Below are 56,436 nucleotides of genomic sequence, written 5' to 3'. Positions count from 1 at the left end.
TCCCGCTGTGCGGCCGCGCTGCGACGCGCACGGGATGACGGGCAAGGACTAGGACGACGACTTCAGTGAATCCGTATCGAACGGCAGGCTGCGCAGGCGCTTGCCCGTGGCGGCGAAGATCGCATTGGCCACCGCGGCACTGACAATGGCTGTCGCAGCTTCACCAATACCACCTGGAGCCTCTGCGTTCTTAATCAAGTGCGTCTCCACCACCGGCACCTCGTCGATTCGCATCGGCAGATAGCTGTCGAAATTGCTCTGCTCGACGCGTCCATCCTTGAAGGTGATCGAGCCATGGAGCGCGGCGGTCAGCCCGAAAAGCGTTCCACCCTGAATCTGTGCTTCGATCGTATCGGGATTGACGTAGATGCCGCAATCAATCGCACAGACGATCCGCTTGACTTTGACAGAGCCGTCGGGCGCCACTACGACCTCGGCGACCTGCGACGCGTAGCTTCCATATGCGAATTGTACCGAAATGCCGCGGCCATGCCGCGCGGGAAGTGCTGATCTCCACCCTGCTTTTTCCGCGGCGAGCGACAGAACAGCAAGCGCTCGGGGATTGTGACCAAGCAATCCCTTGCGATAGGCGACCGGATCCTGCTTCGCGGCATGCGCGAGCTCATCCATGAAACTTTCGACCACAAAAACATTATGTGTCGGTCCGACGCCGCGCCACCAAGACGTCCGGACACCAGGAGGCTCGACCCGCACATAGTCGACGTGGATATTGGGCAGCGCATAGGGCGGCGCTGCAGCCGCTTCCACGGCATCGGGGTCCAATCCGTCCTTGACGTAAGGGGGATAATAGCGCGCCATGACTGAGGAGCCGGCTATCCGATGCGTCCAGGCAACCGGTTTGCCGGCCGCATCAAGCCCGGCCGATAGCCGGTCGAGATAGTACGGCCGATACATATCGTGCTGGATGTCTTCCTCGCGGCTCCAGATCACCTTCACCGGGCCATCGACGTGCCTGGCGATCTTGACGGCGAGGATCGTCCCATCGGGTTCCAGCCTTCGGCCGAAGCCACCGCCAATGAGATGATTATGAATTTTGATTGCATCCTTTGGCAGGCCGGTGAGTTCGGCCACCTGAGACTGCGTGATCGTAGGCGCTTGTGTCCCGACCCAGATATCGCAGCGATCCTTCTGCAGATGAACGGTGCAGTTCATCGGCTCCATCGCCGCGTGGGCCAGGAAAGGCACCTGATAGATGGCGTCAACCCGTTGCGCCGCCTCCGCAAGAGCCTTCCCTGCATCGCCATCGTTCCGGGCAACCGCGCCCGGCCTTTTGGATTCCTCCTCCAATTGTTTGACGATATCGGCGTTGCTGACCTTGCCGTTCGGCCCGTCGTCCCAGGTGATGGCGGCGGCCTCGAGCCCCTTCTTCGCCGCACCCGTGTGGTCCGCCAACACGGCAACAGCTTCACCGATATTGACCACCTGCCGGACGCCCTTCACCGTCAGCACGGCCTTCTCGTTCACTGTTTTCGCCTCGCCTCCGAGCACGGGCGAAATAGCAACCGCTGCGATTTTCAAACCTGGCAGCCGCGTATCGATGCCGTAGAGCGCGCGTCCATCGACCTTTATCGACGAATCCACGCGCTTGGCACGCGTGCCAATCAGGGTGAAATCCTTCGGATCCTTCAATTTGACGTCTGCCGCAGGCGGCACAGGCAATTTCGCCGCGGCCTTCGCAAGTTCGCCGTAGCTCAGATGCTTCGAGCCCGACGCATCGAACACGGTGCCGTCCTTGGCGCGGCAAGTCGCTGGATCGACATTCCAGCGCTTTGCGGCTGCCGCAATCAGCAGATTACGACCCACTGCCCCTGCCTGACGCAGCGGTGTCCAGAAGGCGCGCACAGAGGCGGAACCACCTGTATTTTGAATGCCTATGATCGAATTGACGTAAAGCGCATGATTTGGCGGCGCATGCTGAACCTCAATCTGGTCAAGCTTCACTTCCAGTTCTTCAGCGAGAAGCATCGAGAGCGACGTGTAAACCCCCTGTCCCATCTCGATCATCGGAATGACCAGGGTCACGGCGCCAGTTGGATTGATCCGTATAAATCCGTTCGGCGCGAAAGTACCCGTGACCTCGTTTTCGACCACCTGCGACGCAGGCGCCGCGAAGACGGACGTCGTGCTTGCGCCGGTCAGCGCAAAGCCAAGCACCAAACCTGTGCCCTGAAGGAAGGCGCGCCGCGACATCGCTGTTTCTTCGGCAATCTGCTCTCTCGGGATAAGCCTGTTCACGATCTCAAACTCCCGCAGCGTGCTTGATCGCAGCGCGGATGCGCTGATAGGTGCCGCATCGGCAGACATTGCCCGACATGGCGGCGTCGATGTCGTCATCCGTCGGCTTCGGCGTGTCCTTCAACAGCGCCGCTGCCGACATGATCTGGCCGGACTGGCAGTAGCCGCACTGTACCACCTCCAGTTCCAGCCATGCCTTCTGCAAGGCCGCGCCCTGTGGCGCCTGGCCGATCGCCTCGATCGTGGTGACCGCGCTATCGCCGACGCTGTCAACCGGCGTCTGGCAGGAGCGGACCGGCTGACCGTCGAGATGCACGGTGCAGGCGCCGCACAGTGCCTGGCCGCAGCCGAACTTGGTGCCGGTCATGCCGAGTACGTCGCGCAGCACCCACAAAAGCGGGATGTCGCCGTCGACATCGACCTCACGGGGTGTTTCGTTGATCCTTAACGTGAAAGCCATGCATGCCTCTCGGGGCTGGCGCTGATGAGCCGGCCGACATGAACAACGGTCGGCCGGTTGCGTGGATCGATGGGGAGCGTGCCGCTCAGGGACGAACGCGGATGACCGTTTTCCCCGCGCGTCGCTCGGTCGAGTTGAAGGCGGCGATCGCCTCGTCGAGGGTCGCGACTTTGCCGATGTTCGTGCGCAGTCGGCCGTCCCGCACCCGCTGGACGATCTCGCTCAGCTGGCCCCGATCGGCCTCGACGACGAAGTCGACCGTCAGGCCATCCACGGGCCGCGCGTCGGTCGGTCCGACGACGGTCACCAGCGTACCTCCGGCTCGGATCAGCGCCGCGGACCGTTTCTGGATGTCGCCGCCAATGACATCGAACACCAGATCGATGCCGCGCACGTCTTCCAGGGCGTCGTTTTCGAGGTCGACGAATTCATTCGCGCCGAAATCGAGCGCCTTCTGACGGTCGGCAGAGCGTCCGGTACCAATGACGTAGGCGCCGGCCTCTCGTGCGAGCTGCGTCACCATCGACCCGACGGCGCCGGCCGCACCATGCGCAAGGACGCTCTGCCCCGCCTGAAGGCGGCCATGCTGAAACAGTCCCTGCCACGCGGTCAGGCCCGAGATCGGCAGGCTCGCGCCCACCGTGAAGCCGACGTCGCCCGGCAGCGGCGCGAGGTTGCGAGCCTCGATGGCTATATACTCCGCCAGGGTGCCGTCGCGATGCCAGTCGGCGAGGCCGAACACCCGCTGTCCTACCGACAGCCCCGTCGTGCCGTAGCCGAGAGCGATGACCACTCCAGCCAGCTCGTGACCCGGAATCGACGGTGTTCGTTCACGGTTGCTGCGATCGGTCCAGGTCGAGGGCCACGCCAACTCAGTTCCGACGAATCCCGAAGCATGAATCTGAACGACGACGTCGTTTATCGCTGCCGGCGGCTCGGGTCGCTCGGCCAGCTTCATCCCGGCCGTTCCCGCGGCCTGGTCCGTCACAACGATTGCCTTCATGTGAATTGTCTCCTCGGTTATTTGTCTCTTTGGTGGAAATGCTGCGGGATGGCGCAATGTCACTCACGGACGAACGCGGATGATCGTCTTGCCTGTGCGTCGCTCGGTCGGGTTGAAGGCGGCGACGGCATCGCCGAGGGTCGCGATGTTGCCGATGTTCGTGCGCAGTCGTCCGACCCGCACCCGCTGGACGATCTCACCCAGTTGGACACGATCGGGCACGAGAACAAAGTCGATCGTCAGGCCGTCGGCGGGCCGCGCCTCGGTCGGCCCGGCGATGGTCACCAGTGTTCCTCCGGCTCGAATCAGGCCTGCGGACCGCTTCGCGATGTCGCCGCCAATGACATCGAACACCAGATCGACGCGGCGCACGTCTTCCAGGATGTCGTTCTGGAGGTCGACAAATTCATTGGCACCGAAATCGAGCGCCTTCTGACGGTCGGCGACGCGTCCGGTGCCGATGACGTAGGCGCCGGCCTCACCTGCGAGTTGCGTCACCATCGAACCGACTGCCCCGGCCGCGCCGTGCACGAGGACGCTTTGTCCCGCCTGAAGGCGTCCGTGCTGGAACAGTCCCTGCCATGCGGTCAGGCCAGGCATCGCCACGCTCGCGCCCACCGTGAAGTCGATGTCGCCCGGCAGCGGCGCGAGGTTGCGGGCCTCGACGGCCACATACTCAGCCAGAGTGCCGCCGCGATACGAGTCCGAGAGGCCGAAGACCCGCTGTCCCACCGACAGCCCTGTCGTACCGTAGCCGAGAGCGGTGACCATTCCGGCCAGCTCCTGCCCGGGAATCGACGGCGTCCGCTCACGGCCGAGGCGATCGGTCCAGGTCGAGGGCCAGGTCAGCTCACCCGAGGTGAAGCCCGACGCATGGACCTGAACGACGACGTCGTTTATCGCTGCCTGCGGCTCGGGCCGCTCCACCAGCTTCATCCCGGCCGTTCCCGCGGCCTGGTCAGTCACCACGATCGCTTTCATGGGAATTGTCTCCTCGGGTATTTGTCTGTTTGTGGATATGATCCAGCAATAGAAAGCTCGTTCGACATCTCATGCCCGGGGCCATGGCTAGTGTCCGAAGCATGCCCTCGCTTCTCGAATAGTTCGGTGCGGGGCAGGGCTTGAGCAGTGACCCGTCAGCATACACCACGTTCGCCGTCGGGTCCGCTGGAGCCGCCTCGCTGATCTATGCGAGCGTCGCCACGGGCGGCTGCGACCAGCGAGACGGCGACAGCGAGGCCTACAGTCCTCGATAATTTCATGGGGGCTCCTTTGCTGCCCGCGGGCCGCACGGCGGCTCAGTGCAATGGCTTCAAATCAATGTCGACACAGGCGCTTGTTCGGCCAGCCCCAGTGACCTTAGGATCGGACGCAGCCGGCGAAATTAGAAATTCCCTTTGGACATGCATTCGATAGGCGTGGGGTATCATCGTCCAAAAGCGCTGTGCGCGCCGGCGGCCCGTCGGGCCGCGATCAGCGATCGGCCCTCAAGGAGTGCGCCGTATTCGGGCGACGTAGGGGCCGACACATCAGGCCGAACCCTGTCTGGGCCGCCGTTACCATCAGCCGCGCTGCCGCCGCACGCGCGGGGCCACGGTCTCGGCAAGTTCGGCTGGACGCGCTTGCTGAGCCGACGTCGCGTCGCATCGCCGAGCGGCTGCTCTACGGAATGACTGAGCTGCATAACGGCGAGCGGACCCCCAAGGGCTGCCTAGAACTCAACGCCGCTTTGGCCTGTTCCACGCTCACCGAACCAGTCAGCTAGGAACTCGTGCGCAACCGCAAGCGCTTCAGGCAGCAGCTACGCGACCGGTTTGACGAGACGCTGGCAACGGCTCCCCCGCCAGCGGGCATGACCAGCGACGATGCTGCCTGGCTCATGATCTCACCTAAGCCAGGGCTTGGCCGTCCAGGCGAAAGCCGGCTTCTCGCGGGAGACCTCCCGTCCAACTTAGGATTCCGCCCTCCCGCAAACGGCCACCCTGCCGTTTCGAATGCAACCGCTGCCGGGCGCCTCCTGGCCGTTGCAGCTCGGCCGCCTTGTCCCGGATACGGTTGGTAAGCGGGCGAGTCATGTGTCTGGACGAACGGCGACGGATTGTGGATTCGCGGCGCGATCCGCAGACTTACTCTTCCCAGCGCGGCGGCATGCGGCCCGCCCGCGGCACTCCCGTGTAGGCCATCTGAGGAAACGCGCGTCGATGCACGATCTGACTGCTACGCCGTCCCACCTCGTCTGCCAGGGCGTGCAGCGCATGCGGGTGCACGATTTCATTCCCGGCACGGACAACACCGCTTACCGCTTCTTCCATCGAAGCGGACGGTCGAAGTCACGGAGTAGATTTGTTTGATGCCGCTTCAACAAGCGCAATTGCTGCCGTTAGGTTTTCCCCTTACTTCCTGGGCTTTCGCGATCCGGATCTGGCTGGCGGCAATCCTGGCATTGCACGTAAGCTTCTGGCTTTCGATCGAGATGCCGTCGATGGCGTTAATAACGGTCGCAATCGTCGCCGAACCAACTCGCGGCCAAGCCCTTGATAAGGCAGTCTTTCGTGTGCTCGCGACGATTATCGGCGTAGCGGTTTCCATTGCCATAACAGGGCTTTTTTCCCAGACGCGGGATCTTTTGCTGATAGCTTATGCCGGGTGGATGGGCCTTTGCGTGTACGTCGCACTCCTTCTCGACGGCAATCGCGCTTACGCGGCGGTCCTGTCGGGCTTCACGGTGGCTTTGGTTGCGATCCAGGAGATCGACAATCCGGGACACGTGTTCGAGGCGGGCATGATGCGCGGCGCAGGAATCCTCATCGGAATCGCATCCCTAACGATTGTCAACGACCTGTTATTGGCACCCAACCGTCATACGAGGCTCGCGACGCAACTGGCGGATATCCATCGCCGGGTTGGGAACTATGCCAAATCGGCGATCCTTGGTGAGGTCACGCAGCCAATGGAATCCGCTGCTCTGCTCGCTGAAATTTCCTCGCTTCGGGCGGACACTTCGAGCCTGGTGTTTGAGTCGAGTAACGGCCCAGCTAGAAGCATCGCGGGCCATAACGCGGCAGTTGCGCTCGTGGCAGAGCTGCATGCCGCCCGGAGCCTGAATGTGCTCCCGGTGGTCGCTGATGAGGCAACATCGGACAGGATAGCGCGCGCGCTTGAGCGCGACGAAAGCATACTCCCATCGTCGACGGTCATGTGGGGGGCCAACGCGAAAAGCAACACAGATACAACCGCATCGCTGGCCTGGACACTTGAGGAGTTGTTCAGGAGAGATGAGCAGGCTCGACAGAATCTTGCTGCCCTGCGCACTGACGAACGTCCTTCGTGGCATTGGCGTCCGCTGATCTATCGATCCCACCGAGCAGCGGTTGAGGGTGGTATTCGAGCAGCGATCTGGGTTGCGTTGACGGGGATGTTGCTTGTGTATGCGGGCTGGCCCGCTGCGAACACTTCCCTTGCCCTCGTCGGAACCTTCGTCGGCCTTGGGGCAACTACGCCCAATCCACGCGCGACGACCGCCCTGGCGCTGGTGGCGGCGCCCATCGGCGGTTTTCTGGCGGGGCTTCTCAAGTTCGCCGTCCTCGATGGCGTTGACGCCTTCCCGTTGCTTGCGATCGCACTTGCTCCTCTCATGATCGGAGCGGGTCTCCTGATAAAGTTGCCCAATCGCATAGTGGCGGCTCTCGGTCGATTTGTCCTCATATTCACCTTGGTGATAGTCTCGTTGACCAATCCGCAGACCTATAACGGACAGTCGTACATCTTCTTCTTTCTTTTTGCTTGCGTTGCACCCGGCGTGTTGTTGGCGATGCAACTTCTTGTGCCTCCAGTCTCACAAGAGCGGCGGAAACGCTTGATGTTGTCATCTGTTCGCCAAGAGTTCGCTCAGGCGCCATCCCGCGATCGGCGACATGAGCCAGAGGAGGAGATGTTTCGTGACGCGGGAAGGATCGGTCAGATCCTGTCCGCGGGAGGGAACGCTCCGAATAGCGTGGAGACGATCGAGGAGGTGCTTTCCCATTTCGACCAATCTTCGATTATCCGGTTGTGCGACGACAAGCTGAAGAAGCTCGCCGGCGGGCCGTCAAGCGTCTTGGCTGAAGAGGTGCGTGCTTCGTTCAAGAAGCGCGCGCCGCAGGCACTTCGCGCCGCGGCCCAGCTCTTATGCCAGGCGTCGCCGTCAGATCATGCTGTGGCTCAACTCTGCGCCGCGCTCATGGTCGCGAGCTACCACATCGAGGCGGGGCTCGGACGACGCGTTCATCTCGGGGAGGCTGCCTGATGGCCCATACCTTCCGCGAATTGGTTATCGGCGGCGTTTTGGTCGCGCCGTTCATCACCTATGCGGTGCTGGCTCTCTTTGTCGTGCTTCTGATCAGGCCGCTTCTGCGCCTTGTCGGATTTTCTAGGATCTTCAGCAATGCGGCGGTTGCCGAGCTCAGCCTCTACGTGACCGTTCTGGGTCTGCTCGTCCTGTTTTTTTGAAGGAAATTTTTCATGCAGGCCGCCCGGCAAGATCAGACGATCGATCGAGGAGAACAACGGTCCGATTCTTTGTCGGGGTCGACCGAAATTGAAGCTGTGCCTGCGCTCAGTGCGGTTGCGCGTGCCAAATCCGAGGAGCCTCCACCATACGAGCAGAAGCCTGTCGTACTGCCCCCCAAGCCACAAGTCGCGGGGCAAAGAGCCATGACGCGGTTTGTGCGGGCGCTATCGCGCAGAGCTGCGACGTTGGCGATCTTCCTTGTGGCGGTGCTCGTCTCACTGACGGTATGGGACCAGTATGTAATCGCGCCATGGACCCGCGACGGACGCGTGCGTGTTCAGGTCGCAAGCGTCGCACCTCAAGTGTCGGGTCAGATTACACGGCTGTTGGCTGCCGACAATCAATTCGTTCACAAGGGCGACATCCTCTACCAGATTGAACCCTTTGATTTCGAAGTTGCGTTGCGCTCGAGCAAAGCGCTGCTGGAGCAAAGGGAAGCCGACGGTTACGTGAAGGATCTGCAGTCCGAACGGCGGAAGCGGCTATCGGATCTTGCCACCACGCGCGAGCAGCAACAGGTATTCGAAGGTAGCTCCCAACAGGCGAAAGCCGCGATCGATGCGGCGCGTGAACAGGTCGCCCAGGCAGATATCAATCTGAAGCGAACGGAGGTTCGTAGCCCGGTGAACGGCTATGTCACGAATCTTTTGTTACGAGTAGGCGACTATGCGCACGAGGGCGTCAGCAACATTTCCATCGTCGACACCGATAGCTTCTGGGTGGATGGCTATTTCGAGGAGACAAAGTTGGCGCTGCTGTGCATTGGCGATCGCGCCGAGGTCAAGTTGATGGGTTATGCTACCCCGATCGTCGGCCATGTGACGACGATCACCCGAGGCGTTAGCGTGTCCAATGCGGCGGCCGGCGCTCAGGGTCTCCCCAATGTTGACCCGGTCTACACCTGGGTACGGCTTGCACAACGAGTCCCGGTCAGAATCGCCATCGACAAGGTACCGCCTGGTATGCCGCTGGTCTCCGGCATGACCGGAACCGTAACGTTGCGCGACGGTTCTCGCGCTGAGGAGAAAGCATGGTTCTATCGAGCGAAGGCTGCGCTCGGGACGAGCCTCACTCACATCATAAATGGAGTATCGCCGCGACCTCACTGCATCGCGTCCAAGACTTGAGTGAGAGCGCGGCGGGGAGGATGTCGGACGGCCGATCATGCGTTTTGGGCGCCTGGGTATTACCAGATGAGCTCGTCGATCACCACATCCGCGACCGGCCCAACCACTCCTCGAGATTGAGCCGGCCGAGACGCGCTTCGCCCAATGTACGAGCGACTTTTTCCTTGAGCCGCCCTCCGAAATACCTGGCTTCGGGATCTTTCACGACCTTCCGCGGGTCGCCGGCAGCCTTCAAATAACGAGCGACGATTTTGTTGAACTCCGCTCGTTCCGGGCCTGCGATCTCGACGATCCCGTTTCGCGGCTTGTCGAAGGCCACTTCGGCGGCAGCAACGTCGTCAGCCGGCTGAATCCTCACGACGCCACCATCCATACTCGCATCGGCGATGCCGCCGAGGAATTCCAGGAACTGGTCGAGCGGATGATCGTGTAGGGAATACCGGAAGCCTCGACCAGTTTCTCCTGGGCGACTTTGGCGCGGTAATAGCCTTGGTCGGGTACCCTGTCGGTCCCGACGATGGACAGCGCGACATGAGGCCGAACGCCCGCTGCGGCCTCTGCCGCGACAAGGTTGCGGCCGGAGGTCTCGAAGAATTCCAACGCCGCCTCGCGGTCAGATGCCGGCACATTGGAGAGGTCGATCACCACCTGTGCGCCAGACATGGCTGCTTTGAGCCCTTCTCCGGTGACGGTGTTGACGCCACCTTTGGGCGATGCCGCGACGACCTCGTGGCCGCCCTGGTGCAGAATGGCAACGGTGTTCGAGCCAATCAGGCCAGTGCCGCCGATCACGACCATCCTCATGGCCTACTCTCCGTCGTCGGTCGCCGGAAGCATCATCGTTTCGATGTGACGCCCAAGACAGCGACGATCCTCATGACACTGTTCAATGTATTGGTGAACCGTTGGCGCCCGAACTGTCGCAGGTGTTATTACCGGTCGTGTCGGGGTGCGGGTTGCGTGCACCGAGGACGGTGAACAGGGTGGCACCGAGGGCAAGTACCCCATATCCGAAGGCGATCTGCGGTATCGAGAACGTGTTGGACAGCCGGCCTGAGATGAGGCTGGGGAAGGCGGCGCCGCTGTAGCTGAGCAGGTAGATCACGCTGAATATCGGTGCGCGGTCGGCCAGGGCACTGCCGTGCAGCAGACCACGGGTGGCGGCGCTGATGGCGATGCCTTGGCCGGCGCCCGCGACAATGGTTGCGATGATGAACAATCCCAGTGTGCTGGCGGAGATCGCCGCGATGATGCCGATCATTCCGGCCAGGAAGGTGATCATGCCGAGGCGTTGGGCTGCCGCGGATGTGAATCGGCCGCCGATCGGCGCGCCGAGAACGCTGGGGGTCATATAGGCGGTGAACACCAATCCGAGGATGAGCGGGCTGCGGGTGTGGAGTTGATCTTCGACCAGCGCAGGCACGAAGGCCTGGTAGAAGGCTCCGGCCGCCCAGGTGGCCAGGAACACCGCTGCCGCGACAGGGAGCAGATGCCTGACCCGGGCCGGTAGGTGGACCCGGGGTTGCAGCGATCGCCAAGCACCCTGCGTCGGAGTCGCTGTTTCGGGGCTGATGGCGATGAGTGCGGCAGACACTAACAGAAAGCCGATGCAAACCAGGTAGATGAGCTCGCGTGGCCAGGGGCCGAACTGGACCAGAGCGCCGGAGGCGATTGCCCCGACAGCGAGGCCGAGCATCGGTCCCTGGCTGGAGGCGACGGAGGCCAGCCATTCTGGCCTGCCGGGCGCGGCGTCGACAATGTAGGAGGTCAGGCTGCTGCTGGCTAACCCGGTACCGACGCCCACCAGCAGCCGACCGGCCAGCAGGGTGCCGACGTCGTGCACATTCAGCAACAGCAGACAGCCCAGCAGGAGCAGGCTGAGGCTAGCGATCGCAGTGAGCCGGCGGCCCAGATGATTGGACAGTCGTCCCAGCACCAACAGTGCGGCGATCGTGCCGACGGCATAGGCGACGACGGCCATCGAGATGCTGGCGTTGGTGAAGCCGTCCTGCGCCCGATAGATGTTGTACAGGGGGATCGGCGCGGCCGCCGCGGCAAACGAGGCCACCAGGGAGACTACCGCAGATAAGAATGCCAGCCGGAGCATTCCGTCCCGGCGAGCCTCGTTGATCACTGGCGCCACGTTCTGCATCGAGCCGTGCATCCTTCGTCTCCCGGGAATTTGGGCGCGCAGGTCCAAAATCTGCGACCAGGTAGTTTCACCAAGTGGCGGTGATCGTCGACGCCAGGCCCAAGAGTGGCTCCATCGCCGAGAGCTGCCGTGGCGCACCTATGTCAGGCGGGCTGTCGCATTGCCGTCCCTTGATTGTTGTCGATAATATAGCGCCAGAACCCATCCGCGCCGCGGCGCATGATGTCGCTCGCTGTGCCATGCAGGTGTACGTGCTTGCCGTCGGGACCTGTGCCATCAATTGACCAGTCCAACACGATCTGGGCGGTATCGCCGGCAACGAACACATGGCGCACATTTGCCTTCAGTGGCAGGCCGAGCTTGATATCGTGCTCGATTATGGCAGCGATCTCTGCGCGATCAGTGATCGTTCGCCCGTCGTTCGCAACGAACACGGCCTCCGGGGCGTACATGGCCATCTGATTGCTGACCTCGCCCGAGTTAAACCGCTTAACCAGCGACGGGATAATGTCTTCGGGTTCAGTTGGGAGTGGAAAGGTCTCGGACATCAGGGGTCTCCTGTTTTGAGCTGGGCGCTACTCGATGAGATTTGCGAATGTCGCAGTTACTGATCGCAGCGCCGGACAAATTTTTCCAATAGCCGGCCCATATGGTTTCCATAGTGGTGGGGAATAGCGCGACGGAAGTCCTCGCTAGCCTTCGCAAATCAAGCCAGGTAACGCCGGCCGCCGCGTCACGCCGGGCGATAACAATCGTCTATCGATTCAATGGCGAGAGGTGATTTCCTCGCCAAAGGTTCGACCTCCATGGTGTTTAAGCGTGCCGTGTGCAGTGCGGATAGTTCTATCGATGGTGTTCGGAATTCCAGGCAAAGCCGGGTTGGGTAAGCACGCTCGTAGAGATTCGGTGCGCGGTCGAATTTGAGACGCGAGGATGATTTGCCGACGGCCGAGGTCTGGGGGAATGAGATGCGCCAATCTCCGTTGTTTAGCTCGCGCCTGGCACCTCGGCCCGGTCTCCGCGGCCAGTAGGGATAGTGTCAGTGGAGATTGCAGAAGCTATCTGTCCGATATTGGTAATACTGGCCTTGGGCATCGCGACCGCCGTCTTGTCGCGCATGCTCAAAGTGAACCCGATCGTTGGTTACCTGTTCCTCGGCATGGTCGTGTCCGCCGTTCGCCCCGAGCTTCTTTCGGCTGGAGGAACGGTTCACCTGCTCGCCGAGCTTGGAGTTGTTTTCCTGCTCTTCGATATCGGCCTTCATTTCTCAGCGGCGCACGTCCGCCGCGAGGCGGGCGACATCTTCGGATTCGGGCCGCTTCAGGTCGGTGCGTCGGCGATCCTCATCGGTGGCTGCGCATGGGCGCTCGGCTTGTCGGCAATCGCTGCGCTCGTTGTCGGCACTACACTGGCGCTTTCATCGACCGCGATCGTAGCGGGAGTCATTGCCGACCGTCGGCAGCAAAACTGTCCGGTCGCACTCACGGCTATAGCGATCCTGATCTTTCAGGATGTCGCCGCCATCTTTCTTCTCATCCTGACGTCGACGCCGGCGAATAGCTCCGCATTCCTGGCCATGCTCGCGGCCTTGGTGAAGACGGTGGTAGCGATTGCGGTGGCGCTGCTCTCGGCCCGCTTCATCGTCCGCCCGCTCTTCGCCATCCTCTCGCGGCACGGAGGCGAGGAGGTCTTCACCGCTACAGCCCTGCTGATCGCGCTCGCCGCCGGCTGGTCGGCTGCCATGGTCGGCCTGTCGATGACACTCGGCGCCTTTCTGGGTGGGATGATGGTGGCGGAGAGTCCGTTCAAGGCGAGCGTGCGCTCGGAAATCGGCCCTTTCCGAGGTCTCCTGGTCAGCTTCTTTTTCCTGTCGACCGGCGCTTCGCTGGACCGCGCCGTGATCACGAGCGCCTGGGCCGCGATCGTCGTCATGGCGGTCGGGATCATCGCGCTGAAGTCGGCCGGCAACATCCTCGCGAGCCTGGCCTTCCGATGGTCTGTGCCCGGCTCGATCCAATTGGGGGTATTGATGGCAGGCGGCTCGGAATTCGCCTTCGTGGTGTTTGCGATGCCCGGCGTTCGCGCGCGCGTCGGCGACGCTACGGTCGCGCAGCTCATCGCAGCCGTTGCTCTCACGCTCGCCGCAACCCCGGCGCTTGCCTATATCGGCCGGAACATTGCCGGACGTTTGCGGACGCGCGCGACACGCAAGATGCAAACCGAGATGGTACCACAGGGAAAGATCAACCCGGTCATCATCGTCGGCATGGGAGATGTCGGGCGGACGATCGCGGACGCGCTTGAGGAGTTTGACATTGGCTATGACGCTGTCGAACGCGATGGCGCCCGACTTCGCGACGCCATAGCCGACGGCTACAATGCTTCCTTCGGGGATGCGTCGGATGCGAGGCTTTGGCGTGCCTTCGACCTGGGCGGCCGACAGTTCAGCGTGATGACGGCCTCCTCGATCGCGGCTGCCCGGGACTGGATACCGTCGTCTCTGGCGCTCTACCCGGACCTTCACCGGCTCTGGGTGACACGCACCGACGACGAGGCCGCGCAGCTCAATGAGCTTGGACTCGAAGCAGTGGTCTCGCCCGACGAATCTCACGGCCTTGAAGCGGCTCAAGCGCTGCTTACCGCGTTCGGAATCGCACCTGATGCCGTCTCCGCCTGGGCGGACCGGCAACGGGCCCGGATCACGAGCCCCTTGGCCGCGTAATACGGGCGCTGCCGTCTATTCCACCGGCACGATCGGTCGTCCACCGCGGATGATGTGCCGAGTTTGGTCCGCTACCTCAAATCTTCGGCAAAGTACTGACGACCAGATTCCGCGATCGGCTCGCTAGCGTCGATGGCGTGCTCTTCTGCACGATAAATGTAATCGTGGGCTTCTCGCCGTTACTTCAACGTAGCAAGATAGGCAACGAGGTCCGCCCGATCCGTCGCGTTCTTCAGCCCTGCGTAGGGCATCCTGTTTCCGGGAACCACCTTCTGTGGCGATTCCAGATACGCATCGAGGATCTTCGCATCCCAGACCATCCCGAACGTCTTCATCGCGTTACTGTAACGGAAGCCGGGAACCGCACCCGCCTTCCTGCCGATGATTCCTCCCAGGCCCGGTCCGACGCGATTGGCATGGTCCGTCGCATGGCATGCCGCGCAGGATTTGAAGATGGTTTTTCCGTGCTCGGCGTCCTGCGCGTAGCCATGATTCACGGTTGCTCCCGCAAGTACGAGTACCGCGACAAACGCACCGATCTTTCCTGGGCCTTTCATTGGGTACGTCCTTTCTTTTAATCGCACTCAGAGGTGGCGCGGCCGCGGCGGTCAGTCCCGCCTTGAAGAACTGCTCGGGTGTGAGCGGCAATTAGTAGCCCAGTTGAGGCTTACCCTCTCGCCAGGGGCCGCGCGTATAAAGGCGCGCGCCCTTGCCGAAACCACCTGCCAGTTGTCGGTCGATGTAGGCCGCAAGGCCGCAATCGAGGCCGCCGGGTATCAGTGCATCCGCAGGACCCATCACGTTGATCAGGACCTCGACGAAGCCGGCTTCGTCCGGACCAAAGGACAGATAGCTGGACATGGGCGGCGGCAACTTGACGGCGATAGTACTCGCGGAAGCATCCACGGGGGGAGGAGGCCGGTTCGGATGCTTCCGCGAGAGCCGCGGTCGTCGCGGTGGTTCCTATCACGACAGCCGGTGCCAGCGAAGCAGCGCCCGTGGCAGCGGCAACGCTGAGAAAGCCTCGACGGCTCGGATGCAAGGTTTTGTCGCTCTGGTCATTGGTCATCGGAGTTGCAGTCCACTTTTTCATCGCGGCATAATCGTGTGATCATTGATGCGCGGCGGCCCCTCCGCCCCGGCCGAAGTATCGATCGCTTCCTGCCGAGATCAGGATCGAACGCAGCGGACGAAATTAGAAATTCCCTTTGGACATGCATTCGATTGCCCAAGGTATCGTCGGAAAAAGCGCGCGCGCCGGCGTCCCGTCAGCCTGCGGTCAGCCATAGAGGAGCGCGCCGCGCGCGGGGTGCCGGACGGCGTAGAAAGAACATGAAGGGGCACTTTGCGATCACTCTTTCCCGGTCGCGTTCGCAACGCTTCGCGGCCGTCTTCGACCTTTTGGCAGGCAACTGCGAGCACGCCGTCGCGGAAAGACATTTCAAGCCGGCTCATGGCTGGATTGTCCGGATAGGGCCGCGGCGAGCCCTGTGTCTGGACGAACGGCGACGGATTGTGGATTCGCGGTGCGATCCGCGGACTTACCTTTTCCGCTGCGGCGGCGTGCAGCCTGCGGCGCTCCCGTTTGGGCCTGGAACTCGTCGCCCTGGAATTCATGGCCGTTGTCGGTTCAGATTTCGCGGATTCCGCGGCTGAAAATCCGGTGGGCACCACATGGCGAAACAATGACCGATACAGCTGAGACGATCGACTATTCCAAGACGCTTTACCTGCCGCAGACGGATTTCCCGATGCGTGCCGGTTTGCCCGAGAAGGAACCGGTGCTGGTCAAGCGCTGGCAGGAGATGGATCTCTACCGCAAGCTGCGCGAGGCCTCCGCCGGCCGCCCGAAATACGTGCTGCATGATGGTCCGCCCTATGCCAACGGCAACATCCATATCGGCCATGCGCTGAATAAGATCCTCAAGGACGTCATCAACCGCTCCTTCCAGATGCGCGGCCGCGACGCCAATTACGTGCCCGGCTGGGACTGCCACGGCCTGCCGATCGAGTGGAAGATCGAGGAGCAGTACCGCGCCAAGGGCAAGAACAAGGATGAGGTGCCGGTCAACGAGTTCCGCAAGGAATGCCGCGACTTTGCGCAGCACTGGATCGATGTGCAGACGGAGGAGTTCAAGCGTCTCGGCATCGAGGGCGACTTCGACAATCCTTACGCGACCATGAACTTCCACGCTGAAGCGATGATTGCCGGTGAGCTCCTGAAATTCGCCATTTCGGGCCAGCTCTATCGCGGCTCCAAGCCGGTTATGTGGAGCGTGGTCGAGCGCACCGCGCTGGCCGAGGCCGAGGTCGAGTATCAGGACTATGAGAGCGATACGATTTGGGTGAAGTTTCCGGTGGCCGGCGAGACGGCGGAACTCGCCGACGCCTTTGTCGTTATCTGGACGACTACGCCGTGGACGATCCCTGGCAACCGCGCAATCTCTTATTCTGCCAAGATCAGCTACGGCCTTTACGAGGTCACCGCCGCCCAGAACGACTTTGGCCCGCAGCCCGGCGAGAAGCTGATCTTCGCCGATGTGCTGGCGGAAGGGTCATTCGCCAAGGCCAAACTGCGTTGCCAGCGGCGGCGCGATGTCTCGGCTGAGGAACTCGGTGCCATCATTTGCGCGCACCCGCTGAGAGGCTGGAGCCGCGCGACCCGCAGTGGCCATATGTATGAGCACGAGCCCTATTCGTTCGCCGTGCCGCTGCTTTCCGGTGAGCACGTCACCGACGACGCCGGCACTGGTTTCGTGCACACCGCGCCGGGCCATGGCCGCGAGGACTTCAATGCCTGGGTCGAGCATGCTCGCGAGCTTGAGGCGCGAGGCATCTCCTCGGCCATCCCCTTCACTGTCGACGATGCCGGCTTCTTCACGTTGGACGCGCCTGGCTTCGGTCCGGATCGACCGGGCGGCGCTGCGCGTGTCATCGACGCCAACGGCAAGAAGGGCAATGCCAATCAGGCGGTTATCGACGCCCTGATCGAGAAGAACATGCTCTTCGCGCGCGGCCGGTTAAAGCATGCCTATCCACATAGCTGGCGCTCGAAAAAGCCGGTGATCATTCGCAACACGCCGCAATGGTTCATCTATATGGACAAGGAGCTGGGCGACGGCACAACGCTGCGTTCGCGCGCGCTCGCCGCGATCGAGGCCACGCGCTTCGTGCCGTCCGGGGGACACAATCGCCTGCGCGCCATGATAGAGGAGCGCCCGGATTGGGTCTTATCGCGCCAGCGCGCCTGGGGTGTGCCGATCTGCGTTTTCGCGGATGAAGACGGCAATGTCCTGAAGGACGAGGTGGTCAACGTCCGCATAGTCGAGGCCTTCGAGAAGGAGGGAGCTGACGCCTGGTTCGCCGATGGCGCGCGCGAGCGCTTCCTTGGAAACCGCGCCAACGAGAACTGGGCGATGGTCAAGGACATCCTCGACGTGTGGTTCGATTCAGGCTCGACCCACACCTTCACGCTTGAAGACCGGCCGGACTTGAAATGGCCGGCCGATGTCTATCTCGAAGGCTCCGACCAGCATCGCGGCTGGTTCCAGTCCTCGCTGCTGGAAAGCTGCGGTACCAGGGGCAGGGCGCCTTACGACACCGTCGTCACCCATGGTTTCACCATAGACGAGGAGGATCGCAAGATGTCGAAGTCGCTCGGCAACACGGTGGTGCCGCAGGATGTGATGAAACAGTCCGGCGCTGACATCCTGCGCCTGTGGGTGGTGACGACCGATTATTGGGAAGACCAGCGGCTCGGCAAGAACGTGCTGCAGACCAACATCGACGCCTACCGCAAGCTCAGGAACACCATCCGCTGGATGCTGGGCACGCTCGCCCATGACGATGGCGAGGAGGTGCCGTTGGAGAAGATGCCGGAGCTGGAACGGCTGATGCTGCATCGTCTGGCCGAACTCGATGAGGTGGTGCGCCAGGGCTACGACGCCTTCGAGTTCAAGCGCATCACTCGTGCGTTCATCGATTTCATGGTGGTCGAGCTGTCGGCCTTCTATTTCGACATTCGCAAGGACGCGCTCTATTGCGACCCGCCGTCCAGTCTCAGGCGCAAGGCAGCGGTCGAAGTCGTGCGGCGCCTTTTCGACAATTTGGTGAGATGGATGGCGCCAATGCTTCCGTTCACCATGGAGGAAGCCTGGCTGGAGCGTCATCCCGAGGCGGCGTCCGTCCATCTCGAGCAATTCCGGAGCGTTCCTGCAAAATGGCGCGACGAGAAGCTGGCAGAGAAGTGGCGGAAAGTGCGGCAGGTTCGACGCGTTGTGACGGCATCGCTGGAGATCGAGCGTGCAAAAAAGACGATAGGCTCCTCGCTGGAAGCGGCGCCCGTGGTCAACATCACCGATCTCGAGCTGCGCGCCGCGATTGAGGGCGTCGATATGGCCGAGATCTGCATCACCAGCGGCATCGACATCCGCGCCGAGGAGCCGCCCGCCGGCGCTTTCACGCTGGAGGACGTCAAGGGTGTCGCGGTCGTCTTCGCCAGGGCAAAAGGGCGAAGATGCGCCCGCTCCTGGCGCTATACCGACGATGTCGGCTCCGATCCGAAATTTCCCGATGTCTCCGCGCGCGACGCGGCGGCCTTGCGGGAACTAAGGGAACTCGGGCGGCTATAAATCAGCCGCCTTTCAATTCACTCACGCAACTCGAACGGATGGACCACCGGCGCTCCAGTCGGCGCATAGTGCCTGACGTAGCGCGCCTCCCGTTCACGCGCGTCGGCGTGCGTTCGGGTGAATTCACAGAGCTTCGCCGGGTCGCTGAGACGCTCAGCCGGTTTATTCATGTTGCTGCTGAATTTATCAAATTCGGCAGCAACCACTACCCGATCGACCGCAACTGGGCGATTGTTCAGCGTCTTCAGTTGAAGGCAACGAAGACCGAACCGATCAAGAGCCCAGATCAGGTTGGAGTGCGCTAGGCCCCATCACCCAGTCGCGAAGGCTGGTCGCCTGCGTGAGATGGCATCGTCCCGCTGTCCCAAAGCCGAGCTGATGTGGGCCTGAGCACCATAAAGGCTTCTGGACGTGGCAGGCGAGCCGTTCCGGCGTATATCGCGACAAGACCTGGACAAATTGATGACCACCTTGGACGTCACTTTCGTCAGGCTGTCGGAGTGCGCGCTTGCGGCGGGCACGCATTTAGCGCTCGCCCGCACCGACGCCTCCACCATCCACTATTGTCTTCGAGGCGCCGGATTCATCCTCCTCGACGACGAAACACCTATACGCCTGACGCCGCACACGCTGGTGATCGTTCCGCCGAGGCGATCGATGACGATCGCCGCGACGCAGCGCGCGACCGCACCGCGGCACGCCAGTAATTACAACAATTGCGGCTTCACACCGGGGTCCTCGCAGCGGCACACCGTCGGCAACGGCGAGCCGGCGCTGGTGCTTGCGTGCGGGTCCTTTCGCGCCAACTACGGTCCAGCACTCGACTTGTTCGCCTCCCTTGCAACGCCCATCGTCGAGACGTTCGACGTGCACGACCAGCTCGACCAGGTGATGGCCTATGCAATGACCGAGCTCGCAGCCCAGGATGTCGGTGGAGGGCCGATGTCGGCGGCGCTGCTGAAACTCGTTGTGCTCGCATTGCTCCGGCGCTGCCTGGTCTCGACGAACGCGTGGGTGGAGCGGTTTTCGATCTTGAGCGATCCGCCGATCGCACGGGCTTTCGCCGAAATGGCCTCGCGCCCGTCCGTGCCGCACACCGTCCAGAGCCTGTCGCACGCCGTCGGTCTCAGCCGCTCGGCTTTCATGGCGCGGTTTGCCGCCGCCTTCGGAGAGTCTCCGATGTCGTTGCTCCGCCGGGTCAGGATGCGCCACGCAGCAGACCTGCTCGCGGCCAATGCGCTGTCTGTCGACCAGGTTGCCTTGAACGCCGGCTACCAGAGCCGGAGCAGCTTCACGCGCACTTTCCGCAGGTACTACGACAGCGACCCGTCGGAATACCGTGCCAGGGCGCGGCGCGACTCGTCTCACAGCGCCACGCCGACCGAAGACGCGATCGAGGAATCCAATGCAGCCTGACGCCGGCATTCACTCCGCCAGAGCATAGGCGCCGCTCGCGCGCGAGCGAGGCAAGGCGTGCTGGACGCGACTGGAAAGGGTGCCCCGGGTTTCGAGGTTTGGACGGCGCGAACGGTCCGTCCACCGGCCTGCAACTCTGCGACGAAACTTGGCTGTGTTTGCTGTCGATCGTGGCGACGTCGCGGGACTCACTGGAGGCGTTCGGCGATCCTGTGGCGGAGCGTCTGGAGATCGTGAGCGAACACGCGGATGCCTTCGGCCAGCTTCTCGGTCGCCATCGCGTCCTCGTTCATGATCCACCGGAAGGTTGTCTCGTCGATCGGGTCCGCAGGGTCCGGGTGCTTTATGTCGACAGCATCTTCGCTCACGAACCAGTGGCAGATCCCGTCTTCGGCCGTTCGAAGGGAGCGCGGCTCCGCGGCGGCCGGAGCCAAGGCGCGTTTGAGCTCGCCCTCCTCGGAGGCAAGGGCGTCCATGAGCGCTGGCGCGATCGTGAGCCGATCGCATCCGGCCAGCGCCTCGATCTGGCCGGTGTTGCGGAACGACGCGCCCATGACGATCGTCTGTATGCCATTCGACTTGTAGTACCCGTAGATGTCCCGCACGGAGCGGACGCCGGGATCCTCGTGGGCGGCGACTTCCTTTCCAGTAGACTCTTTGTGCCAGTCGTATATGCGGCCTACAAAGGGTGAGATCAGGAAGGCGCCAGCCTCAGCGCTCGCGACCGCCTGGGCCCTGTTCAGCAGCAACGTCATGTTGCACTTTACACCCTCGCGTTGGAGGATCTCTGCAGCGCGTATTCCCTCCCACGTCGAAGCGAGTTTGATGAGCACGCGCTCGGGCGGGATGCCTCGCTGCATATAGGAGTCGATAATCTGCCGCGCTCGTGCGACCGATGCTCGGATGTTGAAGGACAGGTTGGCGTCTACCTCGATGGAAACATACCCTGGCACGAGTCGCAAGAGCTCGACCCCGACGGAGATTGCGAGCCGGTCTGCCGTCGCGGCGGCGACGCGTACATCATCGCCGCTCTGTTTGCGTCCCCATGCCAACGCCTCGTCTACGACATCCCTGTACTCGGGAGTGTCGACCGCCTTCAGGATGAGCGTGGGATTCGTCGTGCAGTCCACCGGTTTGAAACGCGCCAGCGCTGCGAGATCGCCGGTGTCCGCCACGATCGTAGTCATTGCGCGTAGTTGATCCAGCTTCGACGCCAAGGCCTTTTCCTCTTGATGTCGGCCACGCCCTTGTATGCGGCACGGGGTGCGAGCCTGCCTTCTTGTCGCCGGCTCGCGCTGTTCTATGCCTTGCGCGTGGTCAGGGTCATCGGACCGTCCGTCTTCAGACGGGCTTTCCCGACTGCTCTTCCTCGAATGTCACCGCCACAGCCGCGTTCGCGGAAAGGCGAACCCTCTGCCCCTCGACGTCGGCGACCAGTCCAAGAGCGATGAAGTGCGCGTGGCCCTTGTGCTGGCCCTCGCCGCTGTCGCGCTTCGCGAGCTTGATGCGACCGCTGGCGACGCCGTCGACGGTGCCGACGTGGACGCCATCCGCACCGATCACTTCCATGTTCTGAACGATCTTGTCCGTGGTCATTTCGTCTCTCCTGTGGGTCTGCCGATCATTGCGCAGCGATGCGTCCGCCGGCAAGCGAGGACGCATCGCAACCTTCATTTATGCAAGCGAGGTAGGCCGCGTCCGCCGCCGCCGCCGACACGTCCCAACGCCGCCCTCAGGCGGCGCTTCTGTGCGGAAGCTTCCACTGCGGACGGACGAAGTGGCAAGTATAGCCATTCGGGTGGCGCTCCAAATAGTCCTGGTGCTCGGGTTCAGCCTCCCAGAAATCGCCAACGGGAGAGAGCTCGGTCACCACCTTGCCGGGCCACAGCCCCGAGGCTTCGACGTCGGCGATCGTGTCTTGCGCGACGCGGTGCTGCTCCTCGCTGGCATAGAAGATCGCAGACCTGTAGCTGGCGCCGTGGTCGTTTCCCTGGCGGTTGGGAGTCGTCGGGTCGTGGATCTGGAAGAAGAACTCCAGCAGATCGCGGAAGCTCGTCTTGCTCGGATCGAACGTTATCTCGATCGCTTCCGCATGCGTGCCGTGGTTGCGGTAGGTCGCATTCTTGACGTCGCCGCCGGAGTATCCGACCCGCGTCGCCACGACGCCGGGAAGGCGCCGCACCAGCTGCTGCATTCCCCAGAAACAACCCCCTGCCAGGATCGCGCGCTCTGTAGTCGCTGCCATCGTCAGACCTCCTGCTTTGCAAAGAGCTTTGCATACTCGCCGTAACCTTCGCTCTCCAGTTGGTCACGGTGGATGAAACGCAGAGAGGCTGAGTTCATGCAGTATCTCAACCCGCCCTTGTCGCGCGGCCCGTCCGGGAAAAGGTGGCCCAAGTGGCTGTCGCCGTGCTTGGAGCGGACCTCGGTCCGTGTCATGCCGTGCGAGCTGTCCACGTTCTCGACGACGTTCGCGGCTTCAAGAGGCCGCGTGAAACTCGGCCAACCCGTGCCACTGTCAAACTTGTCGGTCGACGCAAAGAGCGGCTCGCCCGATACCACGTCGACGTAGAGGCCGGGCTCCTTGTTGTCCCAGTATTCGTTGGCGAAGGGGCGCTCGGTCCCGTCAGTCTGTGTTACGCGGTACTGCTCGGGGGTCAACTTTGAGACCGCCTCGGGGGTTTTCCTGTAAGTAGGCATCGCGCTACTCCCTTTAGTCGTGCGCCAAAGATAGGCACGGGGCTGGTGAGCGTCCAATCACCTGCGGCTATCGAAACGATGCCACGCGGATCGCCGCCCGAGGTGTTTCTATCTGGCGGGAACGGATTCACTTGCCCCCGAACCGAAGGGTCAGACATTGCTAGAACGAGATTTTGAATCGGCACTCGCCGCGATTCCGTGCGGGTACGGTGAAGGCCTGTATGAGGGGCTGCGGTACGGCGTCACCGTCCGCAGGTCTTGCGACCGAAAGCGGAGCAGCCTGTTCGCGCGAGCGCTCGCCGGCGGCGACGTGGTCAGCTTCAACCTTTACCGGCTGAGGTCCGGCGAGAGCTCCTTGCGGCCCTGCGAAATGCCGGTCGAGAAGGTCATCGCGTTCGTCCTCGGATATGTTCCAGACGGCTCCCAGGCTTGAGACGTATCGCCGGTCCATGCGTTGCGCGTTGCCGTTCTGGGATGGCGGGCCCTTCCAGCTAGGATGTGGAGGCGGCCTGGCGCAGCGAGGCCAAGATTTGTGCCGGCTCTGCCCGTATCGTGAAATCGGGCTCGACGAACGCGTTGCGGATCAGGCCTGCCGCGTCGATCACGTAGGTCGCGGGAATGGGCAGCATCCAGACCGACGACCCGTGCCGGGCGCCGAGGTCGAAGCCTAGCCCGGAATAGTGTGCCTTGGTCTCGTCGGGCATCCGAAACAGTACGCCATACGACATGGCAACGCCGTAGTCGACGTCGGCGAGTACCTTCAGGTCCAAGCCCAGGCTCTGTTTGAGCTGCCGCGGGAAATCCCTGGTCTCGGGTGTGACGACCGCGAGGGTCGCGCCGACGCTCTCGAACTCGTCCCTCGCGGCCTGGAGGGCGCACAGCTCGGCGGTGCAGAACGGACACCAGCCGCCTCGGAAGAAACTCAGGACGAGGGGTCCGTTGCGGCGCAGCTCCTCGGAGGAGTGGAGATGGCCGTCGGCGTCCGGCAGGAGGAAGTCCGGCGCGGCGTCTCCGACCTTCAACGCATGCGATGCCACGCCTGTATCGCGCAGCCACCCCACGAGGTGGTTGTATGACTCCCAATCCGCGGCGCTGAACGTCGTCAACAGCTCTGTGCGAATCTGGGCAAGTGTTTTGTCGGTCTGGTTTGGCATCGGTGAGGCGTCGTCAGGCTGCGGATCGATTGGCTGGAAGCGATTGGCGGGGGGCGTGCGTGTCGTTGCCCGGGTCGGGGATTTCGACCGACCAGTCGCGAAGCCGCGCGACCTTGACGAAGGCGTCCAGCGCCGGCGAGTAGCGGCGCCCCTGCACTGCCAGCAACCGCACCTGCCGCGAAACCGGATCGCCCTCGAGTGGAATGGTCTTGAGTGCCGGAAGGCGCGGCATGTGCTCGGGCGCGAGTATCACGCCAAAGCCAGCCGCGGCCATGTGCTGCAGGTGCAAGTCGTGACCGCTGCAGTGGCCGAGATGCGGCGGTTCTTCGGGGAAATACGACCGTTGGATCTTCGGGGCGACGTCGCATCCGGTGCGTTCCAGCAAGATGGTCTCGCGGAGGTCGTCGATGCCGATCGACGGACGGTTTGCGAGCTGGTGTGTCGGCGCGAGAACTGCGACGTAGCGCTCCTCGAACAGCGACCAGCCGTCGATGCGGTCGGGGATGTCCTGTACGTCCCCGACCATTGCGGCGTTGATCTCCCCCTCAAGCAAGAGATCGACGAGTTTTTCCGCTGCGCCCTCGCGCAGTTCGACTTGAAGTCCAGGAACGAACTTTGCAATCTCCGCGATCGGGTCGAGGACGAGCGACGCAGAGATGGACGGGGCGAGGCCGATCTTCAGTGGCGCAACCTCCTTGCGTTGGAACTCTTGGGCTCTGCGGCGCACCGCCTCTGCCGAGGCCAGCGTCCGCTCCAGCATCGGAAGGACTTCCTTCCCAAGATCAGTGAGCTGCGTCAACTGGCGCTCGCGGTAGATCAACTGGCCGCCGAGCTCCCGCTCGAGCTTCTGCACCCCCTTGGTCAGGGCGGGCTGCGTGACATTGCACTGCTCGGCAGCGCGGGTAAAATTGAGCGTGGCCGCTACGGCGAGGAAGTAGCGAACTTGATGAAGCTCCATGGGTTTTTCTCCGTCAAGTTGCTGGCGACTATACTGACGAGGCTCTGCACTCGACGGCGTGACCAGGCACGCCGCACTCATGGCGTATGGATGCCACTTGCAGGACCACGTTGGAAAGGCCCGGTTCTATCGGTTTGGACGCACGGACACGCTTTCTGGAACCTCTGAAGGCGGGCTAGTGCGCGGCGAGGTGGGCGAGGACCGGGATCAGTTCGGACGGGTCGCCGCGCCGCGTGTAGTCGACGCTGATGTCGGCGTATGCGATCGTCCCGTCGGGCGCCACGACGTACCGGGCCGGCATGGTCAACGTCCAGCTCCGATCGCCGTTGAAGGCCGCGAGATCCATGTCGCCACCCTCCTCGACGGCACGCAGTTCGTCGGAGACCTTCCAGCGCAGACCGAAAGCGTGCGCGACCTCGCCTCCCGCGTCGGCCAGGCTTGCGAACGACAGCCCGTTACGCCTCTGCGTCTCAAGGCTGTTGTCAGGCGTCTGCTGCGAGACGGCGACCAGCGACGCGCCGAGGCTGCGTATGTCGTGGAAGACCGACTCGATCGCTCGCAGGTCGATGTTGCAGTAGGGGCACCATCTCCCCCGGTAGAACACGAGGACGATCGGCCCGCGACGCAGCGCCTCGCGCGACGAGAACGCCCCGCCGTAGCCGTCACGCAGCAGGAAGGCGGGGGCTTGCTCGCCGGCGTGCGCGGCTCGCTCGGCCAATCCGGATGCGGCAAGCGCTTCCATCGCCCGTTGTCGAACCAGCGTCACTTTCGGTGGGGTCGTGGCGAGACGCTCGGCTTTCAGAGCGTCCAGTTCATCTTGGAGTAACATTTTCGGCTCGTCGCGCGCGGCCCGGTTTGCCGGCAGGATAATCGCTTATCCAGTGCGGCGGCGCTAGTCTCGCTGCGCGAGTTTGAGTTATTCTTGTCATGCATGAATGATCGCCCGCGAGTGAGAAGGCTATTTCTTCTTTTCGGGGCTGGTCTTGGGCGCAGAGAGCTTGGCCAGGTCGGCCGCCAGAGATTTGCGCAACCGAGACGCGGCGAACTCCGTGAAGCACCGCAGCTTGAGCGGCAGGTTCGCCTGTCCCGGATGCACCAGATGCACCGGGATCGGGTCCGGCTCATAGTCCTCCAGGATGAGCCTGAGCTGCCCGGCGGCCACCACCCGTGCGACCTGGTAGGAGAGCACGTTCGTCACGCCGACGCCCGCGATCGCCGCGTCGATCGCGGCCTCGGCCGTGTTGATCTTCAGCCGGCAGAAGGGGCGCACGCCCTTGGTCGCTTTGCCGCGCGGGTTGAAGATCCACGTCATCCCAGATGCCAGGGCCGTGAACGTCACGCACATGTGGTAGGCCAGGTCTTCGGGCATTTTCGGGACGCCGTGGGCGGCGAAGTAGTCGGGGCTGCCGCACACCACGCGCCTGATCTCGCCCACCTTCGTGGCGACGAGCGTGCTGTCGGGCAGCGCACCGACACGGACGGCCAGGTCGATGTGCTCGTCGACAATGTTGATCGTGTGGTCGGAGAGCGTCAGGTGAACATTGATCTGCGGGAAGCGCGCGAGGAATTCGTTCACGACCGGTACGACGTGGAGGCGTCCGAAGACGATCGGCGCCGTCATCGTCAGCGTGCCGCGCGGGACGGTGTACTCCCCGGCGGCATGCGACTCCGCCTCCTCGACCTGCTCCAGGATGCGCTTGCAGGCGGCTACGTAAGCGAGCCCCGTCTCGGTCAGCGATAGCTTCCGTGTCGAGCGGACCAGCAACTGTGTGTTGAGGTGGGCCTCCAGGTCAGCGACCTTGCGGCTGATGGTCGGTAGGGGGACGCCCAGTTGCCGTCCCGCCGCAGAGAAACTGCCGGCCTCGGCCGAAGCTACCAAAATCGACATTGCTTCAAAACGGTCCATCTTCTCTCACATTTCGAGAGGCCATTTCTCACGATTACCGGATTATGCCCCGGCACGGTAGGGGCTACCTCGACCGTCTGAAGGTCGAGCCGGCCGGAGTCCAACGGAGAGAAGACAATGTCCCGCATCGTTATCCCAGGCCGCGACGACGCGCCCGCCGGATCCCAGGCAATTCTCGACAACATCAACAAGATGCTTGGCTTCGTGCCCAATCATTATCGCCTCATGTCCATCAGCCCGAACGCCCTCGGCGGTTGGGCGGGTCTGATGGGGCCGGTGTCCAAGACCCTCGACCTGAAGACCCGGGAGGGGATCGCGCTCGCAGTCTCGGAGGCTAACGGCTGCGACTACTGCCTTGCCGCGCACAGCTACGTCTCGACGAACTTGGCGAAGATACCCCCAGAGGAGATCGCGCTGAATCGGCAAGGCCGGTCGAGCGACCCGAAGCGGCAAGCTGCGGTGGCCTTCGCGAAAGCTCTCATCGAGACGCGCGGTAAGGTTTCCGATGCCCAGTTCGCGTCGGTCAAGGACGCTGGATGGACCGACGCCAACATCGTCGAGATGATCGCGCTGACTGCCCAGTTCCTGTTGACCAACTTCATGAACAACGCGGTGCAGACTCCCATCGATTTTCCAGAGGTCGATCCGGCGAAGGCGGGCTAGCGAGAGGTGTCTTCCTTTGGGAAGGGGAGGGCTGCGGAATCCAATATCTGGAGGGGTGCTTGCGGCCTGCTACGACACCAAGCGCAACAACGCCCTTGCCGCTCGCGGACTACCTGGCGGCACTCTAGTCGGGGTCGATGTTCGGGATCGGAAGCTCACTCAAGTCGTCGTCATAGCTTGCTGCCCGCCCGCCGCTGAGTTTGTCGTTCGTGCGGATATCGGCGCTGAGGCCGAGCGTCCGCCCGACGGGACACATGTTCGCGGCCTGCATCAATTGGGCGCGCTCCTCGTCGCCAAGGCTTCCTTCGAGACTGATGGAGCGCTCGAAGGAGTCGCGCCCGCCATCGCCGCCATGGCGGTACGACACGGCCACCTCGACGTGGGAAAGCGGGATTTTCCGCCTTCGCGCCTGCAGCCGTATCGTCATCGCGGTGCACGCGGCGAGCGAAGCGCTCAGCAATTCGTAGGGGTTCGCCCCCGCCGTCGTGCCGCCCCTGCCGCCTGGGCCGCCGATCGAGAACTCCGATGCACCGGCACGGCCGTTGAGCGTGCCGTCGCTGTCAAGGTCGCCGGCCACCACAGCTTGTGGGCGGGAAGCGCCGTCGTCATTCGAATTCGTCATCGTATCTTCCTTTCAAATTTTTGACAGGGCTCCACGGCTCGCGCTTGGGCGAACGCGGAGTCGAACTCGCGGCAGGTCAGCCCTTCCCGACAGGTGTGGTGTGAGGCGTGGAGGGTCTCGCCGCCCTTGGCGTCTGCGTAGTACTGAGGCGCCTCGCGACGGTCATATTTCCCATAGTCGCGCACGATCCGCACCCTGCGGACTCTCGCCTTGTCATTCGGCAAGGAAGCGTCCTCGTAGGCCTGCGCCGCAGCGGCGTCCTTCCAGGATATGAGCAGAATCAGGTCGCCGGGCGTGAGTACGGCATCGAAGATGTCCCAGGACGTGCTGTCTGCGGCCCACGGGTTCAGCCCGAGCCGCTCGGCGCAATCGTACGGGTTGTTGGTCTGCTTCCACTCCGCGGGGCGAGTCGCGTTGATCAGCGTCACCGCCGTTGCCTCGCCGACTTCGGTCTCGTCGAGCCGTTGCTCGGTGAGCGCGTACCCGGTCGGCACCCGATCGTCGGCGGTGATCTGGCCGACGCGTAGGTGGTAGTCTGCGAGGATTTCGTCGCGACCCTTCTGCTGGACCTCGTGATGGCGCCTGCGGGTGCGCCAGCGCACGAGCGACTTCTCGTCCCGCCAGTTGGAAAGCGAAAGGATCCAACCCTCGCGGGTCAGGCTCTTGTAGCGGATGTTGTCGACGAAGCCTGCTTCCTGCTCCAGCTCGGAGCGCAGCATCTTGGCGTTGTCGAGGTAGTCGTCATAGTTCTCCTTATTGGGGAGGACCTCAAAAATCACTGAAAACATGTTCGTATCCTGCTTCTGGAGTGTGTCCTGGACAGCACATGGTGGCTTCCGTCTCCGTCACCGACACGTCCCCTTGCACCGGTATGACCGTCACTGGCGCGGCCAAGGGATAATCCGGCGTTCGCGAAAACTATACTCTCGCAAAGCGAGAGGGATCGTCTCTCAAGCGCCGTAGCGTTCGGTCTTGATCGCCTTGGCGTTCAGTCCCAAAGCGAGCGCCGCGTTCGCGGCGATGTCAACGAAGGCGTTCGACCCGCATACGAAGGCGCAGCCGGGGGACACAGGCAGCCGTGCCGCGACGTCAGCGACCATCCTGGCGTCGATTCGCCTGCTGAAGTCGTCGCGGCGCGTCGCCGGCTCGCGTGTCAGCGCCAAGGCGAACGCGAAATCGGGAAGCGACCTCTCGAGCTCGAGGAGTTCGTCCCTAAACAGCACGTCGCGCCAGGTCCTGGAGGAGAGCACCAGCGCGACAGGCACGGGTTCGGCGCTGGCCTTCCGATACCGGATCATGGCCATGAGCGGCGCGACGCCGGAGCCGGCGCCGATCAACAGCACTGGTTTGTTGGAAGGCCCCGGCCAGAGAAAGTGTCCGCCAAGCGGCCCCCGAAGCTCGATCGTGTCGCCTATCTGGGCGACGTCGTGGAAGAACGGGGAGACCTCGCCGTCCACCAGGCGCTCGATCGCCAGCTCGATCACCTTGGATTCGCTCGGGGCCGAGGCGATCGAGTAGCTGCGCATGGCAATGTAGCCGTTGGGCGCAGTCAGCCGCACGTCGACGTGCTGTCCAGCCGTATAGTCGAACGTTTCGGAGAGGCGGAGAAAGAAGCTCTTGATAGCCGGCGTTCTCGTCGTGATTTCGACAATCGCGCAGCTCTGCCATCGCACGGTTGCGGCAATCGCTTCAGTCATTCGTGTATCGCTGCTCACGCCACGGATCGCCGTACTTGTGGTATCCGCGCAGTTCCCAGAAACCGGCCTCGTCGCGCTCCGTGAACTGAAGCCCATTCACCCACTTCGCCGACTTCCAGAAGTAGAGATGCGGCACGAGCAGGCGCGCCGGCCCCCCGTGGTCGCGCGGCAGCGGCTGGCCTTCGTACTTCAGCGCGACCATCGCCTTCCCCACCGCGAGATCCGCGAGTGGCACGTTGGTGGAGTATCCGTCGTAGCAATGTGCGAGCGCGAACGGTGTGGGTGCGCTAAGGCCGGCGTCGGCGAGGATGTCGTCGACGGCGACGCCTTCCCAGGCGGTGTTGAGCTTCGACCACGAGGTGACGCAGTGGATATCGCGCGTCATCCTGGTTCGCGGGAGTGCGTTGAACTCCGACCAGCTCCACGCTTTGACCGGACGAGGACCGACCTTCAGCGTGAAAGTCCAGTCCGCGGCCTCGATCCGCGGCGTGGGGCCGGCGGTAAGCACCGGGAAGCTGTCGACGACATGCTGTCCCGGGGGGATCCGGTCCGATAGTTCTGATCCGGATTGGCGGCCTGTGAACCCGCGAGTGACCATAGCGGAGTTCCTCCGTCGGCTGGTGAAAGGGAGTGTCATCCCGCGCAATACACTAAGCTGTTGTGCGCCAGATGAGCAAGGTACCGGCCAAGCATGGAATTCCGCCCGGCGAATGGGAAATGACGTCACGCCATGAAGTCGATAGCCGCGCGTTATGATGGCAGTCCACCTTCCGCATCGGACCCGCGTGCACCCGACGCCGACTGCTCCAACAGCTCGGTCAGCATCCTGACGGCCTCCGTTAGATTGAGGACTTCGCACTCACGCAGTCGGTCGATCTTCTCATGCAGCAACTCTATCTCGAGCTCCGCCTTCACATTGATCCGGTAGTCGTTCTCCGCAGCCTTGCGATCGATGTCCTGCTGCCGGTTCTGGCTCATCATGAGGACCGGCGCGGCGTAGGCCGCCTGGAACGAAAGCGCGAGATTGAGAAGAATGAACGGATAGGGGTCCCAGCCCCTGATCGCGCCGACCAGATTGGCGGTTATCCAGACGAACAGGATCGCGCTCTGGACGATGATGAAACTCCACGATCCCATGACTGTGGCGACCGCGTCGGCTATCCTTTGCCCTGACGTCAGGCGCACAACCACCGGGGGCTCATCCATGTCCTGAAGGCGAAGTGAGCGGCGCGCTCGCCTGAGATCGGCGAGCAGGTCGTGCTCGGCCTGTTCCATGCCGTCTTGGTCTTGAGCCTTCTCTTCCACGTTCCCAGCACCGTTCCGCTTGGTTGCGCGGGCGGCGCGGCCAGCGCCTTGCCGCCTGCTGCTTGTGTCGTTTAGCCGTGGAGCTTCGCGGCGGTCTCCGCGATGGCGCGTCCCTGGTATCGGGCGCCGGCAAGCTCGTTCTCGCTCGGCTGTCGCTGCGCGTCCGTCCCGGCGATCGTTGTCGCGCCGTAAGGTGCGCCGCCGGTGATCTCGTCAACTTTCATCTGCCCGGCGAACCCGTAATTCAGCCCGACCACCGTCATACCGAAGTGGAGGAGGTTGGTGATGATGGTGAACAGGGTCGTCTCCTGGCCGCCGTGCTGCGTCGCCGACGAGGCGAAGGCGCCGCCTATCTTGCCATGGAGGGCTCCCTTCGCCCATAGGCCGCCAGCCTGGTCGAGGAAGCTTGCCATCTGGGACGACATCCTGCCGAAGCGCGTGCCTGTGCCTACGACGATGGCGTCGTAATCGGCGAGGTCGTCGATGCGGGCGACCGGGGCGGTCTGATCGAGCTTATAGTTGGCTGCCCTGGCGGCTTCCGGAGACAGAAGTTCAGGCACCCGCTTCACGTCCGCGGACGCCCCTGCCTCGCGCGCGCCCGCTGCGATTTCGTGTGCGAGCTTTTCGACGTGTCCATAGGAGGAGTAGTAGAGCACGAGTACTTTGGTCATGGGAGCCTTCATCAGTCGGGCGCGGGCCCGATTACACTTTGGGATATTTCGCTTCGCTCCCGCACACGGCATCGAAACGCATGGAGAACCTCCAGCGCGACGGCGGACGTTTGGGGTTGCGTTTTGCCAGCGTTAGGTTTCGCCGGGGGTGGGGTAAAGGTATTGTATCAATAACTCCGGGGAATGCCGCTGTCAGGGCGAGCCCTGGCCGGAGCCGCCCTAGGCAGCACGGAGCTCCCTGAGAAGGTAGTCGGTAAATGCCCGTGCGGAAGGCTTTATGGTCTTTCCGCTGACGAAGAGCGCATTGAGTTCCATCGAGCCGAAATCCCAGTCAGGCAGCACCCGTACGAGCTGCCCGGCCTCGAGCTCCGCCAGCGCGCTGCTTTCGCTTGATGTGGCGATCCCCAGCCCGGCGACGGCGCTTGCAGTGGCTCCTTCGTTGATGGTGATGGAGAGCTGGTTGTCAACGCGCACGGAGGTGACGCGGCCGTCCTTGCGGAAGGAGAAGGTCGGCGAGGGATGCGCCGGACTGATGATCACCGAGTGGTGCGCGAGGTCCGACGGCATCGTGGGCGTGCCGCGCTCCCGTAGGTAGTCCGGGGAGGCCGTGAGTATCCTCGGCTGGTGGATGAGTTTGCGCGCCGTCGCGCTCGAGTCGGGCAGGGCGCCGAACTGGAACGATACGTCGATGCCCTCGGTCACGAGGTCTGGGTAGCGGTCAGTCACCCGGAGCTCGATCTTCAGCGCCGGGTGCTGCTTCATGAACGCGGGAAGACGTGGGATGATTTCCCTGAGCCCGAGACTTATCGGCGTGCCGACGCGGAGCGAGCCGCGCAACTCTCCCGTTCCGCGCGCCTCGTGATCGGCCTCGTCGAGCGCCGCCAGGATCGCCTCAACGCGCGTCAGGTACATCGCGCCGGCGTCCGTCAGCGTCACCGCTCGCGTGGTGCGGCTGAAGAGTGTCGCGCCGACCTCCTCCTCGAGCGCGGCGATCAGCCGGGATGCCGACGGCTGCGACAGGCCGAGTTCTCGCCCAGCACGCGAGAAGTTGCCGACGCGCGCGGCGCGGACAAACAGTCTGAGTGCGGAGAGTCGGTCGTTCATCGCTCGGTACGCCCGTAGTGTGCTAGACGGAGGACGCGCGCGGTCAGGGTCGGGTCGACCGAGGCGGCGACCGCCACCGCAAGGGTGATGATCCTAAGCCCGCTGCGGTCGGCCGAAGCGAAAGTGGCCAACTGCGCTCTCGATCGTGGCTTTCCAGGCATTTGCCGGTCTCCTCAGCGGCTCAATCCAACCCAGTCAAACAGGTAGTGCCTATCGACTTCCAATATAATCGTATATTTGCGAGACATTACCTCTCAAAAAGTGAGAGATATTGTCTCTCGTGCGCCCGGCGCCGCTCTCCGGTGTCGGTGACGAGATCCCGCGAGCAGGACGTGGAAGGTTAGCCGCTCGGCACCTGGCACGTTGCGCGGCATCTCGATGGCTGCGAGAGGGAATGTGGCCTTCCCCTATCTCGATGCCTTCGACGAGGACGAGACGGGCGTGGCAGGCTTGAAGGTGCGCTGCCGTCGCGAAGGTCTAGGCGACATGGCCGTGAAGCACCGGCTCGAAGCTCTCTTGCAGGACTTCCATGCGCCGATCCGGGGAGCGCCGCACAATCTATGCCAGTGTTGCGGAATACTTGCTTGACCTTCTGCGCAAGCGGACCAGAAGGGCACAAGTCGTCACGCAGGCTCCCAAGAGGTCCGCGCGGGGTTGGGGCTGTTCCAACTCGACGAGGCGCCTGCGAGGCGGGAATGGGGTCGATTCCGTTCAGTGCTCAAGCGCCGAAATCGTCCGACCTCGAGGTCCCAGGGCGTTCATGTCGCGATCCATGTTACCCGGAACCTCCCGGATACGTTCGAGGTCTTGCTTTGGCGCGGCCATCACATTGACGCGCGACCCGTTCGCTGCAAAGATATTAAACACTTGTTTACCAAGCGTCGGTCAGCGCTGGCGATCGGAGGGGACGTGGAATCGTTTCTGGGTGCGAACCGCCTCAATTGGGATGATCGGGCCGAACTGCATTCGACGGACAAGACCGGCAGCTACCAGATCGAGAATGTGCTAGCAGGCGGATCCAATCTCTATGAGCTGGAAACGCGCGAGGTTGGCAATATTGCCGGCAAGGATATCATCCATCTGCAGTGTCACATTGGGCTCGACACGATCAGCTTGAAAAATCTTGGCGCGCGCAGCGTGACGGGCCTCGACTTTTCACCGACAGCCATCGCGGCCGCGCGGGATTTCGCTGCCAAGGCAGGCGCGGATGTGCGCTTCGTGGAAGCGCCACTGTTCGAGGCGGTCGAAGCGCTTGGCCGGACCTTTGACGTCGCTTACGTCACCTGGGGTTCGGTAAACTGGCTGGACGACGTCGGTCGATGGGCGCGAGTGGTTGCCGATCTCCTGCGACCCGGCGGCCGGCTCTATATGGCTGAGGGTCATCCCTTGATGTTCCAGTGTGATCGCAAGGCCGCGGTGCTGGAATTGAAGCACGACTGGCGAACCCCAATAGCTCAGCCGCTCGCCTGGAACGAAGAACTTACCTATACCGGCGACGACCGACGCTTGAAGCACCCCAGATACTACGAGTGGATCCATCCGATTAGTGACGTGGTGAACGCCCTGATTTCAGCTGGGCTCACACTCGATTTTCTGAATGAGCATGACATGGTCTCGTGGCAGCACTTTTCATTTGCCGTAAGGGCCGGCAAGGATATGTATGGCTTGCCAGAGAACTTTCCAAAGATCCCGATGGCCTATTCCATCGGCGCGACCAAGCGCAGTGTCGGCACGATCCCATATCTTGCTGCGCCTAAAGCGATGTGACGGCACCGGTCCGACTTAACCGCCTGTCGTCACCTGTGCTCATGATCCGTGCCGAGCTCACGGTCCTTGCAGGGACGTTTGCTGGCTAAGCGTAGCGCCTCTTCCGAGCACCGGCTCGTCGGAGCTTTGCATGTCCATCCGCCTCGATAGGGTGAACGGCCCACTTTGAGCGTCGCCGTCTGCTCATCTCGTGTATGGGCCAGCGTCGTGCGGCGCGGTGTCCAATGGATCGGCAGCAGCCTTGTTTAGCTGCGGCTTACCCTTTGTGCGGCGATTTTTTTCGTTCATTGCGGTCACGCCAACAAAGGTGGCGACGCTGGTCGACGAATCCCCTTCGATATCAGCGTCGTAAGGAGCGTGAAATTGTCGACCGGAGCCCATGCGAGCCCGCGATGAGATCAGCATGGGAAGTGCAAAGTTTTCAGGGCTGTGAAGTTCAAAATTAATTAATGAAAGCTAATGTTCCTGCACGGGTCGATATGAAAGCCTGAGCAACATAGGGAGTTTCACGCCAGTGGCTCTTTTCGGCGCTAGGTTGGCCGGGATGAAGGATGCCGTTTTTTCTTCGGTGAATATTCCCGCCGCCGTGGCAGTTTTGGTCATTGCCTTCAGCGCAGCGTATGCGGACCATCAAAACAAGATCGTCTCGGACCAAGTGGCCCGCGCGGACGTGCTGGCCAAGGTCAATCTGATCCGCGCCAAGCTGGAAGGAAACATCAACGGAAACCTTCAACTTGTGCATGGACTGGTCGCGACGATCGTAACTGAACCCTATATGGGACAACAGCGCTTTGCGTCCCTCGCCAGTAACCTGTTCGGCGAAAATTCGCAATTGAACAATATTGCCGGCGCGCCCGATCTGGTCGTCTCCTTGATGTACCCGCTGAAAGGCAACGAGAAAGCGATGGGGCTCGATTACCGCAAGGATGACTGGCAGCGCAAGGCCGCGCTCCGGGCGCGCGACGAGCGCAAGTTGATTCTTGCCGGTCCTGTCGACCTGAAGCAGGGAGGCCAAGGCTTCATCGGCCGTTTTCCTGTATTCGTGGCGAGTGCGGGCAACAGTGAAAGGTTTTGGGGCATCATATCCGCCGTCGTCGACGTGCAGCGTCTGTATAAGGCGAGCGGCCTGCTCGACGACAATTTGGGAATCGATATCGCGCTCATCGGTAAAGATGCGCTTGGCCCAGGCGGAGTTCAATTCTTCGGCTCCGAGGACGTCCGCAAAGACGATCCAGTGACGGCCGAAGTTCTGCTACCGTCCGGTTCGTGGCAGATCGCAGCCATCCCCAAGAACGGCTGGCCCTCGACGCCCAGCAACGCCTGGGTCTTGCGCGCCATTATGGCGGCGGCCGGGGCTTTGGTCGTGATCCCATTCCTGGTAGCGGGTCGGCTGATCGGCGAGAGGCAGCGCAATTACGCCGAACTGCATCGCTTGTCGAGACGACTGGAACTTGCCTTGGAGGCGTCAGCGATCGGCGTTTGGGAACACGATCTCGCGACCAACGACCTGTCATGGGACGATCGTGTCAACGAAATATACGGCAGACCCAGCGATGGGGGTCCTCGCGGCTATTCGGATTGGGCGGGCGCGATTCACCCCCTGGATCTGGCCCGCGCCAACGCAGATTTCGACAGTGCCGTCGCCAGCCGCGGAACATACTCGTCGGAGTACCGGATTATTCGTCCGGATGGTGAAATTCGTTATGTCCGGTCCAGGGCCACCACGTACGAGGCGCCAAACGAGACGCCCAAGATGATTGGCGCGGAATGGGACGTGACGGCCGACGTCCTGTTAAACAGCGACCTGGTTCGCGCACGACAGCTGTCTGAGTCGAAAAATGCCGAACTTGAGGCGACCAAGGTGCGCATAGAGCATATTGCGCTCCACGATTCGCTGACCGGTTTGGCCAACCGTCGTTACCTCGACCAAGTGCTGAAAGAGTACACGGCAAACGCCAGGCGCGACCGCGCGCATGTGGGCCTGCTTCACATCGACCTCGACCGCTTCAAGCACATCAACGATACGCTTGGCCACGCGGCGGGCGACGCGATGCTGGTTCACGCGTCTACAGTGCTGCGATCCACGGTGGAAGAGGGGGGATTTGTCGCTCGAATCGGCGGCGACGAATTCGTGGTCCTGTGCACCGTGCAGGATATCAAGAGATTGGCACTGCTGGCTGAAAACATCATCAGCCAGATGAGCGAACCTGTCTATTACCACGGCCACCGCTGCCGTTTTGGGGCTAGCGTGGGGATTGCGGTCGACAACGAAAATGACATCGAAGCCAAGCACCTGTTGGTGAATGCTGACATTGCGCTTTACCAGGCAAAGACGCGTGGGCGCAATCGATACGAATTCTTCACCGAGGCGATGCAAAGCGAAATCGTCGACACAAAGCGGATTGCCGACGAAATTCTCGGCGGCCTTGAGCGCAACGAGTTCGTAGCTTTCTACCAGCCCCAGTTTAGCGCAAAAACCCTCGAGATTGTCGGCGTCGAGGCGCTCGCACGTTGGAGACACCCAAAGCAAGGCATTCTAGCGCCTGATGTCTTCCTGAGAGTTGCTGATGAGTTGAATGTCGTCTCCATGATCGATCGGGCGATACTCAATCAGTCACTTTCCGATTTTGCGGAGTGGTCGACCGCGAACCTCGATGTGCCGCGCGTTTCGGTCAATGTTTCCGGGCGACGTCTTCAGGATGAAGACCTTATAAAGAGCTTAAGAGAGCTAAACATCAAGCCGAGAACGATTTCATTCGAACTTGTCGAGTCTATTTTCCTCGATGGCAGCGATGATTTGATCACTTGGAATGTCAATCAACTAAAAGAACTCGGAATCGATATAGAAATAGATGATTTCGGGACCGGTTATGCTTCGATAGTCAGCCTGCTCAAGCTACATCCTCGCCGATTGAAGATAGATCGGCAGTTGATCATCCCAATTGTCAAATCGCCGCAACGAAGGCAGATCGTTTCGTCGATCATTGAAATCGGCAAGTCCTTGGGTATCGAGATTATTGCAGAAGGTGTCGAGACGATGGAGCACGCACGGATACTCGAAGGTCTGGGATGCGACATACTGCAAGGCTATGCTTTCGGCCATGCGTTGGATTCGGAGGGACTAAAGCGCTTTGTTCAATCTCGGCGCCTGCGCGCCGTCAGCTAAGTGTCAGAGCCGGTGTTCGACTGGGCGATTGGCGGGAGGGGTAGCGAGAAGGACTGCCTCGCTAAGGCGCAGGAGGAGGGGCCTTGGAGTCTGTTTGACAATTGTGCACATGGCGAGGGCTCATCGCCGTCGCCGCCATAACGCTCCACAAGTTTTGCGAATCCGTGGCGAAGGCAAAAAGGACCACCAGGATAATCGCTATTCGAACGGCCATATGGCACTATAGCAGGGATCCCATATAGTCGATGCAGTTCAGCTAGCATCACTGCCCTACTGACGGACGCACGATAGATCACCCTGGGTGCAACCATCAGGGCTTAGCCCATCCCCGGAATAGGACTAGGGAGACCGTTTTTCCAAATCGCGAGCCTTACGAATGGACGTGATGAGCTCGCCGACACGGTCTGCCGGCCCGACCGGTGCCTTTGTGCGGCCCCGAGCGAGCGAGCCCCCAACCGCTTATCATAAATGCGCGTCAGCAGTTCGCAGGCCACTTTGGCGCGCTGCCGAGTACGGCCAACAAGGGAACAGCCTCCCAATCTCGCAGGCGCGTTGTTGAGACAGTGGAACCTGGCCTTGACCTGACCTTTCATGGTCCACAACGGGAGACAGGTGCCCTTGGTTCGAGCTTGGGTGGGCAAGTGGTTAACGCCGCCCGGGCTTTATCGGTCCTGCGCTGTCCTACCAAGGACCATACGACGTGTGCCAGGCGAGCTCGCACGGTGGGATTTCGGTTCTGGAGGTTCTTTTGACGCAGCACCGGCGATTGTCTCGTCCGCTCTCATACCGGCAAACGAGGTCGCGAACATCTCTATCCCATCGAGACGTTCCGTTCAGCTCCCGGGAGCCGACCCTCATCTGCGGTCGCGGCCTCAAAGGGCGGTGCAAGCATTGTCCGACAGCATTTGTCCGGCCAATGCGGCAAGGGAGACTTGCACGGCTCCCTCTTGGTCGGCGCTTGGGCCTCCCAAGTGGGTTTCAGGGGACGCCCGCGCACTGGCCATTCGAGCGAACCGGACGGGTTGGTCCGCCTTCGTGTTGGTACTTTCTAGGCCTCCGGTGCTTCCAACGCATACCCGCCCAGCCTCACGGTGCGTATAACATCATGGTGTGGAGACTGTTTGATCGATCTTCTTAGCCGGCTGATATGAACGTCGACCGTGCGCGGGCCGACATAGACATTGCCGGGCCAAGCGGCCTCGATCAGTTCTTCGCGGCTCAGCACTTTCCCCGGGTTTTCGAGCATATGACGCAGCATGTTGAACTCAATCGGCCCGAGTTGGATTTCCCTGCCGTTGCAACGCACGTGATGCGTATCGATCTGCATTTCGATGTCGCCATGGTTCAGCGACAGACTGCTTTCCGGCCGCGATCCGTTGTGTCGCTCGAATCCAAGCCTGGAATTCAGGAAATCCAGCAGCTTGCCTGGCGCCAGAGGCCTGACGAAACCTTCGTCTATACCGGCCTTCAGCAATGCGATGTGTTGGGTCTCTGCACCGGGCGCGATCAGCGCGACCACGGGCAGGGTGCTGGTGCGGGCATCCTGTCTGAGCCGGCCGCAGCCGCTGGCCATCTGGTTGTCAGGCCCGCAGTCCAGCACCACTGCACCAATCGGCATTGCGGCAGCCAAGTCCAGGACTTCACCGATGTCGCTGGCTAGCGCACTGGTGAAACCATCCACGACAAGAATGTGACTGAGGACCAGATAGAATTCGGCGTCATGGGAGCATATGACGATCAATGGCTTCATGGCCTCGCTCACGTTTCGGCAGGCGGTACAGCCGGTCGTCTCGCGCGCACTTCTTCATTCGGCCAGTTGCCTGGGTGCGGGAGCATTCGGCAGCCTCCTTGATCTGGCAGCACCTGCTGCCCACTCAGATCGACTCAGTTGATGACGGGCAACTGCTCTGGAGAGAGATCGCTCAAGAACTCGATGCCCTCGTCGCGAACAAAGATGACCTCCTCGAACTGAAAGACGGCGCCGTCGATCTCCAGCTTGGGTTCCAGGTGCAGGATCATGCCTGGTCTTATGATTTCTGGACTGCCCTTGGAGAGGGATGGAGGCTCGGTCACGTCCAGTCCTCCTCCGTGTCCGATGCGGGAAACAAGCCCATAGGCCGGCGGCAGGCCGGCGTCGCTCCACAGTTGTTCAAAGGCACGGAAAACGTCGCCGCACGTCATTCCGGGCCGAACGCCATTGGCGAGGGCGCATGTCAGTGCGCGAGTGCTTTCATAGGCGTCGATCTCCCACCCTTCAGGCGGACCACCGCGGGCGATGCGATTTCTGTCCGCCGGATAGCCGCCATAGGTGGAACGAAAATCCGTCCAGACATATTGGCCGGCCTTCAACGCCTCGAGGCCGGGTGGGCGGCCGTAATTGAACTCACCCCTGCAGAACGTCATGGCGATTGGATCGGCCCGCTCGGCGCCATTCATGATGATGCGCGCCTGGATCTCCCGACAAAGCTCGATCTCGGTAATGCCAAGACGCGCCTGCGAAACGGCGCCGTCGAACGCTGCATTGACGATCTCGAACGAGACGCGCTTGAGACCTGCTTCGAATGCCGATTTGATCATGCGTGTTCGCCACAGCAAATCGGTTGCGCTCTCCAAACTATCCCCTTGCGCCCGCAAACCATCGACGACCTCCAGCGAGCCGCGACCAGCCATATCCTGTCCGTAGTCGATTGCGGCTCGTCGCATGCAGGCCGGATCACGAGCGCGAACTTCGTCGACGATGGTGCGTGCGCCTTCCGCAAGATATCCTGAGTAGTAGACAATCGAAAAAGGTCGTTGTCGCGCTTCGAGGTTTCTGGATTCGATCTTGTTGGCGATGACGAGAATCTCGTCCTGGTCGATCACCAGGAACAAGGGGCGCGAGTGATAGCCCCAGGACAATGTTCTGTAGTCGGTAAAATACTCGACATTTTTTTGATCGGTGAGCACCAGGACGTCAATATCATCGTGTGCCATCTCACGTCGCACCGCAGCCAGCCGCGTGGCCAGCTCGGTCACAGGCACATCGGGTGATGGTGAGACTGGAAGCATGATTGTCCGCTCCTGGATTTCCAACACTGTTTTGGCGCCAGTCGCCCCGGCCCGGTGCTATTTTCCCCGCCTGGGGGCCTTTTGAGCGGCATCGAGTTCCACAACGCAGGCCAGCCGGTCGAAAGGAGATTCGGTTACTCCGAACACTGAGAAGGATTCCTCGCTCGTGCTCAGTCGATACAGGCGACGCAGCGTTGGGTATCCGTTCGGAATGGAGAAGGTCTGCTGCGCGTCCTCCGAGGCCAGTGCGGCATCGATCAGCAGTTTGGTCTTGGTGAATTGGGTTCCGTGATCGCGCAATACGTCGCTGATGAATTTCTCTCTAAACTCCTCGAGCACCTGATCGCTCACCGAGTGAGGCAGATAGGATGTGTCGTACATGATGGGCGTATCGTCGGCAAAGATCACCTTGCGCACGCACAACATCAGCCCGGTTGGCGGTTCGAGCACATCGAAGGCTGGATCGTGTATTTTTTCCCGCGTCAACGAGATGAGGTGAATGGAGGGCTTCAGGCCAAGCCGTAACGCGTCGTCATAGGAGGTAAGAGAAAAATCGAGATCGCGAATGAACCTTCGTTGCTCTCTGACAAAGGTTCCCAGCCCACGCACCGATCTCAGGATCCCGGCGGACTGCAGATCGCGTAGCGCCCGCTTGACCGTGATTTTGCTGACGCCAAAATCCTCTGCCAGGCTGGCGGCGGAGGGCAAGGATTGACCAATGCCGTACTCTGCACTGCGCACACGACGCGTGATCTCCTGCCGCACGGTCTCATGTAAAGCAGTCCCGATCTGTCCAGCCATTCCTCACTCCGCAAAGTATACCAGGAATACCTACCGCACCGGCTGAAGAATGTCCATCCCTCCTTCGTTCGTTCATGGTCGTTTAACAGGGCTCAAACATTTCCTTCATAAAATCTTGACATACCTGGTATACCTGGTCTATCACCTCGTCATCAACGAGGAATATCACATGGCCAGCAAGGTTGGACTGCTCAGGACAATGGCCGCCGCGGCGACCGCTTTTGCCATCCTGCTTATCAGCGCAGCCTCGTTGCGAGCCGAAACGACCGGGCAGCGGGTGTTGCGGCAAGGCAAGATCGCCATTGGCATATCCAATGGCGCGCCCTGGGGTTTTCGCGGCGTGGACGGTGAGCCCGAGGGCTTTCATCCGGACCTGATCAAGGCGGCTTTCAAGGACCTCGGTGTCAACCAGGTGGAACTGGTGGTCACCGAGTTCGGTGCCTTGATACCTGGGCTGATGGCGCAGCGCTTCGATGCCATTGCAGCCGGCCTTTACATTACCCCAGAGCGGTGTGAACTCGTCGCCTTCAGCGACCCCGACCTGAAGCTTGCCGACGCTGCCCTGGTCGCCAAGGGCAACCCGAAGAATGTTCACAGTTACGCGCAGATCGCGGCGAACCCCGAGATAAAATTTGGCGTGGGGCGGGGCAGCGCGACGGCCAAGAACGCCGCCGCCGCCGGCGTTGCCGATATCAACATGCTGCTGTTCCCGGACATCCAGTCGAATGTGTCGGCCTTGCTCACCGGCAGGATCGATGTCGCCGCGTTCTCGGCGGCGACGGTTGCGCGCATCCTGTCCGACAACAATGTCCAGGGTATCGAACGCGCATTGCCTTTCGAGGGCCTGCAAGACCGGGGGAAGGAACGCTACGGTTATTCAGCGATTGCCTTTCGCAAGGAGGATGGCGATCTTCGCGACATGTACAATTCCCGTCTGAAGCTACTGAAAAGCGACGGCAGGTTGGCAAGCATCATGGCGAAGAATGGCTTCAGTGATCAGGAAGCCGCGCCGGGTCTGACCAGCGAGCAGATCTGCGCCGGGCAGGACTGAGCGGCGTCGAAATGGAGTAGCCGCGATGGAGAGGCTGTCGGCTGGATCAGCGGCGACCGCCAGGCCGCAGGGCGCGGCAATCAGGCTCTCAGGATGCGGGACGGCCAAGAGCGAGGATGTTCAGGCGTGAGCATTGTTGAGATATTCGTGGGAATTCTCGCAGGGTTCCGCACTACGGCAACGGTCACCACATTGGGTTTACTGTTTGCCGTGCCATTCGCCTTGATCTTCGGCGTGGCGCAGTACTTGACAAGGGGCCTAGCCCGGGTCGCCGTCAGCGCGGTCATCGAGTTCTGGCGCAGTTCGGCGGTGATCATACTGCTCTTCGTCTTCTACTACGTGCTGCCGATCATCGGCATTCAGCTGTCAGCGACCGTCGTCAGCGCGATGGTGCTGGGACTGAATGCGGGAGGATATGGGAGCCAGGCCGTCAGAGCGGGCCTCCAGTCGCTCGATCGAGGACAGATCGAAGCTGCTGCTGCGCTGGGCCTGCGGCGGCGACATGTGCTGGCGCTGATCGAGTTGCCTCAGGCCCTGATCAGGATGGCGCCGACCTTCATAAACCAGTTCATCCAGCTGATTAAGGGAACGGCCCTGGTTTCGCTTGTCACCCTGACGGACATGACCTTTCGGGCAAAGGAGATCGCCGAGCTCGAATACAATCCCGTCGGCGTCTACACATCGCTTCTACTCGCCTATTTCGTGGTCTGCTATCCTGTCGCATTGTTTGGCCGTTGGGTCGAGCATCGGACAGGCGTCGGCGCGAGGTTGACAAATGAACTTTAACCTCGAATTCGCCGTCTCGACCGTTCCCACGATCCTGAGCGTGATGGGAACCACGATCGGCATTGCGTTGGCCGGTTGCGCCGGCGCCTCGGTCCTGGGCTTCTGCTTTGAGATCACACGGCGAGCGGCATCCGCGCCCGGCTATCTGATGCGCTTCGTGATTGACTTCATTCGCTCCACGCCGGTGCTGGCATGGCTCTATTTTCTCTACTTCGTCCTGCCGCACTACGGTGTCACGCTGCCCGCGCTGCTTGTCGGCATATTGGGCCTGAGCGTCTATTTCAGCGGCTATCTCGCCGAGGTCTTCAAGGCTGGCATCGACGCCATCCCCCAAGGCCAGGCTGAAGCCGCCAAAGCCTTGGGGTTGCGGCGGACCGACGTCGTGTTGTTCATCCTGGCTCCCCAGATGCTGCGCAACGTCGCTGCCCCGGTCGGGAACTATTTCGTCTCGATCCTGAAGGCAACGCCCTACCTGGCCGTGATCGCCGTCCCGGAAATGCTGGGCAAGGCGTTCGATATCGCCTCCGACACCTACCGTTACGCCGAACCCCTGACCGTCGTCGGCCTCGTCTTTCTTCTCCTGGCGCTGACGATCGCGCGGCTGGTGACGTTGGTTGAACGCAAGCTGCTGGAGCCAGCAAAACGATGAATGAGGCGCCACGCACCATGCGCCAAGCTGGTTGTGCAGCCATAGAGGTCGGGCAAGCCGGCACCGCGCCTGCCGGGCAAGCGCCAGCCCTGGAAACGGTTGGGCTCAACAAATGGTTCGGCGGCTTCCACGCTTTGAAAGACATCGATCTTGCAGTGGCGCAGGGCGCCCGGATCGTGATCTGCGGCCCGTCCGGATCGGGAAAGTCGACGTTCGTCAGATGCCTGAACGGGTTGGAAACGTTCCAGCAAGGCGTCGTTCGTGTCGATGGCGACGAACTGAGCCGGGAGCCCAAGCGGTTGCAGCGATTGCGGCGCGGAATCGGGATGGTGTTTCAACAGTTCAATCTGTTTCCGCATCTGACTGTCATGGCCAACTGCACCTTGGCTTTGAGGCGCGTGCTTGGCAAATCGAAGACCGAGGCGGCAGGGATGGCGCTTCATTATCTCGAACGGTTCGGGGTAGCCGACCAGGCGCACAAATATCCCGCCCAGCTGTCAGGCGGCCAGCAGCAGCGCGTCGCGATAGCCCGTGCCCTGAGCATGCATCCCAAGATCATGCTGTTTGACGAGCCGACATCGTCGCTCGATCCCGAGATGGTCAAGGAAGTGCTCGATGTCATGGTCGAGCTCGCCAGTGATGGCATCACGATGCTTTGCGTGACGCACGAAATGGGCTTTGCACGTGAGGTCGCCGATCACGTGGTGTTCATGGACCAGGGGCGCGTCATCGAGACCGCATCACCGGCCACCTTCTTCTCCGCGCCAAGGCAGGAGCGGACGCGGCGCTTCCTGGACACAATGCTTCGCTGAAATGGAGTGGGTGGAATATGACCGGTCAGACGCGCATCTGGACCCCGATCGACTATGATGCCGACGGCAAGCAGTCGGACTGTCTGCGGCTACCGCATTCGAGCGACCTGTCCGCCTATGGCTGGGTGGCCATCCCGCTGGCCTGCATCAAGAACGGCAGCGGCCCGACGGCGCTGCTCATAGCCGGCAATCATGGAGACGAGTACGAGGGCCAGATCGCGCTTTGCAAACTGGCACGGGAGATCCGGCACGACCAGGTTTCTGGGCGGCTTATCATCCTACCGGGCCTCAACTCTCCGGCCGTGGCTGCTGGCCGCCGCGTTTCGCCGCTCGATGAGGGCAATCTCAATCGGTCGTTTCCAGGAGATGCCGCGGGCTCGCCGACGCAGATGATCGCCCACTACGTCTGCCAGGTGCTGATCCCGATGGCCGACATTGTGGTTGATCTTCACTCCGGGGGACGTTCCCTCGACTATGCGGTGAGCGCGCTGGTGCGGCCAGGTCGGACCGTCGAGGAACATGAAAAGCTGCTGCGCCTGCTGCGCCTGTTCGGCGCCCCGATCAGCTTTGTCAGTGACGGGACTGGCGGTGGCGGACTGACCACCCTGGCAGCGGCTGCGCAGCAACAGGGCGCGCTTGTGCTAACGACGGAGCTTGGCGGTGGTGCGACCTTGCGCAAAGAAGGATTGGCGCTCGCCGAAGCTGGATTGAAGCGCCTCCTGAAGGACCAGGGCATTCTGCGCGATCTCGCGACAGAACCGGCTTCGCCGACGCGGTTCATGACGGTCAAGGGCCATGACGCGTTCGTCTACGCCCACAGCCGGGGCATTTTCGAACCGGCCGCCGACATTGGTGATGAGGTGGTTGGCGGCCAGATCGCCGGGCACATCCACTTTCCGGATCTGCCGACGCGCGAGCCGGAAACCCTGTTCTTCGCAACGTCAGGGCTGGTCGCGTGTCGCAGGGCACCGTCGCTCACCGAGCGTGGCGATTGCCTGTTCAAGGTGATGGAAGATATCGATATCGGGCCAGATCGGGCATCGCATGCCTAGTTCAGGCCGCAGGCTCAATCCGCGCGTGAGCGGCCTGCGCTGTATTCGTTGCCGGTGCGTTTTTCCCGTCGCGGACTACTTTGAAGGGTGCCCGAGCTGCTTCAGCCGCAATATGCCGGCGAGCCTGGCGACCGAGTATGAGGCGTTTCCCAATTCGCTTGAGCACGTCGCCGACTGGCAGATCTACTCGGACTGCCCAACACTGGGGGAGGGCAACACACCTTTAGTTCGGCTGGATGGGCTTGCCGAAGAGCTCGGCGTGCGCGCGCTCCATCTCAAGAACGAGGGCACCAATCCGACGGGGTCGCACAAGGACCGCATGAGCAGATTTGTCGTGCAGCGTGCCTTGCAGATCGGCGCCTCGACGGTTGCCGCGGCCTCCAGCGGCAATGCCGGCGTCTCTCTGGCCGCCTACGCGGCTCACGCCGGGCTGAATTGCGTGATCGTCACCACGCCCGACATGAACCCGAACTGGCGACGAGCAATCGAGATGCATGGAGCGACCTTGCTGGCTGCGCCCACGCCGCAACGCCGCTGGCAGGTGCTCGCCGAGAAGATCCGCGCCGGCGAATGGTACCCGGCCACCAACTTCATCCTTCCGGCAGTGGGAAGCAATCCGTTCGGTGTGGATGGCTACAGGGCGCTTGCGTTCGAGCTCTTTCTCCAGCTTGGGCCCGAGGCAGGCACCGATATCGTCGTTCCGACATCAAGAGCGGATCTGCTTTGGGGCATCGCGCGCGGCTATCGCGATCTGGAGACGGCAGGGTTCATCGACAAACGGCCCCGCATCCATGCGGTCGAGCCCTTCGGACGCATTTCACGGGTGCTTGCAGGGGCTGATTATCGCGGCCATTTCGAAGGCCATTCGGCCTTGACTTCAATTGGCGGTTCGACGGTGACCTATCAGGCCCTCGAGGCGATTGCCTCTGGCGGAGGGTCGGCGGTCGTGGTTGAAGACGAAATGACGTGCGCCGATCAAAAGCGGCTGGCGCGCTGCGGCGTTTATCTGGAACTGTCGAGCGCGGCGGCTTTGACCGGCCTGCGCAAGCTCGTCTGCGAAGGCTCGGCTGGCCCGGATGCCGTGGTCGTGTTGGTCGGCACCTCGAGCGGCTTTTCCGAATACCAGGCCTTCTCACATCCGATTACCCCGATAGAGTAACGGTCCGCGCTTTGGTCCATCGGTCTTGCGAGGCGTCGACAGCTTTGCAAATGGCAGGCGCTGGCATCGCCCACGGGGTACAACCCGGTCGGCCATGACGCGGGACCGTTACCCCCAAGGCAGTCCATATGCGACTGGCGGTTTTGGATCGTCGATTGCCAAACTTAGCATCGGGAGCCGGGTTGCCGACACATGTCGTTGATGATCCACGAGCCTATCTGAAGCTCGGTGTTGCAAGCCCAAGATTTCCGCAATAGGAAGGGGATCGAGGGGCAATACAGGCAATACAGGAGTCACAATTGGATAAGATCGAGAGCGGCGAGCTCATCAGTTTGACTGCCGACGTCGTGGCCGCTTACGTTCAAAACAATCCGCTGCCGACAACGGGCTTGCCCGATCTGATCACCAGCGTGCATGCGGCGCTGTCGAAGCTGAAGCAGCCGACGGTCGCACCTAAGCCCGAACTCATTCCCGCCGTAAATCCAAAGAAGTCCGTGTTTCCCGACTACATCATTAGTCTGGAAAACGGCCGAAAATTCAAGTCGATGAGACGTCACCTCGGCCTGCTTGGCATGACCCCCGAGGCATATAGAGCCAAATGGGGCTTGGCCAAAGATTATCCGATGGTGGCGCCAAGCTATGCCGCGCAACGGTCAGCCTTGGCGAAAGCGAGCGGGCTCGGCCGCAAGGCGGCTCCTCCAGCAAAAGCGGTGAGAGCGAAGCGCAAGGCAAACGCATAGCCCGGCGGGCTGCTCAACGTTCAGCGGCAATACCGCAGTATCCGTCAGCGGCGACACCTGCGGCCGCGGGTGGTCATCCACCCGACAGTCGCAGATTGCTCCAACAGTATGCCGACAGCGGTTCGATGCAGATGCACCCGGTTCAAGACGCGTGAGCGTGGGCAACCGGTTCAGCTCTAAGGCATGTGAGCAGGGGAGCAACCTCTCGCTCCTTAAGCAACGTTATGGACTGGATGACTTGCCCGAGCCTAGCCTGCGAAAGCGTGTCGCGGCCGAGGTCGTACAGCTTCTGCTCGACGGCTGATCGGTCCATGGGATTGCCGGCATCGCCCAAGGGCCGCGGCACATCTGCGACACGTTCGCGCCCGTCAATAACCATCGTAACCCGCGCCGGGGTACGCCGCGGGAAGATAGCGGACAGTTCGTCGGGATAGCGGAGTTCGACTTTCGCCGCGAGTGCCACCACGTCGGGGTCGCGAAGCGAGCAGGGCCGCAAGGGGCGGAAAGCCTCGGCGCCTCGCAATGCGGCAAGTGCCGCGGCAAAGGGCACGGAAAACTGTCCGCCTTCCAGCGAATTCGGCGCGATTTCGTTGGGCAGCTTTCGCGCTTCGGGAAAAATTTCGACGACAAGGCGTTCGATCGGCTCGCCATGGCTACGATCTCCAACCAGCGTGAGCACCGCATCGATAACCGGATGCGTGTAGCGGCAGGCGGCATAGGGTTTGAGATAGGTCTCGGCGATCAACCAGCGACTGCCAAGGTCGGCGGTGATGGCGCCGACGTTATAGGCATGGGGACGGTCCAGCATGTCGACCGATCCGCTCATACCGACCCCGGCCCGTTCGACGGCGAACAGGGCTGTGACGGTCGACCAGGGGCTGCTGCCCTTGACTGAACTCGCTTGGCAATCTCCCTGCGGCAGGTTTTGCGGCGCTTCGGCACCTGCAATGGCGATTGCGTGTGCAATCTGGTCGGCTTGCATCCTGCGAAGCCAGCCGATTGCGGCCGCGACGCCAAAGCCGGTCCATTGACCACTGGCAAAGCTCATGGTGTCGGTGAAGCACCGGGCGGCGGCGATGCGCAACGCAACATCATAGCCAAGGGCCGTAGCAGTGAGCACATCATGGCCATCGCTGCGGAGGCGCGCTGCCTCCATCAGCACGGCAGGAACAATGGCCGCGCCGGGATGACCCGCTGCAAGGCAATGGCCGTCATCGATGTCGAGGGAACTTGCCGCCGCGCAATTGGCAAACAGGGCGGCCAGCGGATGCAACCCGGCCTCGGCGAACCAGGCATGGGCTGAACCCGGCCCGAGGCAGGTCCGCGCGGCGGCGCGAGAGAGCCGCGCATTTTCGGTCGGCACGCCGCCGACAAGTGCTGCGATCGTGTCGAGAATGGCACGCTCGGTCTTCTCAACCACCGAATCCGGGAGATCCTGGTAGCCGGCGGTGCAGGCAAATTCGGCCAATTGTTGCGTCACAAACTGCATAGCGTCCCTCCCGATTTGATATACCTAGTATACCTTAGCGGTTGGAATGAAAAGACCGCGCTTTGCAAAATTGCCTCAGCCGAGGTCGAGCCGGATGTGCGCGGTGAGGATGTTTTGATCGCCGATCGGGCCATGGAAGATCTCTCCGGTGTCGCTGAAACCCGCTTTGAGATACACCGACTTCGCCGCCGCGTTGCGGCCGTTGACCGCAAGCATCAGCTGTCTGACGTCGGGGCGCTGCCGCCGCAGCCAGGAGGTCGCGAGATCCACGCCGGCCCGGCCATAGCCCTTGCCCTGCAAAGCGCGGCAGATGCGGAAACTGTGCAAGGTGATTGCATCTGCCGGCGCCCACGGCGGCAATGCCTGCTTCTCGCGCAGGATGAAGAAGCCGACCGTTTTCCTGGAGGCGACAATTGCAAAGGGGTGTTCGAGCTCTGGATGGCGGCTGTTTTGCAGCTGGTCGAAAACGACGTCTACCGATCCAGCGAACTGTTCCTGTTCGGGGTCGAGCACCAGCTTCTTGATGGCGGCCCGACCGCAGACCCCTACGCGACGCAGGCTGACGCCGCTCAGGCGGGACTTGATCGGCGGCGAGTTCGCAAATGCTGCCTCCGCGGATTTCGATTGTGTCGGCACAGGCTTCTTTTTCTCAGATAGCCGGGCCAGCGGAGGGGTGGGCTGCATCCACAGCATGACTGAGCGCGTGCTCAGCTCGAGATTGGCGCCATTGCATCCAAACAATCCCGCAGCTGGCGCAGGCAAACAGGCCGGCAAGACCGATGAAGATGTGGCGAGCAGGAACACCCGGCATAAGACTGGGCAGAAGATAAATCAGGACTGCCACAAGTCCGATCGCGGCGTCGATATTGCTGCGGACGCGGCCAACCATCCCGCTTGGCGTTGCCTTGAGTATCGTCACGTCGCTGCCGGCACGAACCATCATGAAGGACAGGCCGATGAGACCCTGCCAAAGCACAGCCGCGGCCAGGGTTCGGGAGGTCGAGAAGGCAGCGGTGGCGCCGGCGAGCAGTAGGGTTCCCGTACCAATGAGGAGCCTTTCCCTCGCCATGCCGGAAAGCCAAGCGAGGCTTAGGCTTCCGATCAAACCACCGCCTGAATACATAGCGGCAAGCCATCCATAGTGGCTGGAGGGAAGCTTCAGCTCATAGCGTGCGAAGCCGGCCAAAAGCGCGTTAGATGAATGCGCCGATGCGTAGACCAGCAACAGGGCAACGCCCGCCAATCTCAGACGAGGACTTGCCACGGTCTCGCGAAGACCTGCGATCAAGTCCCGCGCGTGCAGACCGGGATGCATCGTGCCGGTGGCATCCTTGTCATCGAGAAGGCTGGCGAACACGGCAGCCAGAATGGACGAGGCCGCGCAAACGGTCAGGCCGCCGGTCACGCCGACAAGCCCGAGGCAGAGCCCAGCAATTGCCGCGCCGACAATGTTGCCGATCTGGCTGGAGAAAATGCCGGCGGACACGACGCGCATCAGCGCCCGTGCGCCGGCCAGCTGTATCAGCCCCTGGCTGCTGGGATAGGAGAGCAGTGAACCGACAGAGATGAAGCAGGCGGTGGCGTAAAGCAGGGAGATCGGCGTGTGTTGAGGAGAATAGGTCCAGGTGACCAAGGCTAGCAGGCCCACACCGGCGCCATGGACAGTCTCGCCAATCACGAACACCCTCCGCCGGCGCGAGCGGTCGATCAGCGGCCCGAGCAACGGTCCCATCGTGAAAGCCAGCAATTGCCAGCAGATCAAGACCCTCCCGACCGAAGCGATTTCGCCGGTGATCTGCAGCGCGAGCCAGGAGACCAGGACAATATACATGCTGCGTGCGCACTGCATGGCGAGAAGCATGGCGTAGATCGGCAGGGTGGACTGGGTCCGGCACAGCACCCTGGGATAAAGAGATTTAGGTGCCTGACTAAGAAATTTCATGGCGCAGCTCCTTGATCGCCTGGACGGTCCGCCGCCCATGTTCGCTGCCGGTTGCGTGCACACGCCCGTCACGCGCCTGAACTAGCCACTTGCCCGATCGTCTGCGGGCTTGCGAGACCGTTTACAAAGTGTGCGTTAGGCTCCCGCTAGTCGTGCCGGTCGCGGGGCCTGGGCAAGTACCTCGTCCAGCGTCCTGCGTCTCCACGCAAAGCGCGACCATGCCGACATCAGCTCGGTTGGTGCACCCACCGTGACGGGACTGGCTGGGGATGGGCCCGGCCACCCGGCAATGGTCTCCAGCCATTGCTGGTCGTAGACGGTTTCGACATACCGGTGTCCCTCGTCGGGGAACATCACCACCACCGTCTTGTCGGGGTTGTTGCGCGACCACCACTCGGCGACCCTGTAGGCCGCGCCGCTGGTCGGCCCCATGAAAAGCCCATGTTCACGATGCAGCTGATGGGTCGCGTGAAAGACCTCTGCCGGGGTGAGCCAGTGCACCTCGTCAAATTGGCTGTGATCGACATTGCCGGGAAGGATGTTGCCGCCAAGGCCACTGAGATTGAGCTTGCCACTGGGCTGGCCGAACAGCACGCTGCCCGGCGTGTCGACGCCGATGGCGTGCAGGTCGGGAAACAGCGTCCTCAGGTAGCGGGATGTCCCACTCATGGAACCACCCGATCCGACCGGACCAACCAGACAGTCCAGCTTTCCGACCCGGTCTATCAACTGTTCGGCAACCTTGCCGTAGGAGAGCGAGTTGTCGCGATTGTAGTACTGCGAGGGCCAATAGCTGCCCCGAATGTCGCGCAGATACACATGCAGGCGATCGAGCCGCGACTGCTGCAGCCCGCCGCAGGGCGCCGGACTATCCACAATCGTCACCTCGGCGCCCAGTTCGACGAGGCGTTGATGGAGATGGCGATCGAGCGCCCAGTCGCTGACCAGGATCAGCCGGTAGCCCTGCTGAACCGCCAGCATGGCCAGGGCCAGGCCAAAGGTTCCCGACGAAGATTCGCAGATTGTCGCTCCCGGTCTCAAACGCCCCTGATCCACGGCCCGTTCGAGCATGAACCGGGCTGGCAGGAGCTTCATGAGAAAGAAACTCGCGCCAAAGAGATTTGCGCTAAGCGGAACGAGGCGCGGCCCCTCGAAATCCTCCAGTTTGCGCATCAGCGTATGGATCGACATCAAGCTGCTCCGGGCATCAGTGGCGGAAGATTGCCGGCTCGAAACCGGAGGATCGTAACGCATCTGACGCGCCGTCGATGTTCATGGGCGCGTTCGGATCGAGTGCATCGAACATCAACCCGACGACGGTGCCGCTATGGGCGACCTGGACGCCTATGGCATTGAACCGGCCGCCTATGGTTTCGATCTCGTCCAGCCCTGGCTTTGGCAAGAAGCGCTCGTTGATCCGCGCGCTTGCGGTCGCAACCCTGCCAAGCATGCGCGCGTCAGCGTGCCTGATGGCTGATCGCAGCAGACTGCGCAGCGGCCGAAAGGTCTCGATCTCCAGGGCATCATAGCGCGCCGGCTCGTAGGCGAGCGTATCGACCGTCACCTCCGGCGTCGTATCGATGCTGATCAGATCGATGGGCGGCAGCGGCCGGCGGAACGCTTCCATGACGATTCCTTCACGATGCGCAAACAGCACGGCCAGCCGTTTGAACAGGGTGGAGTCGCAGGCCGTTTCCGCGCTGACTGCGATGCGCATGACTTCGTCCGACGCCGCCTCGATCTGGAGGCAATCCAGCACCGCCTGGATGCTCGCCAGGACGTCAGCCGTTGACGATCCCATGCCGCGGCCGACGGGGATGTTGCTGTCTATGACGAGCTCGCCGCCAGTTCCGGGGCGAGCGAACCGTGCGATCGTCAATTCGGCGGCGCGCCTTGCCTTCTCGCATGAGCCCGGCAGGACATCGACGTGATCGCTGTCGCTTGTGTTGAAGCGGGCCCTGGATTTCAGCTGACGGCAGGGCAGCGAGACCAGCGCGCGTCGCAGGCGGGCGCCATTGTCTTCGAACAGGCCTTGGACCAGCTCGCCATGGTGGCCGATGGCCACGCCACATCCCGCCCTCGCTGGCATGAACATTCCCTCGCGAAACAACGTATTAGTTGATACTGATGTAAGTCAAAGCGTATGCTGTCAGGAGGGGGTGCATGGCGCAACGGTAAACATAACAATCTTTTGTGCTATATACATCGCGCCCGCTTTAATCTATTATTGGCTGACGTTATACATCGGCGCAAAGGCGCCAATCCCAAAAGATCTGCATGAGGGAGCGGTCGTCACCGGCGACACTTGGAACGGAACTGGAGGGATGATCAGGATGGCGTGCGCGCCAGCGCATATCCGGCGAGCCTGACGGTACGGATCGCGGCGGCGCGCGAGCACTGGCTGAGCAGCTTTCGCAGCTGACTGATGTGGACATCGACCGTGCGCGCGCTAACGCCGCGGCTGCTGGCCCAGGCAACGCCAATCAGCTCGTCGCGGCTGAGCACCTTCTCCGGGTTCTCCAGCATGTGGCGCAGCAACTTGAACTCGATCGGTCCGAGCGCGATCGCCTTGCCGCCGCAGCGAACGCGATGCGTGTCGAGCCGCATTTCGACATCGCGGTATATGAGCGGTTTGGCGCCCTCGGGCGCTGATCCCAGCCCCTGGCCGATGGCGAGGCGCGAGCGCAGGTACTGGAGCAGCTTGGCCGGCGCGAAGGGCCGGATAAAGCACTCGTCGACGCCGGACTGCAAGAGCTGGATGTGCTGCGCCTCCGCGCTGGCGTGGACCAGCGCCACACAGGGGAGGGCGCCCGCGGGAGCCTGCTGCTTGATCCGGGCACTCTGTGCCGCCAGATGATTGCCGACCCGACAGTCCAGCAACACCGCCTGGAGCGGCCTTTCGGAGGCAAGGGACAGCACGTCCTTGATGGAGGAGGCCAAGGTGCAGGCAAAACCGTCGACCTCCAGGATGTGGCTGAGGAGCAGATAGAAATCCGCATCCTGCGAGCAGATCGCGATCAATGGCTTCATGGGCAGCTCAGAGTTTTGGCTGCGTTCCAGGTCGGTTGCGCGGATCGGTTCCGTCGCGACGCAATCAAGAATGGCAGATCGGGTCAGGGATGACAACAAAGCCGCGGTGACTGCTCGGATCAGTCAGCCGCTGTCAGCGAAGTGTCTTGCGCCGGCTTTTCTGCGCGGCCATCTGAATTTGTGGAGCGAATCTACTCATGCTAGAATCTGACCCAGCCGGCGCCCCGACAGCCTGCTCCCTATGTTGAAACCTGCTTCTAGCACGCTTCTAGCCCCCAAGTTGACAACCCTCGAACCGGCCAGGATGAAGACCAGCATCAATCATTTACCGGAGCACAAGCAGGAAGAGCTGGCCCGCGTGGTCGAAATACTGCATGCCGAGTTCGAGGACGCGCTGGCCGAAAGCAGCGCGGACTGGAAGAAGAGCGGCCGTATCCTGAAGATTATCCTGTTCGGCTCCTATGCCCGCGGCGACTGGGTGGACGAGCCGCTGACGATGAAGGGATATCGCAGTGATTTCGATCTGTTGGTGGTCGTCAACAACAACAAGCTGTCCGACTTCGCCTACTGGTACAAGGCCAAGGATCGGCTGGAACGCGACCGCGCCATCAAGACACCGACCAGCTTCATCGTGCACAGCCGCCGCTTCGTGAACACGGCGCTACGCCAGGGGCAGTACTTTTTCACCGACATTCGCCACGATGGCATTGTCCTCTACGAACTTGATGAAGAGCCACTGGCCGAACCCAAGCCGCTTACGCCGGAAGCGGTGTATGAGACGGCCAAAGAACATTTTGAATCCCGCTTTGCCGGGGCCAAAGTGTTTGCTAAGGGGGCTCAGTTCTATCTGACCGAGGGCGATTACAACCATTCTGCGTTTGAGCTGCACCAGGCGATAGAGCATGCCTACGCAACATTGCTGCTGGTACTCACTAACTACAGCCCACCTTCCCACAAACTGAGTTTTCTCAGAGGACTGGCCGAGGATCAGGATCGACGGTTATCAGAGGTGTGGCCCCGAGAACAGCAGCGTCATCGCGCTTGGTTCAACACTTTAAACGAGGCGTATGTGAAGGCCCGCTACTCTAAATACTACGCTATCAGTGATGAGGCTCTCGTCTGGCTAGGTGGGCGCACGGCAGAACTCCACAAATGCGCCGAAGAGATTTGCCTGGAATATTTAGCAAGAATGAGGGAAGCAGCAGGCGGCTAACAATTATTTTGTAAACTCCTACGGCGATCCCAAAAGGCGTCCGAGAAGTTTGCTGAATCGACAGTCCGCTTAATGCCTCCTCTCAGCCGTTCGATGCATTGAGTGAGCAGCCTGGAAGCGGCCGTTCGAAGAGGTCGCCTCTGCTCCAAAGAATGGCTCGTCAGACAGAGAAGGCTCTCCTGAAGCATAGCAATCAATCGCGATTTCAGATGATCCGAACTCTAAATTGCTCCGAAGGCAGAGGTCGGTGGTTCGAATCCCGCTCTCTCCGCCAGTTTATCAACAAAATCAATAACTTAGAGCGAATTTTAGAACTTACCCGCCAAAAAGCCCATCATGCAGGGCGCTATTGATTTAGACAGCATGCGACGGCATGAGGCATCCAGCCGGGGTGGAGGCTGTCCTTCGCGTCGTCCGTACCGAGTGGAGGCACGCGGACGCTGGAAGCGGTCACCATGCTTTCGCGGCGACGTCTGGGTAATTCGCATTACCCCCGAGGCCGGAACAGTCAAAACCAACGAGGCTCGCGAGATACCCCTTCACCAGCAGGTGATCGACTGGGCTGCTGCCGGTTTCGTGGACACCGAGATAAGGTGTTTGACGGAACTGGAGAGTGGGAATGCAAAGAAGGAAGT

At 61.8% G+C, this 56,436-nt stretch carries 52 protein-coding genes and 1 pseudogene; 19 read left to right on the top strand and 34 right to left on the bottom strand.

What is annotated here, in order from left to right; all coding sequences use genetic code 11:
* Positions 1-48: 48 nt before the first annotated feature.
* The 4 genes from LB566_RS21445 to LB566_RS21430 form a co-directional block, all read right to left on the bottom strand.
* A complete protein-coding gene (locus tag LB566_RS21445) occupies positions 49-2,211 on the bottom strand; it encodes a xanthine dehydrogenase family protein molybdopterin-binding subunit (protein WP_224627022.1) in 2,163 nt (720 codons plus the stop codon).
* A 49-nt stretch (positions 2,212-2,260) separates the two neighbouring features.
* On the bottom strand, positions 2,261-2,716 hold the full coding sequence (locus LB566_RS21440; protein ID WP_224626825.1) for a (2Fe-2S)-binding protein: 456 nt from the start codon (positions 2,714-2,716) through the stop codon (positions 2,261-2,263).
* An 85-nt stretch (positions 2,717-2,801) separates the two neighbouring features.
* On the bottom strand, positions 2,802-3,719 hold the full coding sequence (locus LB566_RS21435; protein ID WP_224626823.1) for an NADP-dependent oxidoreductase: 918 nt from the start codon (positions 3,717-3,719) through the stop codon (positions 2,802-2,804).
* A gap of 63 nt (positions 3,720-3,782) precedes the next feature.
* Positions 3,783-4,700: an NADP-dependent oxidoreductase gene (locus LB566_RS21430; RefSeq protein WP_224626821.1), complete on the bottom strand. Its 918-nt coding sequence runs from the start codon at positions 4,698-4,700 to the stop codon at positions 3,783-3,785.
* Positions 4,701-6,069: 1,369 nt separating this feature from the next.
* Here LB566_RS21430 and LB566_RS21425 point away from each other — a divergent pair.
* The 3 genes from LB566_RS21425 to LB566_RS21415 are packed head-to-tail and all read left to right on the top strand — an operon-like array spanning position 6,070 to position 9,395.
* Complete coding sequence (locus LB566_RS21425) at positions 6,070-8,004, top strand: FUSC family protein (protein WP_224626819.1); 1,935 nt, start codon at positions 6,070-6,072, stop codon at positions 8,002-8,004.
* Entirely contained in the window at positions 8,004-8,207 is a 204-nt protein-coding gene (locus LB566_RS21420) for a DUF1656 domain-containing protein (RefSeq protein ID WP_140551828.1), read from the top strand. The genes LB566_RS21425 and LB566_RS21420 overlap by 1 nt, the downstream gene beginning before the upstream one ends.
* Positions 8,208-8,219: 12 nt before the next feature.
* Positions 8,220-9,395: an efflux RND transporter periplasmic adaptor subunit gene (locus LB566_RS21415; RefSeq protein ID WP_411910497.1), complete on the top strand. Its 1,176-nt coding sequence runs from the start codon at positions 8,220-8,222 to the stop codon at positions 9,393-9,395.
* Between the two features lie 79 nt (positions 9,396-9,474).
* On the opposite strand, the pseudogene LB566_RS21410 reads toward LB566_RS21415, so the two are convergent.
* From LB566_RS21410 to LB566_RS21400, 3 genes and pseudogenes are all read right to left on the bottom strand, one after another.
* Positions 9,475-10,199 (bottom strand): annotated as a pseudogene (locus LB566_RS21410) (SDR family oxidoreductase).
* An 82-nt stretch (positions 10,200-10,281) separates the two neighbouring features.
* Positions 10,282-11,559, bottom strand: a complete 1,278-nt coding sequence (locus tag LB566_RS21405; RefSeq protein ID WP_224626817.1) for an MFS transporter — start codon at positions 11,557-11,559, stop codon at positions 10,282-10,284.
* A 131-nt stretch (positions 11,560-11,690) separates the two neighbouring features.
* On the bottom strand, positions 11,691-12,095 hold the full coding sequence (locus tag LB566_RS21400) for a YybH family protein (RefSeq protein ID WP_224626814.1): 405 nt from the start codon (positions 12,093-12,095) through the stop codon (positions 11,691-11,693).
* A gap of 494 nt (positions 12,096-12,589) precedes the next feature.
* Here LB566_RS21400 and LB566_RS21395 point away from each other — a divergent pair, with 494 nt between their 5' ends.
* Positions 12,590-14,269 carry a cation:proton antiporter gene (locus tag LB566_RS21395; protein ID WP_224626812.1) on the top strand — a complete coding sequence of 560 codons (1,680 nt, stop codon included), beginning with the start codon at positions 12,590-12,592 and terminating at the stop codon, positions 14,267-14,269.
* Positions 14,270-14,448: 179 nt separating this feature from the next.
* On the opposite strand, the gene LB566_RS21390 is transcribed toward LB566_RS21395, so the two are convergent.
* Together LB566_RS21390 and LB566_RS21385 are read right to left on the bottom strand one after the other, a co-directional pair.
* A complete protein-coding gene (locus tag LB566_RS21390) occupies positions 14,449-14,826 on the bottom strand; it encodes a c-type cytochrome (protein ID WP_140551823.1) in 378 nt (125 codons plus the stop codon).
* A gap of 91 nt (positions 14,827-14,917) precedes the next feature.
* On the bottom strand, positions 14,918-15,130 hold the full coding sequence (locus LB566_RS21385) for a hypothetical protein (RefSeq protein ID WP_224626810.1): 213 nt from the start codon (positions 15,128-15,130) through the stop codon (positions 14,918-14,920).
* Between the two features lie 824 nt (positions 15,131-15,954).
* Between LB566_RS21385 and ileS the strand changes: the two genes are divergently transcribed.
* From ileS to LB566_RS21370, 3 genes are all read left to right on the top strand, one after another.
* Positions 15,955-18,900, top strand: a complete 2,946-nt coding sequence (ileS, locus tag LB566_RS21380; protein WP_224626808.1) for an isoleucine--tRNA ligase — start codon at positions 15,955-15,957, stop codon at positions 18,898-18,900.
* 68 nt (positions 18,901-18,968) lie between these two features.
* Positions 18,969-19,205: a hypothetical protein gene (locus LB566_RS21375; RefSeq protein ID WP_224626805.1), complete on the top strand. Its 237-nt coding sequence runs from the start codon at positions 18,969-18,971 to the stop codon at positions 19,203-19,205.
* A gap of 157 nt (positions 19,206-19,362) precedes the next feature.
* Positions 19,363-20,316 (top strand): AraC family transcriptional regulator, encoded by a 954-nt coding sequence (locus tag LB566_RS21370; protein ID WP_224626803.1) that lies wholly within the window; start codon positions 19,363-19,365, stop codon positions 20,314-20,316.
* A 188-nt stretch (positions 20,317-20,504) separates the two neighbouring features.
* Here the strand turns inward: LB566_RS21370 and LB566_RS21365 are convergent, their stop codons facing one another.
* From LB566_RS21365 to LB566_RS21325, 8 genes are all read right to left on the bottom strand, one after another.
* Positions 20,505-21,533, bottom strand: a complete 1,029-nt coding sequence (locus tag LB566_RS21365) for a transaldolase (RefSeq protein ID WP_224626801.1) — start codon at positions 21,531-21,533, stop codon at positions 20,505-20,507.
* Between the two features lie 124 nt (positions 21,534-21,657).
* Complete coding sequence (locus tag LB566_RS21360) at positions 21,658-21,912, bottom strand: DUF2171 domain-containing protein (RefSeq protein WP_224626799.1); 255 nt, start codon at positions 21,910-21,912, stop codon at positions 21,658-21,660.
* A 136-nt stretch (positions 21,913-22,048) separates the two neighbouring features.
* Positions 22,049-22,561: a peptide-methionine (S)-S-oxide reductase MsrA gene (gene msrA / locus LB566_RS21355; RefSeq protein WP_140551817.1), complete on the bottom strand. Its 513-nt coding sequence runs from the start codon at positions 22,559-22,561 to the stop codon at positions 22,049-22,051.
* A gap of 2 nt (positions 22,562-22,563) precedes the next feature.
* Entirely contained in the window at positions 22,564-23,016 is a 453-nt protein-coding gene (msrB, locus tag LB566_RS21350) for a peptide-methionine (R)-S-oxide reductase MsrB (RefSeq protein WP_224626797.1), read from the bottom strand.
* Positions 23,017-23,507: 491 nt separating this feature from the next.
* Positions 23,508-24,170: a peroxiredoxin-like family protein gene (locus tag LB566_RS21340; RefSeq protein ID WP_224626795.1), complete on the bottom strand. Its 663-nt coding sequence runs from the start codon at positions 24,168-24,170 to the stop codon at positions 23,508-23,510.
* Positions 24,171-24,183: 13 nt separating this feature from the next.
* On the bottom strand, positions 24,184-25,128 hold the full coding sequence (locus LB566_RS21335) for a LysR family transcriptional regulator (protein ID WP_224626793.1): 945 nt from the start codon (positions 25,126-25,128) through the stop codon (positions 24,184-24,186).
* A 175-nt stretch (positions 25,129-25,303) separates the two neighbouring features.
* On the bottom strand, positions 25,304-25,957 hold the full coding sequence (locus LB566_RS21330) for a peroxiredoxin-like family protein (RefSeq protein WP_181172527.1): 654 nt from the start codon (positions 25,955-25,957) through the stop codon (positions 25,304-25,306).
* A gap of 129 nt (positions 25,958-26,086) precedes the next feature.
* The gene (locus LB566_RS21325; RefSeq protein WP_224626791.1) at positions 26,087-27,034 is read right to left on the bottom strand and encodes a LysR family transcriptional regulator; all 948 of its coding nucleotides are present in this window, start codon (positions 27,032-27,034) and stop codon (positions 26,087-26,089) included.
* Between the two features lie 117 nt (positions 27,035-27,151).
* Between LB566_RS21325 and LB566_RS21320 the strand changes: the two genes are divergently transcribed.
* Positions 27,152-27,697: a carboxymuconolactone decarboxylase family protein gene (locus LB566_RS21320; RefSeq protein WP_224626789.1), complete on the top strand. Its 546-nt coding sequence runs from the start codon at positions 27,152-27,154 to the stop codon at positions 27,695-27,697.
* Positions 27,698-27,821: 124 nt separating this feature from the next.
* On the opposite strand, the gene LB566_RS21315 is transcribed toward LB566_RS21320, so the two are convergent.
* The 7 genes from LB566_RS21315 to LB566_RS21285 all read right to left on the bottom strand — a co-directional run bounded on the left by LB566_RS21315 (position 27,822) and on the right by LB566_RS21285 (position 33,096).
* Positions 27,822-28,319 (bottom strand): OsmC family protein, encoded by a 498-nt coding sequence (locus tag LB566_RS21315; RefSeq protein WP_224626787.1) that lies wholly within the window; start codon positions 28,317-28,319, stop codon positions 27,822-27,824.
* Positions 28,316-29,107, bottom strand: a complete 792-nt coding sequence (locus tag LB566_RS21310; RefSeq protein ID WP_224626785.1) for an antibiotic biosynthesis monooxygenase family protein — start codon at positions 29,105-29,107, stop codon at positions 28,316-28,318. Before LB566_RS21310 ends, LB566_RS21315 begins: the two co-directional genes overlap by 4 nt.
* Before the next feature lie 162 nt (positions 29,108-29,269).
* Positions 29,270-30,016 carry a ferredoxin reductase gene (locus LB566_RS21305; RefSeq protein ID WP_224626782.1) on the bottom strand — a complete coding sequence of 249 codons (747 nt, stop codon included), beginning with the start codon at positions 30,014-30,016 and terminating at the stop codon, positions 29,270-29,272.
* Entirely contained in the window at positions 30,009-30,614 is a 606-nt protein-coding gene (locus tag LB566_RS21300) for a sulfite oxidase-like oxidoreductase (protein ID WP_140551807.1), read from the bottom strand. Before LB566_RS21300 ends, LB566_RS21305 begins: the two co-directional genes overlap by 8 nt.
* Positions 30,615-30,766: 152 nt before the next feature.
* Entirely contained in the window at positions 30,767-31,321 is a 555-nt protein-coding gene (locus LB566_RS21295) for a DUF1003 domain-containing protein (RefSeq protein WP_140551806.1), read from the bottom strand.
* Positions 31,322-31,392: 71 nt separating this feature from the next.
* Positions 31,393-31,992, bottom strand: a complete 600-nt coding sequence (gene wrbA / locus LB566_RS21290; protein ID WP_140551805.1) for an NAD(P)H:quinone oxidoreductase — start codon at positions 31,990-31,992, stop codon at positions 31,393-31,395.
* 219 nt (positions 31,993-32,211) lie between these two features.
* Positions 32,212-33,096, bottom strand: coding sequence for a LysR family transcriptional regulator (locus tag LB566_RS21285; protein ID WP_224626780.1), 885 nt, complete (start codon positions 33,094-33,096; stop codon positions 32,212-32,214).
* A 378-nt stretch (positions 33,097-33,474) separates the two neighbouring features.
* Here LB566_RS21285 and LB566_RS21280 point away from each other — a divergent pair, with 378 nt between their 5' ends.
* The 3 genes from LB566_RS21280 to LB566_RS21270 all read left to right on the top strand — a co-directional run bounded on the left by LB566_RS21280 (position 33,475) and on the right by LB566_RS21270 (position 38,029).
* Positions 33,475-33,684 (top strand): hypothetical protein, encoded by a 210-nt coding sequence (locus LB566_RS21280; protein ID WP_224626778.1) that lies wholly within the window; start codon positions 33,475-33,477, stop codon positions 33,682-33,684.
* Positions 33,685-34,005: 321 nt separating this feature from the next.
* Positions 34,006-34,863, top strand: a complete 858-nt coding sequence (locus LB566_RS21275) for a class I SAM-dependent methyltransferase (RefSeq protein WP_224626776.1) — start codon at positions 34,006-34,008, stop codon at positions 34,861-34,863.
* Between the two features lie 544 nt (positions 34,864-35,407).
* A complete protein-coding gene (locus tag LB566_RS21270; RefSeq protein ID WP_224626774.1) occupies positions 35,408-38,029 on the top strand; it encodes an EAL domain-containing protein in 2,622 nt (873 codons plus the stop codon).
* 1,048 nt (positions 38,030-39,077) lie between these two features.
* On the opposite strand, the gene LB566_RS21265 is transcribed toward LB566_RS21270, so the two are convergent.
* From LB566_RS21265 to LB566_RS21255, 3 genes are all read right to left on the bottom strand, one after another.
* Entirely contained in the window at positions 39,078-39,779 is a 702-nt protein-coding gene (locus tag LB566_RS21265) for a winged-helix domain-containing protein (RefSeq protein WP_224626771.1), read from the bottom strand.
* 134 nt (positions 39,780-39,913) lie between these two features.
* Complete coding sequence (locus LB566_RS21260) at positions 39,914-41,077, bottom strand: M24 family metallopeptidase (RefSeq protein ID WP_224626770.1); 1,164 nt, start codon at positions 41,075-41,077, stop codon at positions 39,914-39,916.
* A 57-nt stretch (positions 41,078-41,134) separates the two neighbouring features.
* On the bottom strand, positions 41,135-41,878 hold the full coding sequence (locus tag LB566_RS21255; protein WP_224626757.1) for a GntR family transcriptional regulator: 744 nt from the start codon (positions 41,876-41,878) through the stop codon (positions 41,135-41,137).
* A 115-nt stretch (positions 41,879-41,993) separates the two neighbouring features.
* On the opposite strand from LB566_RS21255, the gene ehuB reads away from it, so the two are divergent.
* The 7 genes from ehuB (at position 41,994) to LB566_RS21220 (ending at position 48,127) form a co-directional block, all read left to right on the top strand.
* Entirely contained in the window at positions 41,994-42,929 is a 936-nt protein-coding gene (ehuB, locus tag LB566_RS21250) for an ectoine/hydroxyectoine ABC transporter substrate-binding protein EhuB (RefSeq protein ID WP_224626754.1), read from the top strand.
* Between the two features lie 126 nt (positions 42,930-43,055).
* Positions 43,056-43,715: an amino acid ABC transporter permease gene (locus LB566_RS21245; protein ID WP_224626751.1), complete on the top strand. Its 660-nt coding sequence runs from the start codon at positions 43,056-43,058 to the stop codon at positions 43,713-43,715.
* Positions 43,705-44,364 carry an amino acid ABC transporter permease gene (locus LB566_RS21240; protein ID WP_224626748.1) on the top strand — a complete coding sequence of 220 codons (660 nt, stop codon included), beginning with the start codon at positions 43,705-43,707 and terminating at the stop codon, positions 44,362-44,364. Before LB566_RS21245 ends, LB566_RS21240 begins: the two co-directional genes overlap by 11 nt.
* A complete protein-coding gene (locus LB566_RS21235) occupies positions 44,361-45,176 on the top strand; it encodes an amino acid ABC transporter ATP-binding protein (RefSeq protein WP_224626745.1) in 816 nt (271 codons plus the stop codon). Before LB566_RS21240 ends, LB566_RS21235 begins: the two co-directional genes overlap by 4 nt.
* 17 nt (positions 45,177-45,193) lie before the next feature.
* Positions 45,194-46,228, top strand: a complete 1,035-nt coding sequence (locus tag LB566_RS21230; protein ID WP_224626742.1) for a succinylglutamate desuccinylase/aspartoacylase family protein — start codon at positions 45,194-45,196, stop codon at positions 46,226-46,228.
* Positions 46,229-46,340: 112 nt separating this feature from the next.
* Positions 46,341-47,387, top strand: coding sequence for a pyridoxal-phosphate dependent enzyme (locus tag LB566_RS21225; RefSeq protein ID WP_224626739.1), 1,047 nt, complete (start codon positions 46,341-46,343; stop codon positions 47,385-47,387).
* Between the two features lie 299 nt (positions 47,388-47,686).
* Positions 47,687-48,127: a MucR family transcriptional regulator gene (locus LB566_RS21220; protein WP_224626737.1), complete on the top strand. Its 441-nt coding sequence runs from the start codon at positions 47,687-47,689 to the stop codon at positions 48,125-48,127.
* Between the two features lie 142 nt (positions 48,128-48,269).
* Here the strand turns inward: LB566_RS21220 and LB566_RS21215 are convergent, their stop codons facing one another.
* From LB566_RS21215 to LB566_RS21190, 6 genes are all read right to left on the bottom strand, one after another.
* Positions 48,270-49,616: an MmgE/PrpD family protein gene (locus LB566_RS21215; RefSeq protein WP_224626734.1), complete on the bottom strand. Its 1,347-nt coding sequence runs from the start codon at positions 49,614-49,616 to the stop codon at positions 48,270-48,272.
* Positions 49,617-49,691: 75 nt separating this feature from the next.
* The gene (locus LB566_RS21210) at positions 49,692-50,309 is read right to left on the bottom strand and encodes a GNAT family N-acetyltransferase (protein WP_224626732.1); all 618 of its coding nucleotides are present in this window, start codon (positions 50,307-50,309) and stop codon (positions 49,692-49,694) included.
* Positions 50,266-51,558: an MFS transporter gene (locus LB566_RS21205; protein WP_224626729.1), complete on the bottom strand. Its 1,293-nt coding sequence runs from the start codon at positions 51,556-51,558 to the stop codon at positions 50,266-50,268. Before LB566_RS21205 ends, LB566_RS21210 begins: the two co-directional genes overlap by 44 nt.
* Before the next feature lie 135 nt (positions 51,559-51,693).
* The gene (locus LB566_RS21200) at positions 51,694-52,749 is read right to left on the bottom strand and encodes a pyridoxal-phosphate dependent enzyme (RefSeq protein WP_224626725.1); all 1,056 of its coding nucleotides are present in this window, start codon (positions 52,747-52,749) and stop codon (positions 51,694-51,696) included.
* A 16-nt stretch (positions 52,750-52,765) separates the two neighbouring features.
* Positions 52,766-53,647 (bottom strand): GHMP kinase, encoded by an 882-nt coding sequence (locus LB566_RS21195; RefSeq protein WP_224626723.1) that lies wholly within the window; start codon positions 53,645-53,647, stop codon positions 52,766-52,768.
* A gap of 239 nt (positions 53,648-53,886) precedes the next feature.
* Entirely contained in the window at positions 53,887-54,588 is a 702-nt protein-coding gene (locus LB566_RS21190; protein ID WP_224626719.1) for a response regulator transcription factor, read from the bottom strand.
* 304 nt (positions 54,589-54,892) lie between these two features.
* On the opposite strand from LB566_RS21190, the gene LB566_RS21185 reads away from it, so the two are divergent.
* Positions 54,893-55,801, top strand: coding sequence for a nucleotidyltransferase and HEPN domain-containing protein (locus tag LB566_RS21185; RefSeq protein WP_224626716.1), 909 nt, complete (start codon positions 54,893-54,895; stop codon positions 55,799-55,801).
* Between the two features lie 450 nt (positions 55,802-56,251).
* On the opposite strand, the gene LB566_RS21180 is transcribed toward LB566_RS21185, so the two are convergent.
* Positions 56,252-56,436 (bottom strand): hypothetical protein (locus LB566_RS21180; RefSeq protein ID WP_224626713.1); only part of this gene is annotated, 185 nt, incomplete at its 5' end.

This window comes from Mesorhizobium sp. CA13 (genome assembly GCF_020165235.1).
Lineage (GTDB): Bacteria > Pseudomonadota > Alphaproteobacteria > Rhizobiales > Rhizobiaceae > Mesorhizobium.
This window is presented reverse-complemented; position numbering and strand designations above follow the sequence as displayed.

What these genes read in the sequence shown, in the direction of transcription:
- LB566_RS21200 (WP_224626725.1), bottom strand. Translation starts at nt 52,749, where the DNA reads ATGTCGATCCATACGCTGATGCGCAAACTGGAGGATTTCGAGGGGCCG.
- LB566_RS21370 (WP_224626803.1), top strand. Translation starts at nt 19,363, where the DNA reads ATGACCACCTTGGACGTCACTTTCGTCAGGCTGTCGGAGTGCGCGCTT.
- LB566_RS21210 (WP_224626732.1), bottom strand. Translation starts at nt 50,309, where the DNA reads ATGCTGTGGATGCAGCCCACCCCTCCGCTGGCCCGGCTATCTGAGAAA.
- LB566_RS21300 (WP_140551807.1), bottom strand. Translation starts at nt 30,614, where the DNA reads ATGGTCACTCGCGGGTTCACAGGCCGCCAATCCGGATCAGAACTATCG.
- LB566_RS21185 (WP_224626716.1), top strand. Translation starts at nt 54,893, where the DNA reads ATGAAGACCAGCATCAATCATTTACCGGAGCACAAGCAGGAAGAGCTG.
- LB566_RS21385 (WP_224626810.1), bottom strand. Translation starts at nt 15,130, where the DNA reads ATGTCCAGCTATCTGTCCTTTGGTCCGGACGAAGCCGGCTTCGTCGAG.
- LB566_RS21230 (WP_224626742.1), top strand. Translation starts at nt 45,194, where the DNA reads ATGACCGGTCAGACGCGCATCTGGACCCCGATCGACTATGATGCCGAC.
- LB566_RS21205 (WP_224626729.1), bottom strand. Translation starts at nt 51,558, where the DNA reads ATGAAATTTCTTAGTCAGGCACCTAAATCTCTTTATCCCAGGGTGCTG.
- LB566_RS21310 (WP_224626785.1), bottom strand. Translation starts at nt 29,107, where the DNA reads ATGTTTTCAGTGATTTTTGAGGTCCTCCCCAATAAGGAGAACTATGAC.
- LB566_RS21320 (WP_224626789.1), top strand. Translation starts at nt 27,152, where the DNA reads ATGTCCCGCATCGTTATCCCAGGCCGCGACGACGCGCCCGCCGGATCC.
- LB566_RS21215 (WP_224626734.1), bottom strand. Translation starts at nt 49,616, where the DNA reads ATGCAGTTTGTGACGCAACAATTGGCCGAATTTGCCTGCACCGCCGGC.
- LB566_RS21270 (WP_224626774.1), top strand. Translation starts at nt 35,408, where the DNA reads ATGAAGGATGCCGTTTTTTCTTCGGTGAATATTCCCGCCGCCGTGGCA.
- LB566_RS21235 (WP_224626745.1), top strand. Translation starts at nt 44,361, where the DNA reads ATGAATGAGGCGCCACGCACCATGCGCCAAGCTGGTTGTGCAGCCATA.
- ileS (WP_224626808.1), top strand. Translation starts at nt 15,955, where the DNA reads ATGACCGATACAGCTGAGACGATCGACTATTCCAAGACGCTTTACCTG.
- LB566_RS21335 (WP_224626793.1), bottom strand. Translation starts at nt 25,128, where the DNA reads ATGGAGCTTCATCAAGTTCGCTACTTCCTCGCCGTAGCGGCCACGCTC.
- LB566_RS21415 (WP_411910497.1), top strand. Translation starts at nt 8,220, where the DNA reads ATGCAGGCCGCCCGGCAAGATCAGACGATCGATCGAGGAGAACAACGG.
- LB566_RS21225 (WP_224626739.1), top strand. Translation starts at nt 46,341, where the DNA reads ATGCCGGCGAGCCTGGCGACCGAGTATGAGGCGTTTCCCAATTCGCTT.
- LB566_RS21190 (WP_224626719.1), bottom strand. Translation starts at nt 54,588, where the DNA reads ATGAAGCCATTGATCGCGATCTGCTCGCAGGATGCGGATTTCTATCTG.
- LB566_RS21405 (WP_224626817.1), bottom strand. Translation starts at nt 11,559, where the DNA reads ATGCACGGCTCGATGCAGAACGTGGCGCCAGTGATCAACGAGGCTCGC.
- LB566_RS21435 (WP_224626823.1), bottom strand. Translation starts at nt 3,719, where the DNA reads ATGAAGGCAATCGTTGTGACGGACCAGGCCGCGGGAACGGCCGGGATG.
- LB566_RS21280 (WP_224626778.1), top strand. Translation starts at nt 33,475, where the DNA reads ATGGCTGCGAGAGGGAATGTGGCCTTCCCCTATCTCGATGCCTTCGAC.
- LB566_RS21260 (WP_224626770.1), bottom strand. Translation starts at nt 41,077, where the DNA reads ATGCTTCCAGTCTCACCATCACCCGATGTGCCTGTGACCGAGCTGGCC.
- LB566_RS21330 (WP_181172527.1), bottom strand. Translation starts at nt 25,957, where the DNA reads ATGTTACTCCAAGATGAACTGGACGCTCTGAAAGCCGAGCGTCTCGCC.
- LB566_RS21240 (WP_224626748.1), top strand. Translation starts at nt 43,705, where the DNA reads ATGAACTTTAACCTCGAATTCGCCGTCTCGACCGTTCCCACGATCCTG.
- msrB (WP_224626797.1), bottom strand. Translation starts at nt 23,016, where the DNA reads ATGCCTACTTACAGGAAAACCCCCGAGGCGGTCTCAAAGTTGACCCCC.
- LB566_RS21390 (WP_140551823.1), bottom strand. Translation starts at nt 14,826, where the DNA reads ATGAAAGGCCCAGGAAAGATCGGTGCGTTTGTCGCGGTACTCGTACTT.
- LB566_RS21440 (WP_224626825.1), bottom strand. Translation starts at nt 2,716, where the DNA reads ATGGCTTTCACGTTAAGGATCAACGAAACACCCCGTGAGGTCGATGTC.
- LB566_RS21400 (WP_224626814.1), bottom strand. Translation starts at nt 12,095, where the DNA reads ATGTCCGAGACCTTTCCACTCCCAACTGAACCCGAAGACATTATCCCG.
- LB566_RS21445 (WP_224627022.1), bottom strand. Translation starts at nt 2,211, where the DNA reads ATGTCGCGGCGCGCCTTCCTTCAGGGCACAGGTTTGGTGCTTGGCTTT.
- LB566_RS21255 (WP_224626757.1), bottom strand. Translation starts at nt 41,878, where the DNA reads ATGGCTGGACAGATCGGGACTGCTTTACATGAGACCGTGCGGCAGGAG.
- LB566_RS21195 (WP_224626723.1), bottom strand. Translation starts at nt 53,647, where the DNA reads ATGCCAGCGAGGGCGGGATGTGGCGTGGCCATCGGCCACCATGGCGAG.
- LB566_RS21425 (WP_224626819.1), top strand. Translation starts at nt 6,070, where the DNA reads ATGCCGCTTCAACAAGCGCAATTGCTGCCGTTAGGTTTTCCCCTTACT.
- LB566_RS21325 (WP_224626791.1), bottom strand. Translation starts at nt 27,034, where the DNA reads ATGGACCGTTTTGAAGCAATGTCGATTTTGGTAGCTTCGGCCGAGGCC.
- wrbA (WP_140551805.1), bottom strand. Translation starts at nt 31,992, where the DNA reads ATGACCAAAGTACTCGTGCTCTACTACTCCTCCTATGGACACGTCGAA.
- LB566_RS21420 (WP_140551828.1), top strand. Translation starts at nt 8,004, where the DNA reads ATGGCCCATACCTTCCGCGAATTGGTTATCGGCGGCGTTTTGGTCGCG.
- LB566_RS21315 (WP_224626787.1), bottom strand. Translation starts at nt 28,319, where the DNA reads ATGACGAATTCGAATGACGACGGCGCTTCCCGCCCACAAGCTGTGGTG.
- msrA (WP_140551817.1), bottom strand. Translation starts at nt 22,561, where the DNA reads ATGGCAGCGACTACAGAGCGCGCGATCCTGGCAGGGGGTTGTTTCTGG.
- LB566_RS21340 (WP_224626795.1), bottom strand. Translation starts at nt 24,170, where the DNA reads ATGCCAAACCAGACCGACAAAACACTTGCCCAGATTCGCACAGAGCTG.
- LB566_RS21360 (WP_224626799.1), bottom strand. Translation starts at nt 21,912, where the DNA reads ATGACCACGGACAAGATCGTTCAGAACATGGAAGTGATCGGTGCGGAT.
- LB566_RS21305 (WP_224626782.1), bottom strand. Translation starts at nt 30,016, where the DNA reads ATGACTGAAGCGATTGCCGCAACCGTGCGATGGCAGAGCTGCGCGATT.
- LB566_RS21430 (WP_224626821.1), bottom strand. Translation starts at nt 4,700, where the DNA reads ATGAAAGCGATCGTGGTGACTGACCAGGCCGCGGGAACGGCCGGGATG.
- LB566_RS21285 (WP_224626780.1), bottom strand. Translation starts at nt 33,096, where the DNA reads ATGAACGACCGACTCTCCGCACTCAGACTGTTTGTCCGCGCCGCGCGC.
- LB566_RS21265 (WP_224626771.1), bottom strand. Translation starts at nt 39,779, where the DNA reads ATGAAGCCATTGATCGTCATATGCTCCCATGACGCCGAATTCTATCTG.